General features: G+C 32.0%; 50 protein-coding genes and 1 riboswitch (1 of these 51 running past the window's edge). Of the genes, 41 read left to right on the forward strand and 9 right to left on the reverse strand.

The annotated features are described in order from the left end of the window. The 22 genes from C661_RS0104895 to C661_RS0105000 all read left to right on the forward strand — a co-directional run. Nucleotides 1–614, forward strand: the 3' portion of a protein-coding gene (locus tag C661_RS0104895; RefSeq protein ID WP_026050938.1) for a corrinoid protein. It extends 31 nt beyond the left edge of the window; the window shows 614 of its 645 coding nt (coding positions 32–645); its start codon lies beyond the left edge, outside the window; its stop codon occupies nt 612–614. A gap of 52 nt (nt 615–666) precedes the next feature. Beyond that, nucleotides 667–1,719 (forward strand): methylcobamide--CoM methyltransferase, encoded by a 1,053-nt coding sequence (locus tag C661_RS0104900; RefSeq protein ID WP_017414193.1) that lies wholly within the window; start codon nt 667–669, stop codon nt 1,717–1,719. 202 nt (nt 1,720–1,921) lie between these two features. Then, nucleotides 1,922–2,917, forward strand: coding sequence for a tocopherol cyclase family protein (locus C661_RS0104905; protein WP_017414194.1), 996 nt, complete (start codon nt 1,922–1,924; stop codon nt 2,915–2,917). A 293-nt stretch (nt 2,918–3,210) separates the two neighbouring features. Further along, the gene (locus C661_RS22645; protein ID WP_017414195.1) at nt 3,211–5,682 is read left to right on the forward strand and encodes an HD domain-containing phosphohydrolase; all 2,472 of its coding nucleotides are present in this window, start codon (nt 3,211–3,213) and stop codon (nt 5,680–5,682) included. Nucleotides 5,683–6,133: 451 nt separating this feature from the next. Further along, nucleotides 6,134–7,630, forward strand: a complete 1,497-nt coding sequence (gene glpK, locus C661_RS0104915) for a glycerol kinase GlpK (RefSeq protein ID WP_017414196.1) — start codon at nt 6,134–6,136, stop codon at nt 7,628–7,630. Between the two features lie 23 nt (nt 7,631–7,653). After that, nucleotides 7,654–8,358, forward strand: coding sequence for an MIP/aquaporin family protein (locus C661_RS0104920; protein ID WP_017414197.1), 705 nt, complete (start codon nt 7,654–7,656; stop codon nt 8,356–8,358). Between the two features lie 482 nt (nt 8,359–8,840). After that, nucleotides 8,841–10,274, forward strand: a complete 1,434-nt coding sequence (locus C661_RS0104925; RefSeq protein ID WP_017414198.1) for an NAD(P)/FAD-dependent oxidoreductase — start codon at nt 8,841–8,843, stop codon at nt 10,272–10,274. A gap of 126 nt (nt 10,275–10,400) precedes the next feature. Continuing rightward, on the forward strand, nt 10,401–11,660 hold the full coding sequence (locus tag C661_RS0104930) for an NAD(P)/FAD-dependent oxidoreductase (protein ID WP_017414199.1): 1,260 nt from the start codon (nt 10,401–10,403) through the stop codon (nt 11,658–11,660). A 4-nt stretch (nt 11,661–11,664) separates the two neighbouring features. Beyond that, a complete protein-coding gene (locus C661_RS0104935) occupies nt 11,665–12,033 on the forward strand; it encodes a DUF1667 domain-containing protein (RefSeq protein ID WP_017414200.1) in 369 nt (122 codons plus the stop codon). Between the two features lie 54 nt (nt 12,034–12,087). After that, nucleotides 12,088–12,633, forward strand: coding sequence for a glycerol-3-phosphate responsive antiterminator (locus C661_RS0104940; protein WP_041877027.1), 546 nt, complete (start codon nt 12,088–12,090; stop codon nt 12,631–12,633). 594 nt (nt 12,634–13,227) lie between these two features. Beyond that, on the forward strand, nt 13,228–13,869 hold the full coding sequence (locus tag C661_RS0104945; RefSeq protein ID WP_017414202.1) for a hypothetical protein: 642 nt from the start codon (nt 13,228–13,230) through the stop codon (nt 13,867–13,869). A 219-nt stretch (nt 13,870–14,088) separates the two neighbouring features. Next, complete coding sequence (locus C661_RS0104950; RefSeq protein WP_017414203.1) at nt 14,089–14,391, forward strand: hypothetical protein; 303 nt, start codon at nt 14,089–14,091, stop codon at nt 14,389–14,391. Nucleotides 14,392–14,454: 63 nt separating this feature from the next. After that, a complete protein-coding gene (locus tag C661_RS0104955) occupies nt 14,455–15,726 on the forward strand; it encodes an ATP-binding protein (protein ID WP_017414204.1) in 1,272 nt (423 codons plus the stop codon). Continuing rightward, a complete protein-coding gene (locus tag C661_RS0104960; protein ID WP_017414205.1) occupies nt 15,727–16,569 on the forward strand; it encodes a response regulator in 843 nt (280 codons plus the stop codon). It begins immediately after the preceding gene. Nucleotides 16,570–16,946: 377 nt separating this feature from the next. After that, a complete protein-coding gene (locus C661_RS0104965; protein ID WP_017414206.1) occupies nt 16,947–18,350 on the forward strand; it encodes an alanine/glycine:cation symporter family protein in 1,404 nt (467 codons plus the stop codon). A gap of 436 nt (nt 18,351–18,786) precedes the next feature. Further along, nucleotides 18,787–20,538: a DUF4153 domain-containing protein gene (locus C661_RS0104970; protein WP_017414207.1), complete on the forward strand. Its 1,752-nt coding sequence runs from the start codon at nt 18,787–18,789 to the stop codon at nt 20,536–20,538. A 422-nt stretch (nt 20,539–20,960) separates the two neighbouring features. Continuing rightward, on the forward strand, nt 20,961–21,380 hold the full coding sequence (locus C661_RS0104975) for a GTP pyrophosphokinase (RefSeq protein ID WP_026050940.1): 420 nt from the start codon (nt 20,961–20,963) through the stop codon (nt 21,378–21,380). Nucleotides 21,381–21,495: 115 nt separating this feature from the next. Continuing rightward, nucleotides 21,496–22,119: a HutD/Ves family protein gene (locus tag C661_RS0104980; RefSeq protein ID WP_017414209.1), complete on the forward strand. Its 624-nt coding sequence runs from the start codon at nt 21,496–21,498 to the stop codon at nt 22,117–22,119. A 100-nt stretch (nt 22,120–22,219) separates the two neighbouring features. Then, a complete protein-coding gene (locus C661_RS0104985) occupies nt 22,220–22,441 on the forward strand; it encodes a YdbC family protein (RefSeq protein ID WP_017414210.1) in 222 nt (73 codons plus the stop codon). Between the two features lie 246 nt (nt 22,442–22,687). Then, complete coding sequence (locus C661_RS0104990) at nt 22,688–23,293, forward strand: TetR/AcrR family transcriptional regulator (RefSeq protein ID WP_017414211.1); 606 nt, start codon at nt 22,688–22,690, stop codon at nt 23,291–23,293. A 117-nt stretch (nt 23,294–23,410) separates the two neighbouring features. Next, nucleotides 23,411–24,115, forward strand: coding sequence for an ABC transporter ATP-binding protein (locus tag C661_RS0104995; RefSeq protein WP_017414212.1), 705 nt, complete (start codon nt 23,411–23,413; stop codon nt 24,113–24,115). A 2-nt stretch (nt 24,116–24,117) separates the two neighbouring features. Further along, nucleotides 24,118–27,471, forward strand: a complete 3,354-nt coding sequence (locus C661_RS0105000) for an ABC transporter permease (protein WP_017414213.1) — start codon at nt 24,118–24,120, stop codon at nt 27,469–27,471. A 192-nt stretch (nt 27,472–27,663) separates the two neighbouring features. Here the strand turns inward: C661_RS0105000 and C661_RS0105005 are convergent, their stop codons facing one another. Further along, nucleotides 27,664–28,155: a hypothetical protein gene (locus C661_RS0105005; protein WP_017414214.1), complete on the reverse strand. Its 492-nt coding sequence runs from the start codon at nt 28,153–28,155 to the stop codon at nt 27,664–27,666. 11 nt (nt 28,156–28,166) lie between these two features. After that, entirely contained in the window at nt 28,167–29,513 is a 1,347-nt protein-coding gene (locus C661_RS0105010) for a PLL family lectin (RefSeq protein WP_017414215.1), read from the reverse strand. 174 nt (nt 29,514–29,687) lie between these two features. Here C661_RS0105010 and C661_RS0105015 point away from each other — a divergent pair, with 174 nt between their 5' ends. The 9 genes from C661_RS0105015 (at nt 29,688) to C661_RS0105055 (ending at nt 38,461) form a co-directional block, all read left to right on the forward strand. Beyond that, on the forward strand, nt 29,688–30,431 hold the full coding sequence (locus C661_RS0105015) for a YybI family spore inner coat protein (protein ID WP_017414216.1): 744 nt from the start codon (nt 29,688–29,690) through the stop codon (nt 30,429–30,431). 81 nt (nt 30,432–30,512) lie between these two features. Continuing rightward, nucleotides 30,513–30,971, forward strand: a complete 459-nt coding sequence (locus C661_RS21370) for a hypothetical protein (protein ID WP_017414217.1) — start codon at nt 30,513–30,515, stop codon at nt 30,969–30,971. A 412-nt stretch (nt 30,972–31,383) separates the two neighbouring features. Continuing rightward, nucleotides 31,384–32,487, forward strand: a complete 1,104-nt coding sequence (locus C661_RS0105025) for a PQQ-dependent sugar dehydrogenase (RefSeq protein WP_017414218.1) — start codon at nt 31,384–31,386, stop codon at nt 32,485–32,487. Nucleotides 32,488–32,753: 266 nt separating this feature from the next. Further along, a riboswitch (Lysine riboswitch) is annotated at nt 32,754–32,936 on the forward strand. A gap of 340 nt (nt 32,937–33,276) precedes the next feature. Continuing rightward, a complete protein-coding gene (locus C661_RS0105030; protein ID WP_017414219.1) occupies nt 33,277–34,122 on the forward strand; it encodes a transporter substrate-binding domain-containing protein in 846 nt (281 codons plus the stop codon). 83 nt (nt 34,123–34,205) lie between these two features. Further along, on the forward strand, nt 34,206–34,979 hold the full coding sequence (locus C661_RS21375; protein WP_017414220.1) for an amino acid ABC transporter permease: 774 nt from the start codon (nt 34,206–34,208) through the stop codon (nt 34,977–34,979). 15 nt (nt 34,980–34,994) lie between these two features. Then, nucleotides 34,995–35,735: an amino acid ABC transporter ATP-binding protein gene (locus C661_RS0105040; protein WP_017414221.1), complete on the forward strand. Its 741-nt coding sequence runs from the start codon at nt 34,995–34,997 to the stop codon at nt 35,733–35,735. 348 nt (nt 35,736–36,083) lie between these two features. Next, complete coding sequence (locus C661_RS0105045; RefSeq protein ID WP_017414222.1) at nt 36,084–36,674, forward strand: hypothetical protein; 591 nt, start codon at nt 36,084–36,086, stop codon at nt 36,672–36,674. A gap of 73 nt (nt 36,675–36,747) precedes the next feature. Then, nucleotides 36,748–37,350, forward strand: coding sequence for a TVP38/TMEM64 family protein (locus C661_RS0105050; protein WP_242825977.1), 603 nt, complete (start codon nt 36,748–36,750; stop codon nt 37,348–37,350). Nucleotides 37,351–37,573: 223 nt separating this feature from the next. Beyond that, nucleotides 37,574–38,461, forward strand: coding sequence for a GNAT family N-acetyltransferase (locus tag C661_RS0105055; protein WP_017414224.1), 888 nt, complete (start codon nt 37,574–37,576; stop codon nt 38,459–38,461). 210 nt (nt 38,462–38,671) lie between these two features. On the opposite strand, the gene C661_RS0105060 is transcribed toward C661_RS0105055, so the two are convergent. The 3 genes from C661_RS0105060 to C661_RS0105070 all read right to left on the reverse strand — a co-directional run bounded on the left by C661_RS0105060 (nt 38,672) and on the right by C661_RS0105070 (nt 42,602). After that, nucleotides 38,672–40,108, reverse strand: a complete 1,437-nt coding sequence (locus C661_RS0105060; RefSeq protein WP_017414225.1) for a carbon starvation CstA family protein — start codon at nt 40,106–40,108, stop codon at nt 38,672–38,674. 108 nt (nt 40,109–40,216) lie between these two features. Then, the gene (locus C661_RS0105065; RefSeq protein ID WP_017414226.1) at nt 40,217–40,921 is read right to left on the reverse strand and encodes a LytR/AlgR family response regulator transcription factor; all 705 of its coding nucleotides are present in this window, start codon (nt 40,919–40,921) and stop codon (nt 40,217–40,219) included. Nucleotides 40,922–40,925: 4 nt separating this feature from the next. After that, entirely contained in the window at nt 40,926–42,602 is a 1,677-nt protein-coding gene (locus tag C661_RS0105070) for a sensor histidine kinase (protein WP_017414227.1), read from the reverse strand. A gap of 375 nt (nt 42,603–42,977) precedes the next feature. On the opposite strand from C661_RS0105070, the gene motA reads away from it, so the two are divergent. After that, the gene (motA, locus tag C661_RS0105075) at nt 42,978–43,763 is read left to right on the forward strand and encodes a flagellar motor stator protein MotA (protein WP_017414228.1); all 786 of its coding nucleotides are present in this window, start codon (nt 42,978–42,980) and stop codon (nt 43,761–43,763) included. A 12-nt stretch (nt 43,764–43,775) separates the two neighbouring features. Then, entirely contained in the window at nt 43,776–44,546 is a 771-nt protein-coding gene (locus tag C661_RS0105080) for a flagellar motor protein MotB (RefSeq protein WP_017414229.1), read from the forward strand. A gap of 83 nt (nt 44,547–44,629) precedes the next feature. Here C661_RS0105080 and C661_RS0105085 read toward each other — a convergent pair whose 3' ends face one another. Then, entirely contained in the window at nt 44,630–46,021 is a 1,392-nt protein-coding gene (locus C661_RS0105085) for an amino acid permease (protein ID WP_017414230.1), read from the reverse strand. Nucleotides 46,022–46,381: 360 nt separating this feature from the next. On the opposite strand from C661_RS0105085, the gene C661_RS0105090 reads away from it, so the two are divergent. Together C661_RS0105090 and C661_RS0105095 are read left to right on the forward strand one after the other, a co-directional pair. Next, entirely contained in the window at nt 46,382–47,287 is a 906-nt protein-coding gene (locus C661_RS0105090; RefSeq protein WP_017414231.1) for an MBL fold metallo-hydrolase, read from the forward strand. Nucleotides 47,288–47,631: 344 nt separating this feature from the next. Continuing rightward, nucleotides 47,632–48,396: a MerR family transcriptional regulator gene (locus tag C661_RS0105095; RefSeq protein ID WP_017414232.1), complete on the forward strand. Its 765-nt coding sequence runs from the start codon at nt 47,632–47,634 to the stop codon at nt 48,394–48,396. A 270-nt stretch (nt 48,397–48,666) separates the two neighbouring features. On the opposite strand, the gene C661_RS0105100 is transcribed toward C661_RS0105095, so the two are convergent. Further along, nucleotides 48,667–50,100: an MFS transporter gene (locus C661_RS0105100; RefSeq protein ID WP_017414233.1), complete on the reverse strand. Its 1,434-nt coding sequence runs from the start codon at nt 50,098–50,100 to the stop codon at nt 48,667–48,669. Nucleotides 50,101–50,305: 205 nt separating this feature from the next. Between C661_RS0105100 and C661_RS0105105 the strand changes: the two genes are divergently transcribed. Continuing rightward, nucleotides 50,306–51,190, forward strand: a complete 885-nt coding sequence (locus tag C661_RS0105105; RefSeq protein WP_026050941.1) for an SPL family radical SAM protein — start codon at nt 50,306–50,308, stop codon at nt 51,188–51,190. Between the two features lie 92 nt (nt 51,191–51,282). After that, the gene (locus C661_RS0105110; protein ID WP_017414235.1) at nt 51,283–51,576 is read left to right on the forward strand and encodes a DUF1905 domain-containing protein; all 294 of its coding nucleotides are present in this window, start codon (nt 51,283–51,285) and stop codon (nt 51,574–51,576) included. A gap of 198 nt (nt 51,577–51,774) precedes the next feature. Here C661_RS0105110 and C661_RS0105115 read toward each other — a convergent pair whose 3' ends face one another. Together C661_RS0105115 and C661_RS0105120 are read right to left on the reverse strand one after the other, a co-directional pair. Next, complete coding sequence (locus tag C661_RS0105115) at nt 51,775–53,016, reverse strand: sensor histidine kinase (protein WP_017414236.1); 1,242 nt, start codon at nt 53,014–53,016, stop codon at nt 51,775–51,777. Further along, nucleotides 53,017–53,691, reverse strand: a complete 675-nt coding sequence (locus C661_RS0105120; RefSeq protein WP_017414237.1) for a response regulator transcription factor — start codon at nt 53,689–53,691, stop codon at nt 53,017–53,019. It abuts the gene before it with no gap. A gap of 302 nt (nt 53,692–53,993) precedes the next feature. Between C661_RS0105120 and C661_RS0105125 the strand changes: the two genes are divergently transcribed. From C661_RS0105125 to C661_RS0105140, 4 genes are all read left to right on the forward strand, one after another. After that, the gene (locus C661_RS0105125; protein ID WP_017414238.1) at nt 53,994–54,794 is read left to right on the forward strand and encodes a polyphosphate polymerase domain-containing protein; all 801 of its coding nucleotides are present in this window, start codon (nt 53,994–53,996) and stop codon (nt 54,792–54,794) included. Then, nucleotides 54,731–55,432 (forward strand): DUF4956 domain-containing protein, encoded by a 702-nt coding sequence (locus C661_RS0105130; protein WP_017414239.1) that lies wholly within the window; start codon nt 54,731–54,733, stop codon nt 55,430–55,432. Before C661_RS0105125 ends, C661_RS0105130 begins: the two co-directional genes overlap by 64 nt. A 97-nt stretch (nt 55,433–55,529) precedes the next feature. Then, complete coding sequence (locus C661_RS0105135) at nt 55,530–56,129, forward strand: FMN-dependent NADH-azoreductase (protein WP_017414240.1); 600 nt, start codon at nt 55,530–55,532, stop codon at nt 56,127–56,129. A 599-nt stretch (nt 56,130–56,728) separates the two neighbouring features. Next, on the forward strand, nt 56,729–57,553 hold the full coding sequence (locus C661_RS0105140) for an RMD1 family protein (protein WP_017414241.1): 825 nt from the start codon (nt 56,729–56,731) through the stop codon (nt 57,551–57,553). The last annotated feature ends 118 nt before the right edge of the window (nt 57,554–57,671 follow it).

Genomic DNA, 57,671 nt, shown 5'->3' on the forward strand with positions numbered 1-57,671 from the left:
AAAACAGTTTGGTAGAAATGGAAGAGGAGAAGGTAGTTGAGCTTTGTGAAGAAACCTTAAAGCAAGACATACCAGCCTATGAAACCATAACAGAGGCATTAATACCTGGAATGGATGAGGTAAGCAAGCTTTTTGAGGAAGAAGAATATTTTCTTCCAGAGGTTTTGATTTGTGCAGATGCTATGAATGCAGGTTTAGAGGTAGTAAAGCCTTACTTAGATAAAAATAGTATAGAAAAGCCCATTAAAGTTGTCCTTGGCGTGGTTGAAGGGGATACCCACGATATTGGAAAGACCTTAGTAAAGATAATGATGGAATCAGGTGGAATAGAGGTATACGACCTTGGAAGAGATGTACCGCTTAATCAATTTATTGAGAAAGCTGAAGAAGTTGGTGCAGATTTTATTGGCATGTCAACTTTAATGACCACTACCATGGGAGGTATGGAAATTGTAATTAATAAGTTGAAGGAGAAAAATATTAGAGACAAATACAAAGTGTTAATTGGTGGAGGTCCCATATCTCAAAACTATGCTAATAGAATTGGTGCAGATTTATACACAAAGGATGCCAATGAAGCTGTTAGAAAAATAAAAGAAATCATGAGTAATTAAAAACATGAATAAAGAGAATCTAAATTATTAAGTTGTAAAGGAGAGAGTCCTATTGTTTAAAGAAGAAATGACTCCAAGGGAAAGAATGGATGCTTTCTCAAAAGGTGAGGAAATTGATCGTGTAATTTGTGTGCCAGATATGGGAGTAACTATGGCACCTTTTATTGGAGCAAAAACTAGTGATTACTATTATTCAGCAGAGTTAATGGCAAACTTAGAAATTGCACTTTTTAATAAATTAGGCCATGATAGTGTGGGGATTTCCACAAGTCTCAGAGGCGTTGCAGAGGCTATGGGTTCTAAAATTGCCTATCCTGATTATAATATTTCATATCTACTAGAGCCTGCTGCTAAATCGGTTAATGAAATTGAAGGCTTAAAGGTAGCTAATCCTTTAAGGGATGGAAGATTACCAATCTTACTACAAGCATTAAGATTGACAAAAGATGCTTTGATAAAGCAAGTTGATGTAGGAGCTGCAATGTCTGGTCCTTTTAGTGTGGCTGCATCTGTGGTGGGAACTGAGAATTTATTAAAGTGGATGATAAAATATCCTAAAAAGGTACATACCTTAATGGAAATAGTAACAGAATCAAATAATAGATATATAGAAGAAGTAGCAAAACTAGGGTTATCCATCGGTTTTGCAGATCCAGTTTCATCAACAAGCCTAATTAGTCCAAGACTTTTTAGAGAGTTTTCACTGCCTTATCTTAAGAAGAATGCAGAGAAAATCAAAGAAACCACGGGAAGTACTCCAGGTATACATATCTGTGGACGAAGCAAAGAAATTTGGCAGGACGTAGTTGATATAGGTATATCAAACTTTAGTATAGATAATGTAGAAGACTTAGAAGAAGCTAAGAAAATAATGGGACAAAGAGTTATAATTACAGGTAATGTGCCACCAGTAGATGTGGTGCATTTAGGAACTAAAGAGGAGATTTTTGACTCAGTAAAAGATTCTATAAGAAAAGGTTATAATTCCCCAAAGGGGTTTATTTTAAGTACAGGTTGTCAAATTCCAATGAACACTCCAATTGAGAAGGTTGAAATGTTTATGGAGGCAGCTAAAATTTATGGTACATATCCATTGAATTTATAAAAAATTGATATAGAAATATTTAACGCTGATACATCAAGAAAGAATAAAAGAGAAAGTTAAGTAAGGTGTTCACTCTTACTTAACCTTCTCTTTTTCTTTGCAATTAATTTTATTCAATATAAAATTAATTGATTTTGGATAGCCTAAGTAAGTAGAGTAATTTAGTAATTTAGTAATGATTAAGGAGAATTTGTACAATATAATGAAACAGAATAAATTTATGTGGCTAAAAAAGATTAATTCACCAATGATATTTCAAGGGGATATTAAAAGAAAAAATTATTTTGAAGGTTGGTACTATAGACAGGTTTCAAAAGATAGAAAAAAGGTAGCATGTTTTATACCAGGAATTAGCCTAACAGCTGAGGAGGCTCACAGTTTTGTTCAATATATTTATGTGTATGAAAGTGCCACGGGTAAAAAACAAGTAAAAACAGGTTACGTAAAATATCCAATAGAAGCCTTTAAATATCGGGACATTCCTTTCAAAGTAGAAATAGGAAATAATGTTTTCACAGAAGAAAAAATTGAGGTAAATTTAGTTCACAAGGATGCAATTATAATGGGAAATCTTAATTTAGGAACCTTTATGCCTATTAAGAAGTCCACTTTAATGCCAAATATAATGGGATACTTTGCTTACATTCCTAATATGGAGTGCAACCATGGAGTTATTAGCATGAACCATAGAGTATGTGGAAAGCTTAGAATTAATAATGAGGAAATAGATTTTAATAATGGAAAAGGTTACTTAGAAAAAGATTGGGGAACTTCTTTTCCTAAAGAGTATATATGGATACAGTGTAACAATTTCAGCAATGAGAGCGTAAGTTTATTTTGCTCCATAGCACACATTCCATTTTTAAAGGGAAGTTTTACAGGATTTATATGTAATTTAGTAGTTGTGGACTCAGAATATAGATTTGCTACTTACAATAACAGTAATGCAATAATTAAAAATGTAAGTAACAATAGGGTGACAATATCATTAGAAAATCATAAGGCTAAACTAGAAATTCAGGCAATAATTAAAGATTCAGGTGAACTTATTGCTCCTAAGCTAGGAAAAATGGGAGAAAAAATCAAAGAAGAATCAGCTGGACAGGTAAAAATAAAACTATATGATAAGGTGAATAAAAGCAGCTTGGAGGAACAAGGGTACATGGCAGGTATTGAAATTGTAGGGTATGAGAGCTAAGACAGTAGTATAGAAAGGTTAAGTTTTGGATTTAGGTTAAAACCATAAAACTGATAGATTTCCTATTAGTTTTTATGGTTACAAATTAATAAAATGTTGAATGATGTCAAAAAAGATTGAAATATAGAAAATAAACAAAAAAATATATTATAATACAATTAAAGCATGTTAAGTTTTATACTTTTTTTACGAGAATTAAATCTAATTAATAATATTTCAAAACAATAAAAGTTCATGGCTTTAGAAGACATGTGAGAGTAAGTGAAAAAAAGTGTTGTATAGAGGGTGTTTAAATGAATGTAAGAAACAAAGTAATATTAATATTAATTACCACTACAGTTTTTATTGTTTTATTTAGTAGATTTTCACTGAAGGGGTTTTTTTCAAATTATCTTGAAAAGCAGGAGGAAATTCAAGTTAACTCAATAAGATGGAATATAGAGGCTTTTCTAAAAGAAAAAATGGACAAGTATAGCGGTGTCCTAAATGACTGGGCACATTGGGATGATACTTATGAATATATAGGAAATAAATACCCAACTTTTACTGAAGAAAATTTAAATGATGATACTTTTATAAATCTTGAAGTTAACTTTGTTATTATTGCTGAAAAGAATGATTTAATTAAAAGCAAACAATATTATAATTTAAAAAATAAAGCTTTTGAGGAGTTTCCAATTAATATTGATAAAGAAATAGGTGGAATTTTAAAAATGTGTAAAACTAAGGATGATACTTCAGCCGTTATGAAACTAGGAGATGAATTTTATTTCATTACTAGTTCAGAAATCACTGATTCTATGAAGACTAAAGAGTCAGTGGGGAGGATGGTTTTCGGAAGACTAATCGACGAGGAAATGGTTAAAACCTTAGAAAAAATAGCAGATAGTAAAATTTCCTTTTCCACAATAGAAATAGATGATGAGTACTTAGTAAAGGAAAAAATTAAAGAGAATAGTGATAATCAATTGTTAACATTAATTGAATCACAAAAATATAGGAATACCATGGATATGAAATTTATGCTACAAAATGACTTTCATGGAAATTATCCTGTTATAATTAAATTAAATATGAATAGAACTTTATTTTCAGGAGGCATGAAACAAATACATAAATTTATATTAAGTTATATAGAAGTTATGTTACTGATTTCAGGAATAGTTTTTAGTCTTCTTGGAAGATATATATCTATGCCTTTTACAAAGCTAATTGATGAGGTTAAAGTTATAGAACTTGGTAAAGGTGAAGTTAAAAAGCTAAAAGTTTCTGGCAAGGATGAATTTGCTTTTTTGAGAAGTTCAATAAATAACATGTTAAGCAGAATAGAAGTTGAACAATATAAGGTAAGGGAAAATAGAGAGAAGCTGTATGCTACCCTGACTTCTGTAGGGGATGGTGTCATAGCTGTTGATAAAAACAGGAATGTAACCTTTATAAATCCAGTGGCAGAGGAACTTACAGGGTGGTGTAATGAGGAAGCAATGGGACATAACCTAGAAACCATTTTTAAGGTTATTTATGGAAACACAAGAGAGACAGTAAAAATCCCTTCACAGGAAAGTACGGAAGAGGAGCGTGCTACTGACTTAGATAATAATAAAATTTTAATTTCTAAGGATGGTTATGAGAGAGTTATTGAAAATACCCTATCACCTATTAAGGATAAGTCAGGAAGTACCATAGGAATGGTGCTAGTTTTTAGAGATTGTAGTGAAAAAAATGAAAAGAGAAAGGAAATTGAATTTTTAAGTTACCATGATCAATTAACAGGTTTGTATAATAGAAGATATTTTGAAAAAGAGCTAAAAGTATTGAATAGCAAGGAAACCTTGCCATTATCAATTGTTTTTGCTGATGTGAATGGATTAAAAACTATAAATGATGCTTTTGGTCATAGATATGGTGATATGCTTCTTCAACAGGTTGCAGAAGTACTTAAAAAGGAATTTAGGCAAGGGGATACTATATGTAGAACAGGGGGAGATGAATTTATTATCTTGCTTCCCAAAGCAGAAAAAGCATTATCACAAAAATTAATAAATCAGGCTAAAGAGAAGCTTGAGGAAAAAGCCATAATGAATATCATTATCACCGCTTCTTTTGGTTGCGATACAAAGATGCATGAAAATGAAGATATATGGAAAGTTGTAAAAAATGCAGAGGATCTCATGTATCAGAGAAAGATTTTCTACAGTTCCAGCAGACGTAGTGAGGTTATAAAATCTATTCTTAATACACTTTACTTAAAAACCCCAAGGGAGGATGCTCACTCTAAAAGAGTTAGTGTAATATGTGAGGCTATGGGAAAAGCTTATAATTTGACAGATGATGAAATAAAAGAACTAAGACTGGCGGGGGAGCTTCATGATATAGGTAAAATTGCAGTGGATGAGGTTATCTTAGACAAGCCCGACAAGCTAGCTCAAGAGGAATGGGAGCAAATAAGAAGACATCCTGAAACCGGGTATAGACTTCTTGCTACCTCAAGTAGGTATTATGATATTGCTGAGTATGTTCTTGCTCACCATGAAAAATGGGATGGTACAGGTTATCCAAGGGGATTAAGAGGAGAAGAAATTCCCTGGAAGGCAAGAATAATTAGTATTGCAGATTCCTTTGATGCAATGACCTGTGAAAGACCTTATAGAAAGTCTTTAACCGAAGAAGAAGCTGTTATAGAAATTAAAAACAGTGCTGGAAAGCAATTTGATCCAGAAATTGCAAGAGTCTTTGTGGAAAAGGTTTTAGGTAGTACTTGGTAACTCTTTTTTATATCATGTTAGCATAGGATTTAATGAATTTTTTTATGAAAGGTTCTTTTTTAGAGAGAAATTAATATAAATATATAAATAGAAAGTTTTCAAAGTTGTAACAAATTTAAAAGAAAATTCAAAATTCTATTGAAAAAGGTGAAAATACTATATATAATTAATTTAAGATGTAAATTGGCTGAGAAAAGAGAGCCGTATTAAAGCAGGAGAATCATATCTCTGTTTTAATGCGGCTTTTTATTCTAATTTAGTATACTTTTCTAAAATATAGAATTATTTTAGAAAAATATACTAAATACATCAGAAACCACATATTATTTTTATTATAATTTACTATAGGGTGAATGAAACTTTTACATTTAAAGAAATTAAATCACTACATAATCACTTCTATTTATGACTATTCATAAATGGAATATATATATTATAAGGGGGACTTATTATGGCAAAGTATATTATGGCCTTGGATCAAGGTACAACTAGCTCAAGAGCAATTTTATTCAATGAAAAGGGTGACATTGTTAGTGTGGCACAAAAAGAGTTTAAGCAGATTTATCCTAAGGGAGGCTGGGTAGAGCATGATCCAATGGAAATATGGTCAAGCCAGTTTAGTGTTGCGGCAGAAGCTATGGCTAGAATAAATGCAGAGGGAACAGACATAGCAGCTGTGGGAATTACAAACCAAAGGGAAACTACTGTAGTTTGGGACAAGAGGACTGGAATACCAGTTTATAATGCTATAGTTTGGCAGTGTAGAAGAACTTCTGGGACTTGTGATGAATTAAAGGCAAAGGGTTTTGACACTGTTGTTAAGGATAAAACAGGTCTTGTATTAGATGCTTATTTTTCAGGAACAAAAATTAAATGGATACTTGATAATGTACCAGGAGCTAGAGAAGAAGCTGAAAAAGGTAATCTTATATTTGGAAACATAGATACTTGGCTTATTTGGCAGTTAACTAAAGGTAAGGTTCATGTAACCGATTGCACCAATGCATCAAGAACAATGCTTTATAATATATACGACTTACAATGGGATGAAGAAATTTTAAAAGAATTAAATATACCTAAGTCAATGCTTCCAGAAGTTAAACCATCAAGTTATGTATATGGACATACAGACTCAGCTTTATTTGGAACTGAAGTTCCAATTGCAGGAGCAGCAGGAGATCAGCAGGCAGCTTTATTTGGTCAAACTTGTTTCCAACCAGGAACTGCTAAGAATACCTACGGTACAGGATGTTTTATGCTTATGAATACTGGTGAAAAAGCAGTTAAATCTAAAAATGGGTTATTAACAACTATAGCTTGGGGTGTTGATGGCAAGGTTGAATATGCTCTTGAAGGAAGTATTTTCGCGGCTGGTGCTTCAATACAGTGGTTAAGAGATGAGCTTAGAATGATAAAAGATGCTGCTGATTCAGAAGCATATGCTACAGCAGTAGAAGATACTAATGGAGTTTATATGGTTCCAGCCTTCGTAGGACTTGGGGCTCCATACTGGGATCAATATGCAAGAGGAACAATTGTAGGACTTACAAGAGGAGCTAAGAAGGAGCACTTTATAAGAGCTACTCTTGAATCTTTAGCTTATCAAACCTATGATGTATTAAAAGCTATGCAAGAGGATTCAGGAATAACTTTAAAGGCATTAAAAGTTGATGGTGGAGCTTGTGCAAACAACTTCTTAATGCAGTTCCAATCAGATATACTTGGAGTTCAAGTTGATAGACCACAGGTAATTGAAACCACAGCATTAGGAGCAGCTTACCTTGCAGGACTTGCAGTTGGATACTGGTCAAGTAAAGAAGAGGTTGCAGAAAACTGGGCTATATCAAGAACCTTTAAACCAGAAATGACTAATGAAAAGAGCGAAACTTTGTTAGAAGGATGGCATGAAGCTGTTGGTAGATCTTTAGGTTGGGTAAAAGAAAGATAATAATTTGAGGGGATGGGGTTTATATGTCACATTTTTTAGCTGAAATTATAGGTACAATGATACTGATTATACTTGGGGATGGAGTTGTAGCAAACGTAGTTCTTAAGAAAACTAAAGGTGAAAACTCAGGGTGGATAGTTATTACAGCAGGTTGGGCTTTTGCAGTAATGATTCCTGCATTCATATTTGGGGGGATAAGTGGTGCTCACTTTAATCCTGCATTAACACTTGGTCTTGCAGCCATTGGAAAGTTTGCTTGGGCAGAAGTTCCAATTTATATAGCTGGTCAATTTATAGGTGCATTTTTAGGAGCAGTTGTAGTATGGCTTCATTATCTACCACATTGGGCAGCTACTGAAGATAAGGGGGCAAAATTAGCAGTATTCTCAACTGGACCTGCAATAAGAAATACCTTTGCAAACTGTATGGCAGAATTCATAGGAACCTTTATTCTTGTATTTGGAATTTTAGGTTTAGGTGAAGTTAGTTTAGCACCTGGAATAGGAACTTTAGCAGTAGGTTTCTTGATTTGGGTAATTGGACTTTCACTTGGAGGAACTACAGGTTATGCTATTAACCCTGCAAGAGATTTAGGACCACGTATTGCTCATGCTGTTTTACCAATAGCAGGTAAAGGTGACTCTGACTGGGGATATGCTTGGATTCCAGTTGTGGCTCCAATACTAGGTGCTATAGTTGCAGCCTTGACTTTTGCAGCAATATTCTAGGAAGAATATATAGGAGAAGTTATACAGGAGTTACACTGCCTCACTTAAGGCATTAGGCAAAGAATAGAACAAATTATCAACCTATAGCCTATAGGTTGATAATTTGTTTATGAGCTTATATATGAACTGAAACAATTCATATTATAGTTAGTAAGAGTTTTCACTTGCTTAAATAGTATCCTCTATTGGGTTTCATAAGAGGTTTAAGAGGAAAGAAAATAAAGCTCTTAGTATAAATCCATTAATAAATTTAAATCTTTAAACTCATAGATTTTCCTAGGGATTTATGATATAATTAGAATATAATTTAATAAAAACATTAACAGGCAGAGATATGAGAGCCATGATGTTAAGAAAGCTTATTCAGTAAGCTTCTTTCTTCATGGCTCTTTTTTTATAAATATTTTTGCTTTAACAAAAATGAAGATGTAAGAATAAGTAAATATATAAAGAAAATTTAAAGTAATGGATGGAGGGGCAATATGTTTGATGTAACAATTATTGGTGCTGGAGTTATTGGATGTGCAATTGCTAGGGAGTTATCAAGATACAAATTAAACACATGCGTGGTAGAGAAGAGTGCTGATGTAGCATCAAGTACTTCAAAGGCTAACAGTGGTATAGTTCATGCAGGGCACGATGCAAAGCCAGGAACTTTAAAAAGCAAGCTAAATATAAAAGGGAATCCAATGTTCGATGAACTATCTAAGGAATTGGATTTTCCTTTTATAAGAAATGGTTCTATGGTTTTATGTTTTGATGAAAAGGATATAAGGGAGCTTGTTGAAATAAAAGAAAGAGGACACAAGAACGGAGTAGAGGATATTAGATTATTAACGGGAGAAGAGGTAAGAAATTTAGAGCCTAATGTGTCACAAGGGGTAGCGGCAGCATTGTATATACCAAGTGGAGGAATTGTATGTCCTTATGAAATGACTGTGGCCTTAGCAGAAAATGCTTACCATAATGGAGTAGAATTTAGATTTGAAACAGAGGTTAAAAAGGTTATAAAAAATAAGGATTCCTTCCTAATTAAAACTAATTTTGAAGATATAGAAACAAAAGTGGTAATAAATGCAGCAGGTTTGTTTGCAGATGATATAAATAATATGGTTAGCTCTAGGAAGATAACTATTGTTCCTAGAAAGGGAGAATACTGCTTATTAGATAAGGCTGTAGGAGAATTAGTTAAGAGCACCTTGTTCCAGCTTCCTACTAAAATGGGGAAGGGGGTATTAGTAACCCCAACAGCAGATGGAAATCTTTTAATAGGACCTAATGCTATTGATTTAGAGGATAAAAACGATGTAACAACAACTCAGCAAGGTATGGAGGATATTATTTTAAGGGCAGGATTAACCTTAGATAGAGTTCCTACAAATCAGATAATCACGTCTTTTGCAGGACTTAGAGCACATAGCATTGAGGATGATTTCATAATTGGTGAAGCAGAAGATGTTAAAAACTTTATAAATGTGGCAGGAATAGAATCACCTGGGTTAACTAGTGCACCAGCAATAGGAAAAATGGTAGAGGAAATAGTTATAAATATATTAAATCCAGAGAAAAATGAAAACTTTAATCCTATAAGAAAAGGAATTCCTAAATTTAGAGAAATGAGCAATGAAGAGAGAAATAAACTAATAGCTGAGAATCCTTCTTATGGAAAGATCGTTTGTAGATGTGAAACTGTTACAGAAGGTGAAATAATTGATGCTATAAAAAGACCTCTTGGGGCAAGAACCTTGGATGGGATAAAGAGAAGAACAAGAGCCGGTATGGGAAGATGCCAATCAGGATTTTGCAGCACAAGAATTGTAGAAATCTTAGCTAAGGAGCTAAAGGTAGATCCAACTAGTATAACTAAGTTTGGTGGAAGTTCAAGAATACTAATAGGAAAAAACAAAGAGGTTTAGTTTCTGTTATAAGCTTTAAGGAAGAAAATTTCTATGTTAATCATGGAAAAGCCATAAGAGAAGCAAGATTTATATATTAGGGTTAGATGTTAGTTAGGTTTCATATAGATAGGGGAGGTTTATTTTATGCAATATTATGATCTAGTAGTAATTGGAGGGGGACCTGCAGGCCTTGCAGCAGCTATAAAGGCACGGGAAGAAGGGGTTCAAAATTTAGTTATATTAGAAAGAGATAGTGTACTTGGAGGTATATTAAATCAATGTATTCACAATGGTTTTGGTCTTCACACCTTTAAGGAGGAGCTTACAGGACCTGAGTATGCGGAAAGATTTATTGAAAGAGTAGAGGAACTGGAAATTCCTTATAAATTAAATACCATGGTATTAGACTTAACAAAGGATAAAATCATTACCATAGTAAATGAAAAAGATGGAGTAATCGAAATCCAGGCAAAGGCCATAATCTTAGCAATGGGGTGTAGAGAAAGACCTAGAGGGGCAATTAATATTCCAGGAAGCAGATGTTCAGGAATATACACAGCAGGAGCTGCACAAAAGTTTGTTAACATTGAAGGGTATATGCCTGGAAAAGAAGTAGTTATATTAGGTTCAGGAGATATTGGACTTATAATGGCAAGAAGAATGACTCTGGAGGGAGCTAAGGTAAAAGCTGTAATAGAACTAATGCCTTATTCAGGGGGGCTTAAAAGAAATATAGTACAATGCCTTGATGATTTTGGCATTCCTCTTAAGCTAGCTCACACTATAACAGATATAAAAGGTAAGGATAGAATAGAAGGGGTTACTGTAGCGAAGGTAGATGAAAGTAGAAAGCCTATACCAGGTACAGAAGAATATATTTCCTGTGATACCCTTCTTCTTTCAGTAGGGTTACTGCCTGAAAATGAGCTTTCTAGACAGTCACAGGTAACGTTATCTCCAATAACTGGTGGTCCAGAAGTGAATGAGAGTCTTCAAACTAATATTGAAGGAATATTTGCTTGCGGTAATGTGCTTCATGTTCATGATTTAGTTGATTTTGTTACCTTAGAAAGCTATAGTGCTGGAAAAAATGCAGCAGAGTATATAAAGGGTAAAAGGTTTAGTAAAAATGGAATAGAAGTGGTAGCCACACAAGGGGTAAGGTATACAGTTCCTAAATATATCAATGCTGAAAATATAGAAGAGTTACTTGAACTTAGATTTAGAGTAGGAAATGTGTATAAAAACAGCTATGTATCTGTATATTTTGATGAAGTAAGAGAAATTCATCTAAAGAAAAGAATACTTGCTCCTGGAGAGATGGAAACAGTTAAAATTACTAAGGATATGTTAGCTAAGTATCCGCAGTGTAATAGGATTATTGTAAAAATCGAGGAGGCATAGTATCATGAGTAATATAAGGGAATTAATATGTATAGGATGTCCAATGGGATGTGCAATGCAAATAGAATTAGAAGATGATAAAGTGGTAAAGGTTACAGGTAATCTTTGTAAAAGAGGGGAAACCTATGGTGAGAAGGAATGTACTAACCCCACTAGAATAATCACCTCTTCTGTAGAAGTAGAAGGTGGAGAATTTAAAACAGTACCAGTAAAAACTGAAAGAGATATACCAAAGGAAAAGATATACCAATGCATTCAACTTTTAAAAGGAATAAAGGTTAAAGCCCCAGTTAATATTGGAGAAATAATTATTGAAAATATAGGAGATACAGGGGTAAATATTATAGCAACGAGAAAAGTAGAGGCAGTGTAGAGTTTTTATAGAAAGGGGATTTGGGGGTTGAGTAAAATAAGTGATTTAACAGAAATGCTAGTAGAAAATCCTGTTATTGCGGCTATAAGGAATGAAGAAAACTTAGAGGATGTTTTAGCTAGCAAAGCTCAAATAGTTTTTGTGCTTTATGGAAATATATTAAGCATAACTGACATTTGTGCAAAGCTAAAAAAAGCAGGTAAAACCATATTTGTACACGCAGATTTGATTGATGGACTTAGAGGGGATAAGGTAGGTATTGAATTTATAAATAAGTATTTAGCTCCAGACGGAATAATTACCACCAAGGTTAACTGCATTAAATATGCAAAACACTTGGGGCTTTACACCATACTAAGAATATTTATTATAGATTCTCTTTCAATAAAAACAGGAGTGAAAAATATACAGGAAACACAACCTAGTGCTATTGAAATTATGCCAGGGATAGCTGGTAAGGCCATTAGGAATTTGAAAAATGCAACAAATGTACCGATTATTGCAGGGGGGCTCATTGATAAAAAGAAGGATGTAATAGATGCACTTTCAGCAGGTGCTGTTGCAATTTCCACAACTGCAGAAGATTTATGGAAAATGTAAAAGAGTAGGTGCTTTGGGGTTCACCTACTCTAAAGGACTAAGGAGATAGTTTTGTTAAAGTACAACTTATTATGAATGGGTTTGTAATTACTATTATACAATAATTATTATTAATAACAAGTAGTAATTAATAAAATGGTTGGATTTAACAATTTATTCATATATAAAAGTGAACTTGATTAAACAGCTAGTCCATGAAAAATTATTCTTTCTATAGGGAACCAAAGAAGAGACTTTAATTTATTTATGAGTTTATTTTGGTTCCCTTTAAGTTTTTTAGGCAATGAAGTAAAAAGAAGGTTAGATTTCAATAAAAATCCTACCATTTATACTTAGCAGTGGAGATAAATAAATTTTAATTAAATTTATTTAAAATCTTCATGATTTAATTAAAAAAATCCTAAGTAGAACCTTTTATTAAGGCTACCTCATAATTTCTAGGAAACAAATTATAAAACATTGAATAAGTTAATGTAAGGAAACTTTGGATTTAGAAATTAGGTATATAGATGGAGAAATACCTTAATGCCTAGTCTTAAAGCTGAAGAATGAACCAATGCTATTGTTTTTTATCAATAAAATGGAGGAGAAATCGTGGATGGTTTAAATTGTAAATCTTTACACCATAATGGGGATGAAAGATTTCTTTTATTTCTTTACAAGAGAGAAAAAGCGCCGATTTATGATTTGTATTTTGTGAATAAAAGTGGTGAAAACTTAACAAAAGTAGAGGTGACAAGAAAACATTCAACTTATAACAATTTCCTAGAAGCTAATTTTGTTGACACAATTGGAACTAAAGTAATCAGAAACATAGGAATAGAAGAGCAAATACAAGTAGGAGATATTAAGGAGCAGGATAATAAGGTAGATGACTTTGAATTTATATTTAACATATATTTAGAGGGTGAAATAGTAAGCTTTAGCAAGATTATAAATAGAAGGAAACTTTTATTAGGACTTATTGAAGTAGGAATTGAAAGTGAGAAAAGTTGGTTTAATATTATGCAGGAAACCAAAGAAATAAAAGATAGTAGTTTTTCTATGGATACTATTGTAGATTATTTTGAGAGAAAGTTAAAAAGTAAATCTTCGTCAATGCCAGAAGCGGAGTGGTTAGAGCTAATGAAAGCTTTTAATTTGCTAAAGCCTTACATCTATGAATATGAAGATACAGTTAAAACAGTAATAGACACTAGTTTAATAGATTGGCAGAATTACTTTAGTGGAGAGTAGGAAAAAATATTATAGAACAAAATAGGGTGAAAAATAAAAAGTTAGGTGATCTTAAATTTTGCCTTTAAGTTTTTTTATAAAATATATGAATTTAGTCTTCTTATGATTTGGTAAGAAGACTTTTATTATGATATACTATGAATTGACAAATAATTTCAAGTATTTCTACAACAGTAATTGCTAGAAATTTAGAAGTATATTAAAGGAGATGCAGATAATATGAAACAAATTACCTTAGAACAAGTTTTTCAAGTGCTTGATGAGAAGAAAAATTCAAATTTAGTGGTGATTGTTAATGCCTATGAGCTGGATACAGTTTATTGTATTGATGAATTTAACTATGAGGTTTTAGAAGAAAGACATGGAAAAACCTTAAGATTAATAAGTAAAAATGGACATAGGGACTACTATGACTTTCATGGTGTCTATGTTAGCTTGAAAGATATAGCGAAGATTTCTACCACAGAGGATACAATTTACATATATTTAAATAACCAGTTAGTAAAGTTGAAATTTAAGTAGACTTTAATAAGATTATTAAGAATTAAAAATTAAGAAGTATGAATTATGCTAGGATGTGTTTAAGTGGAGCTTTTAAAAAGAATCATAGGTGCTGCAGCTATAGTTTCTATAGCATCACAAATTAACATTGGAATAATGGACACAGACTTTAGGGTTTCTGCAGGAATAATATTTTTTGCAGTTTTCCTTTATCAGTATAAGAATTTCAAACCCGTTTCTATGGGGCTTTTATCAGGAGTAACGGTTTATATTCTTAGAGGAGCAATTTACTTTATAGGAACTGGAACACTTAAGGGCGTCATATTTTCATATCAACTTGAGATACTTTTTTATACCTTTTATGGAGTAATTTACGCTTTATTAATAAGAAAAACTGGGGAAGATAATCTAAATAAGGTATTATTAGTCCTAATTGCTAGTGACATAGGGGCAAACCTAATTGAATTAGGTGCAAGAGTGATTATAGGGACTTCAAAGTTCCATGGAAGGATTATATTAACTTTATTACTAGTGGCAGTGGTGAGGTCTTTTATTGTGTGGCTAGCCCTAACTTGGATCAAATATTATAAGGTTCTTCTTATGAAGGAGGAACATGAAAAAAGATATACAAGACTTTTATGGCTCACTGCTCAACTCAAGTCAGAAATGTATTGGATGGAAAAGAATATGGATAACATCGAAAGAGTAATGGCTAATTCTTATTCATTATTTGAGGAAATAAGTAGTGAAGCACAGGGAGGAACTTTGGAAGATAAGTCCCTAGCTATTGCCAGAGATGTTCATGAAATAAAGAAAGAATATCAATTAGCTATTCGAGGAATAAGGGATCTTACTGAGGATAAGCAGGTTGAAGGCGGTATGGATTTTAAAGATATAATTACTATTCTTCATGAAACTTTAAAAAGAGAAGTGAGTCGTAGGAATATGGACGTGAAATTATCTTTTGAACCTGGAGAGTCCTTTTACACTTCAAAGCATTACTATCTTATGTCCATATTCAGAAATTTACTAATTAACAGTTTAGATGCAATAGGGGATTCAGAAAAAAGAGAAAGTCTTAGCTTTCAGCATAAAGGTAAAGAACAACACCACATTTTTACAATATCTGATACTGGCTGTGGAATAGAAGAAAAGAGTTTAAGTTTGGTTTTTTCTCCTGGATTTTCTACTAAGATAAATTATACAACAGGAGAAATAAATAGAGGATTAGGCCTAAGTGTAGTTCAGCATATTGTAGAAAAAGAATTAAAAGGAACAATAACTGTAAACTCTACAAAGGGTAAGGGAGCCACCTTTGTAATTCATATACCCAGACATTCCTTAGAGGTGATATAAATGAACATATTTATTGTAGAAGATGACATTAACATAATAAGATTGTTAGAAAGAATAATAACAGATAGAGGACTTGGTAATTTATTTGGATACTCTAATGATGGAGCTAATGGGCTAAAAGAAATTCAAAGGTTAATTCCTGATATTGTTTTAGTAGACTTATTAATGCCAGGAAAAGATGGTATTAGCTTAGTTAAAGAAGTAAAGACTATGTACCCTGAAATTCAGTTTATTATGATTTCTCAAGTATCTTCTAAGGATATGATTGGAAAGGCCTATCAGAGTGGCGTAGAGTATTTCATATCTAAACCCATTAATGCAATAGAAGTAGAAAGTGTTATAGGCAAGGTAGGCGACAAGCTTTATGTAAATAGGAAGCTAATCCAAATCCAAAGCTTATTTACCAATGATAGTAATGAAAATAAGGAAAAAGAGAAAAATAATAATAGAAGTGAAAAAATAAAGAGGATAATGAGGATAATTGGAATTTCAGGAGAAGCGGGAAGTCAGGATATACTTAATCTTATAGAACACTTAATTCAAAGCAAAGAAAGTGTTGAGGATTTTACTATAAGAGAGCTTTGTAGTAAATTTACAGATCAAACTAAAACCATGGAACAAAGAATTAGAAGAACTGCCATGGTTGGAATGATAAACCTTGCAAATCTTGGTATAGAAGATTATATGAATGAAGTGTTTATTGAATATTCCAATGGACTATATAACTTTGAACAAGTAAAAACAGAAATGGATTATATAAGAGGAAAAAGCAAAAAAAGAGGAAAAGTAAATCTTAAAAAGTTTATTGATGGAATGGTATTTTATAGTGGCAATAATGGTTAAAAAACTCCGCTAAGAGGTGTAGACTCTAAGCGGAGTTTTTTTATTTATATTCTATTTATGAAGGTGAAATTTCCAAACCCCTAGTGGGCTTCAGGTATCAGTTCAATTGGGGAATTTGTATTGGAGATATATATGAGTTGCAATATTATATGCATTGCAAAATAATTTTAGGCAACTTATATAAAATAGAATGCAAAATGGAATTAAACATATTCATGTAGTATCTTTATTGAATTCTTCATATTAAAAATATTTATAGGTTTTATTAGAGAATAGAATAGATTAAAATAGAGTGCTTTATGAAACCTACTGAAGTTTTTTGAAACTTACTGAATATAATAAATTTACTAAATCTTAAGAAAGAAAGGGGATAATATATGGAATTAATTAATATGATTATTGAATTTGTGAATATGATTCTATGGGATTATGTATTAATTATTGCTCTTTTGGGCATTGGAATTTTTATGACAATAAAATTAAAGTTTCCGCAATTCACCAGACTGTTTCCAGCATTAAAGAAAATGCTTTCTGGTTTAACAAATAAAGAAAAGGGTGAAGAGGGGAAAATGACACCTGTTCAAGCTTTAGCAACTGCAGTAGCTGCACAAGTTGGTACTGGTAATATAGTAGGAGTTGCTACAGCCATTGCAGCAGGAGGTCCTGGAGCAGCCTTTTGGATGCTAATATCTGCCTTCTTTGGAATGGCTACAATATTTAGTGAAGCGGTGCTTGCACAAAAATATAGGGAAACTAAAGATGGAGAGTTGGTAGGGGGACCTGCTTATTACATTAAAAATGGTTTGAAATCTAAATGGTTATCAATGGTTTTTGCTGTAGCTTGTATTATAGCATTAGGAATTGTAGGAATAATGGTACAATCTAACTCAGTAGCAGGCTCAGTTAGTAATGCTTTTGGAATTCCATCAATTAGTGTAACAATTGGTCTTGCTATAATAGTAACTTTAATATTAATGGGTGGTATGGGAAGAATAGCATCCTTTGCAGAAACAGTAGTACCAGTTATGGCACTTGCTTATATAGTAGGAAGTATTATCATAATACTTATGAACCTTGGTAATTTTATACCAGCACTAAAAAGTATATTCATTGGAGCTTTTTCACCAAAGGCCATTGGTGGTGGAACTCTTGGAATAGCCCTTCAGCAAACTATAAGGTATGGTCTAGCAAGAGGACTATTTTCAAATGAAGCTGGTATGGGTTCAACACCACACTCACATGCGGTTGCTGATGCTAAGCATCCAGCTGAGCAAGGTTTTACTGCAATGATAGGAGTATTTATATCTACCTTCTTAATTTGCTTGTCTACAGTAATGGTAAACCTTGCCTCAGGGGCATACAACCCTAACATATCAGCAGTAGAGATGACTAAAACTGCAACTATAATGACTCAGAATGGTTTTGCATCAGGGTTTGGTACCTTTGGAGGAATGTTCCTTTCAATCTGTCTTTCCTTTTTCTCTCTAACAACAATAGTTGGGTGGTATTTCTTTGCAGAATCTAACGTAAAAGCTATATTAAATTCTAAAAAGATTACTCTAACTACTTTTAAAGTTATTGCTATAGCAGCTTTAGTGGTTGGAACTTTAATAGATGCAACCTTCGTATGGAAGCTAGCGGATATGTTCATGGGTATCATGGCAGTACCAAACATAATAGCATTATTCTTACTATCGAAAGAAGTATGCAAGATACTTGAGGATTATGATACTGTTACAAAGAGAGAAAAAATTATTAAAGCTAACAAGATAGCCTCTTAAATTATAAAGGTTAGAATTACTAGTATGAAAATATTAGTAGTTCTAACCTTTTAAAATTATGTAAGGATTTAACCTGTAATTTTAGAGCATCTGTTGCAATGATTATTATCATATCTACTGATATTTAAAAACTAGAATATATTAAAAACACCAGTACATAAGCAACTGATGTTTTTTTAGAGTAGCATATTATTTTTAATTATATGCTAAGGATATACATAGAATTATTTATATAAGAAACCACTCACAATATTTTAAGAGCTATTGGGAAAGCATACAGATATGGTTAAATAAAATTACTAGGCTATACTGAGATTTTATTAGCAAATGTAATAACCTATGAGGACATCAATAGTGCTGATTTTAGAGGAAAAGTTTAAAAATGTATGATACAATAAGTTATAAGAATATTCAATTAAAAGGGAGGGAGAAAACCATGAAAATAAAAGAAACATTTTTCGGGATTTTTAGAGGACTTAAAGATAGTTTAAAAAGATTTCCTTTGACCATAGGACTCTCAACCATTTGTGTTATTTTAATGATTTATTACACAGAGGTGGGTCTAAAATCAAGCGAAAACTTTAGGGAAACCCTCAGCAGAGTTATTATGATTTATACCCTTGGAATACCACTTTCTCTTTCAATAAAAGTATTCTTTGAGAGAAAAGAAAGTTATAAAAAGTCTTTGCTATATACGGCTTTTGTAGTTGGAGGAATAATACTTGCACTGTATTATTATATTTTCCTTCCAGATTTACACATGGTCTCTATTACAAGATATATTGGCATAAATCTAATATTATATTTAACTTTTATATTTATACCATATCTTTCAAACAATGATAGTTTTGAATTATATGTTATAAGAATTTTAACTAGATTCTTTACCACAGTAGTTTATTCAATGGTTTTATTTCTTGGACTGGTAGCCATCTTATTTACTATTGATGAGTTATTAGGTGTTAATGTTAGAGGAGAAATTTATATATATTTTTGGTTTACTGTAGTGGGAGTTTTTGCACCTTCCTTCTTTTTAGCAGGAGTACCGGTAAAGAATGAAAAACTAGAACTAGAGCATTATCCAAAACTTTTTAGAGTTTTAATACTATATATTGTAATGCCGCTTATTTCAGTGTACACAATAATTCTTTATATATATTTTGGGAAAATAATTATTACAACTCAGTGGCCACAAGGACTAGTTTCTCACTTAGTGCTTTGGTATTCGGTTATAAGTGTTTCAGTTTTATTCCTTATTACCACCTTATTGGCTAAAAATAATTGGGCAAAGAGATTTATGAAGGTATTTCCTAAAGTAATTATCCCACTTATAGTTATGATGTTTATTTCTATGGGAATTAGGATTAATGCTTATGGAGTAACTGAAAATAGATATTACGTTGTAGTCCTTGGTATATGGGTATTCCTAGTAATGATATATTTCTCATTTGCTAAAAATTTCAGAAATATAATTTTACCTATATCATTGACTATAATTGCCTTTATTTCTATCATGGGGCCTATAAGTAGCTACTCCATTTCTAAGTATAGTCAAAATAAGCGATTTGAAGAAATTCTTATTAGAAATAATATGTTAAAGGAAAATCAATTGATTACAAGTTCCTCCAAAATTTCTCAGGAGGATAAAAAACAGTTAAGTAGTATACTTAGATATTTTAACTTAAACCATAGCTTGAAGGATATTAAACATTTACCAGACAAGTTTAGACTAAATAATGTAGAAGAGGTTTTTGGTTTTAAATTGAGTGAGGAATATGACCATTATAATGATGAATATTTCAATTTTAACACTTGGGGTTCAGGGGAACCTCTAGATATAAAAGGTTATGACTACCTTTTTGATACTAGAAATGTAAAGGTTAATAATTCTAAACAAGGTCCATTAGCTATTCAGTATGATTATGAAACAGGAATGGTTAAGATTTTTATGGAGGGCAAGGAAGTATATTCAAAGGACTTAACAGACTATGTTAATGTTCTTTTAGAGAAGTATGGAACAAAGCAAAGAGAAAGAGGGTTATCAGTAGAAGAGATGTCCTTCACTGACGAAAATAGTAGGCTAAAAGTTAAAATTCAATTTTATAATGTATCTGGAAGAATAGATAATTTTTCTGGTAAAGCCGATTCAAAAGGGTTAGAATATAATATCTTGATAAAAATAAAATAAGAATAATAAATGGTGTAACATCTTGTATGTTACACCATTTATTAGTATATGTATACTTTTAAAAAACAATAACTAAGTATATTAAGATAGGCTTTTCTATAATAATAAACAGAAACATAGTATTGAAAAGGTAGCTTTAAAGATATATGATAATTTAAAAAGCAGACAATAAGAAAACTGGAGTTAAACTAGTTGTCCCTAAAATTGTTTAAACTATGATTTCAGCTTCGGAAATAAAAACTACTATTTCCTCATGGTGGGATTTTTAACTTATTCACATGAAACTTATTAAAGTTTAACTAATTCATTAATAAATAGTCATTATAATCAGTTTAAACTAATGAATAAAAGGTCCCTCACCTTTTAACGTAGTATAGGTGGTGAGAGTATGTCACAAAGATGGAGGAATAAAGGTGAAGAATTTGCTGGAAGTTGCAATAAAAATAGCAGTAGAGGCCCACAGTGGACAATTAGATAAGGCTGGGCAGCCTTATGTACTTCATCCTTTGAAAGTAATGCTTTCGTTAAACAATGAAAAAGATAGAGTTGTAGGGGTTCTCCATGATGTAATTGAAGATACAGATATTACTTACGAATACTTAAAAACAAATGGCTTTGAAGGTGAAACAGAAATCCTTGAGGCGTTAGAAAGTGTTACGAAAAAAGAAGAAGAAACCTATGATGAATTCATAGATAGAGTGGCACTAAACTCTATTGGAAAAAGAGTAAAGCTTGCAGACTTGCAGGATAATATGGATTTAAGCCGAATAACAAATCCTACAACAAAAGACTTTGAAAGATTAAAGAAATATGATAAAGCTAAAGAGAGGTTGATTAAGTAGTTCAATAAATATGAACTCACACTGACGAAGTTAGTGAGTAAAAAGATGCCCTTACGGAAGAAAAAGACAGTTTTAAGTTTTAAGAAGATTTTAAACTATTAGGGGGGAGAACATAATGTGTTATTCAATTGAGTTAATTAGAAAAGTGGAACAAAAAACAACAAACTGGTCAGGGGGAACTACCACAGAATTAGCTATTTATCCTAAGGATGCTAATTATAGTGAACGTAATTTTAAGTGGAGACTAAGCTCTGCAATAGTTGAGGAAGAAAAGTCTACCTTTACTTCACTTAGAGGAATTTGGAGATTTATAATGGTGTTAGAGGGGGAAATGACCTTAGAACATGAGGGAAAACACACTGTCCATTTAAAGCCCTTTGAACAAGATAGTTTCAGCGGTGAATGGGTAACAAAAAGCACTGGTAAGGTCAAAGATTTTAATTTAATGATGTCTAGTGGGTGTGAAGGTAGTATAAGTGCCATTGAACTGAGAAAAGATAAGTTTGTTCAAATTGAAGAAGAACTTTCAAAAGGTAGTGACAAGAGTAAGAGCTTGACAGAGGCTTTTTATTGCGTTAATGGAAATGCCTTGGTTAATATTGATGAGAGAAAGATTAATCTTAATGAGGGGGATTTTCTTCTTATTAATCTTAAAAATAATTCAGATTTCATAGATATAAAGGTTGGTTGTTCAGTAGAGCAAGGAGCTGATATTGTAAGAGCTAGTATATTATATTAAAACAATGAGCAACATGATATTTTATTTATTCTTATAAGTATTGCTTTTTACATACACGATTTGTTATAAATAACTATATTATTGAAAGGGGGATTTTACTATGGCAGAGATTAAATTTGAAATTAAAGAAATTCTAGGGGTTGTTTCTGAATCTTCAAAGGGCTGGAAAAAGGAGTTAAACTTAATTTCTTGGAATGATAAGGAGCCAAAGTTTGATTTGAGAGAATGGGATCCAAATCATGAAAAGATGGGTAAAGGAGTAACTTTATCTAGAGAAGAATTACAGAAGTTAAAAGAGCTTTTAAATAACATGAGTATATAAAGGTTAAAGAGAATCTACCTTATGGATTCTCTTTAATTATTATTGTGACAAAAATAAGATTCCTTTTAAAGTATCATTTAAGATGAATTAAGGAAAATATAGTATAGCTTTTGGGAGTAGTAAACCATACAATCAAAGCTGTTTCTTAAAATAAACTTATTCATTATTGAATAAAAATCTAGCAACTATCTCATTGACATCTACAATAAATTCTTGTACACTTTAAAAGAGAACGGAGGTTTTCTAATGCAGTATCAAAAGGATGAAGTGAGAAACAGAATAATTGAAGAAGCTTTAAGGGAGTTTAATGAAAAAGGCTACGATGGAGCTTCCATAAGAGACATTGCAAAAAAATCTAATACGTCTGTTGGAAATTTGTATAAGTATTTTAAATCAAAAGAAGAGCTGCATGAAAATATTGTAGGCTCAATTTACGATAGATTTGTAGATTATATCAAGCAGTTTAATAGGGTGGAGCTTAACGAAAAGGCAGAAGTCATATTTTACAAATTAGCTGATGAGATAATGGAGATCTTTAATAAAAATAACGTTGAAATTTCTGTGCTTCTTAATGAGAGTAAAGGGACTAAATATGAAAATTGTAAAAGTATTTTTGTGGACTTTATAACAAGAATTGTTACAGAGAAGATGCAATATGAATTATCATTACAAGGTAAAAAGCTAGAGGATAATTTTATTATATATCTTATTTCTCAGAGTCTTGTTGAGAGCATTGCAATTATTGTTAAGAAATGTAGCGATGGTGCAGAGGTTAAAAAACTCACACTGAATTTGATCTATATCTTTTATACTGATCTCATAAATAAATTACAAACTGAAGATATAAAATAACAATGAACTTCTCTATATAAACTGAGTAATTAAAAACAGCAATTTTAAATAGAGAAGAATTTTTTTGGGGCAAAAGAGAACTAAGGTTCATGACACTAATGAAAGAAGGAGCATAAGATGAAAAGCTATGTTGAATTTAAAAATGTAAAAAAGAGCTACGACATGGGTGAAATAGTAATCAAGGCCGTTGATGATGTTTCGTTTTCTATAGATAAAGGAGAATTTGTTGTGATTCTTGGTGCTAGTGGTGCAGGAAAGTCAACAATACTAAATCTTTTAGGTGGTATGGATTATGTATCTGAAGGAAGTATCCATGTGGATGGTAATGAGGTAAGCAAGTACGATAAAAAACAACTTACAAGATATAGACGTGATGATATAGGCTTTGTCTTTCAATTTTATAATTTAGTTCAAAATCTTAATGCAGTAGAGAATGTGGAGCTAGCAGTTGAAATATGCAAAGATTCTATGGAGCCAGTGGAGGTTCTAAAAAGCGTGGGACTTGAACACAGACTTTACAACTTTCCTTCACAGCTTTCAGGTGGGGAACAGCAAAGGGTATCTATAGCAAGGGCAATTGCAAAAAATCCAAAATTGTTGCTTTGTGATGAACCTACAGGAGCACTAGATTACAGTACTGGAAAGGCAATATTAAAATTACTTGCAAGTACTGCAAAGGAATATAACATGACAGTTATTGTTATCACTCATAACTCTGCCATAGCTCCAATAGCTGATAGAGTTATCACTGTAAAAAGTGGAAAGATAGCTAGTGTTAAAAAGAATGAAAATCCAGTGTCCATAGAAAGTATAGAGTGGTAATTATGAAAAAATCCTTTTTTAGAAATTTAATTAGAGATATAAAAAAGACCCTTTCCAGATTCTTATCAATTGTTGTAATCATTGCAGTAGGGGTAGCTTTTTATGCAGGAGTTAGAGCTACAAGCCCATCTATGAAAATATCAGCGGATACTTACTTTAATAAAAATAACTTTATGGACTATAAGCTTATATCTACCCTTGGACTTACTGAGGACGATGTTGATGAAATCAAGAAAATAAGAGAGGTAACAGGGGTAGAAGGAGCCTACTCTGTGGATGCGGTAGTAGAAAAGGACCAACGACAATTAGTGCTGAATATTAATTCACTGCCAGAAGAGAATGCCATTAATCAAATTAGGGTGTTAAAAGGTAGAAGGGCAGAAGCAGATAATGAAGCTGTGGTAGAGCACAGGTTTTTAGAAAATTATAAACTTAATTTAGGGGATACAATAGTGCTTAAATCAGGAGATGATAGCAGTTTAGAAGATAGCTTAAAAAATACTGAATTTAAGATTGTTGGAACTGCACAATCTCCTCTATATGTTTCAGAGCAAAGACAACCAAGTTCTGTGGGAAATGGTTCAGTAAAAGGATTTGTATATATTCTTCCTCAGGTTTTCAAAAGTGAAGTTTATACTGAAATTTATGTTAGGGCTGACAAACCTCAATCCCAAACTAGTCTGTTACAAAATGAGAGTTACAATAGGTATAATGAAACTTTAGAAAAAGCCCTTGAGGATATTGGAGTATTAAGAAATGAAGTAAGGTATGCTCAAGTTATAAAAGAAGGAAATCAGAAACTAAATGAAGCAGAAGCAGAACTAAATGCTTCTAAAAAAGAAGCAAAAGAGAAGTTTGCAGAGGGTTATGGAAAATTAGATGATGCAAAGAGCAAAGTCTCAAAAGGAAAAGAAGAACTATTGAAGAATGAGGCCCTTTTTAATAAAAAGATGTCAGAGGGTAGAAAGCAAATTCAAGATGGAAAAAGCCAAATTAAAGTTGGTGAAAATGAGATAAGCTCAAAGCGTAAGGAAATAGAAGAAGGAAAGTTTCAAATTGCTACTAGTAAAAAGCAGCTACAGGATAGTGAAGTTAGCTTAACATTAGGGAAACAACAGGCAGCTACTGAAATTTCTTCAGCAATGAAACTAGAAGTGGAAAAAGCCCAAGAACTTGCGGAATCTAATCCAGGTAATCCTATATATTCTTATAAATTTAAGGCTATAAAGGAGATTTATGATAAGGATATTAAGGGAAAAGATTTTGATAGCATGTACACTTCTTTAAAAAATGATAATCAATTAGAGAATTTAAAAACTTACTTTGATATGGAGGCTTTAAAAAACAACTTTAATAAAGGTGCTGCTGAAATAAGCTATGGAAGACAACAACTAGCTATTAATGAGAATAAACTTCTACAAGGGGAAATAGAACTTAATCAAGGTGCTGCAGAGCTAGAGAAGAATAAAGAGAAAATTACAGCAGCAGAAGTAGAGCTTAACAAAGGGAAACAGGAAGGGTTAGCAAAGCTTAACAGTGGACGAAAAGAACTTAAAGATGGGGAGAAGGAAATTGCTGCAAATTTAGAAAAGTTAAAATCAGAAGAAGAAAAGGCAAATGTGAAAATAAAAGATGGGGAGTCTGAAATACAAAAAAATAGGGAAAAGCTCAGTGATATCAAAAAACCTGATTGGTATGTGCTAGGAAGATCTAAAAATGCCGGATATGAAACCTACAGGCAGGATAGTGACAGAATTGACAGCATTGGAAAGTTATTTCCTTTAATATTTTTTCTAGTTGCATCACTGGTAAGCCTTACTACTATGACTAGAATGGTTCAGGAAAAGAGAACAGAGATAGGTACCTTTAAAGCTTTAGGATATTCCAGTACTGCTATAGTATCTCATTATCTTATTTACGCACTTTCAGCTAGTATTTTGGGAAGTATTCTTGGTGTTTTTGTGGGATTCAAACTATTTCCTTCATTAATAATGAATGCCTATGCTACTCGTTATGATATAGGTGAAATGGTAGTACCTTTTAACACAAATCTTGCTCTTCAGGCAGCGTTAATTGCAATATTATTTACAGCTGTGGCAGCGGTAGCCTCTGCACTAGATGAGTTAAGAGAAGTGCCAGCCTCTTTAATGAGACCCAAACCTCCTAAGTCAGGTAAAACTATACTTCTTGAGAGAGTTAATTTTATATGGAAAAGAATGAACTTTACAAAGAAGGTTACTGCAAGAAATATTTTTAGATATAAACAAAGGCTGTTTATGACAGTAATAGGTATTGCTGCTTGTGCTGGATTAATGATTACAGGCTTTGGTTTAAAAGAAGGAATAATTGGAGCTACAGAAGCTCAATTTAGCAGTGTTTATAAATTTGATATGCAAGGAACTTTAAGTAAGAATGTAAATGAAGATGGAAAGAACAGTCTAAAAGAAAAAGCACTAAACATTTCAAATGTTACAGATGTTATGTTGAGTTATTCAAAAAATGCTTCAGTAGCTATGGAAGATAACAAGAGTCAAGATGCATACGTAGTTGTGCCTGAAAGTAAAGAAGAACTTAATAGCTACATCAATTTAAATATAAAGGATGAAGAATTAAGACTTCAGGATGAGGGTGTTGTTATAACTAAGAAGTTATCTAAACTTCTAAATAAAAAAGCTGGAGAAACCATTGAAATAACCTTAGAGGATAAGGTTTTTCAAGTTAAAATCTCTGCTATAACAGAACATTATCTTCAACATTATATTTATATGAGTCCTGGATATTATGAGAAACTAACAGGCAATAAAATAATGTATAACAGTTTTTATGGACTTCTTAAAGAGTTATCTGAGGAAGCTGAAAATAATACTTTAAATGCATTAAAGGACTTAGAGGACATTAATTCTGTGGAATTCAAAAGCAACGTTCATATTAATTTTAATAAAATGTCTTCTGCTATTAATTCTGTAATTCCAGTATTAATAATATCCGCTGGTGTATTGGCTTTTGTTGTAATATACAACCTGACCAATATAAATATTTCAGAGAGAAAAAGAGAACTTGCAACAATAAAGCTTTTAGGTTTCTTTAATCATGAACTAGCAGCTTATATATACAGGGAAAACATGATACTAACAGTGCTAGGAAGCCTAGCAGGAATACCTATGGGAATGTTTTTTAATAAGTTTATAATAGGTACTGCTGAAACTAATGATATTTTATTCTTGCAAAAGATTCATCCAATTTACTACTTAATTTCAATTATACTTACACTTTTGTTTTCTGTAATTGTAAATTTAGCTATGTATAATAGATTTGATAAAATAGACATGATAGAATCACTTAAGAGTGCCGAGTAAGCGACACTACAAAAATGGTATGCACTTCAATTTGAAGTGCATACCATTTTTATTTATTTAAAGTAAGCTTATTAAAAGAGTATAGTGAGAATTCCCTCAAGCTTCAAGAAAAGTAGAATTAAAAGGAACTGCTCAAAATGAACTTTAAGCATTGAGAGGCAGCTCCTTTATTCTTACATTAAATTTTACTAATTAGCACAAAACAACAATTTCATAGGGTGTAGTTTGAGCAGGTATGCTTTTGGTTGATGGACCATAGATAACAATTAGGTTTCTTTCAGCAGGATTTCTGTTAAAGGGCTGGCCATTTGGAAGTAACATCTCAGTATCTCTACTGATTCTTAATTTCAAGCTACCATCACTGCTGATTAAATCCTCATCAAAATAGTCTACTTTCACATTTGCCTCATCTGTGTTCTTAACCATAATGAGTGCCCTATATTGGGGAGGATATATAAGAGGTACAGGTGCATTCACATCATAATATCCTGTTACTTCATCTCCAATAGCTACAACTTCATGATTTACAAAGTAAGTAGTAGGAGCAACTATAAAGTTTACTATGGATCCATCTTCATTCTCAACTTCCATTAATTTATAGCAACCTGAGGTTTCTTCATCTTGACCTTGTCTAAGGTCACTAATCCTTTTTATAATTCCAGAAAAGCCTTTAAAACTTACCATTTTAATACCTCCTAATCTCTCCAAATATGCCACATAGCATTATTTGTACCTCTTACAAATACATCAGTTCTATTAGGGCCCCAAGATATTGCACCAGGTTCGGAGGTTAGGGTTCCACCAATAGTTTGCCAATCGCTCCATCTAGAGCCATTCCAAGTTTTAGTTATAAGCTCATTATTTCTTCCTTTAGCAAAGACTTCAAGTCTATTGGAGCCCCTAGAAGAAACTGCAGGAGCTGAGGTTATATTTCCACCAAGGTCTTCCCAATCACTCCAGCGAGTGCCATCCCACCATTTATGGTATAGACGGTTCCCTTGTCCCTGAACAAATACATCAATTCTATTATTGCCCCAGGAAACAGCAGCAGGAGCTGAGGTTAGGTTTCCGCCAAGGTTTTCCCAATCATTCCAACGAGTACCATCCCACCACTTATGGTAGAGAGCATTGTCAGTACCACGAACAAAGGTGTCAATTCTGTTTGTACCCCAAGAAGCAGCAGCTGGGCTTGATGCTAAAACTCCACCAAGGTTTTCCCATTCACTCCAACGAGAGCCATCCCACCACTTATGGTACATGGCATTATCAGTACCACGAACAAAGGTATCAATTCTATTATTGCCCCAGGAAACAGCACCAGGGCTTGAAGTTAAAACTCCGCCAAGGTTTTCCCAATTACTCCAACGAGAGCCATCCCACCACTTATGGTACATAGCATTATCAGTACCACGAACAAAGGTGTCAATTCTATTAGATCCCCAAGAAGCTGCAGCAGGACCGGAAGCTAAAACTCCACCAAGATCCTCCCATTGACTCCAACCACTCCCAGGAATTGGAGGTGGAGTTGGTGGTGGAACAGGAACTGAGGCACTATTTCTAAGGGTAAATTCAATTACATCTCTAAAGGTGCTGTTAACTACATTATTAGGCACGCCTCTTCGTCTAAGAGCGGCAAAAATATTGCCATATTGCCTTCTGAAATTATTAAAAATCACATTTGTTTTTCGATTTATATTACCTGAAACTTTTGAGGCGTTGTCTAAAGTGTAATTAATACAAGTTCTAAAGTATTCATTTACCTCACGTCTTGGTACTCCATATCTGGTAAAATTTCTGAATAATTCAGGTTGCTGCTGATTAAGTAAGTCTAAGATTCTATTTACTTCTCTTTGTGGAGCTCTATAGTTCCAGTTGAAATCTTCAAGCTCAAAGTATTCTCCATAGTTATCGACGTAGTCATAATCGTCATAGCCATCTATGAAGTCATTATGGTAGCCATACTTTCTCATTTGTGAATTGAAAAAGGGGCAGGTAGCTTGCTTAGTGCAATAAGGACAGTGGCAAAACTCATTATTATACATCTAAGTTCTCCTTATATTCATGCTTTGGTTATAAACCTTACCACTATAGTATATGATTGAAATTCAACACTGACACAAATTTAGTAAGTAAGATGAAGGAGGTTATTAATAAGTAGCAGGATTTTTACTTTCATCATAATATATGATGAAAGCCTTTAATAACAAGGAGAGCATATGTATAACAGCTATAATAGAAATAATATAATAAAGCCAAGGATTGTTTTTCGTGCAGTAGGAGATGTAAATGGGGACAAAATTCCTGATGGGGTATTTTTAACTGGAGTGTATACTGCTGAAAGGCCCTTTGTGGATCAAATTACGCTTGCAGTAAAGGATGGGAAAACAGGAAATGTTTATAGGGTACCCCTAAGTGAAAATTCAGGTTATAATCCTCGGATATTTTTAGGGGATTTCAATGGAGATGACATAAATGATATTTTAATTAGCATAGATTCAGGCGGCAGTGGTGGAATAATGTATCATTACATTTATTCCTTTGTTGATGATATTCCTGAGTTGATTTTTGATTTTAATCAGTATAATGAAGAGTATCAATACCAAATCAACTATGAGAATAACTTTAAAGTTGAAGCTATAAGTGAGATAAACAACGAGCAATATATTTTAGACATATCTCTTAGAGAAGAAGATTATTTAAGTGAAATATATGATAGTAACGGAAGATTAAAGGAGCCTATTGAGGGGTTTGTAAACCCATTAAGTGGGTTATATCCTGTGGATTTTGACTCTGATGGAGTATATGAACTATTAGCTTATCAAAAGATAGCTGGAAGGTATAATGCAGATTCTTTAGGATATTTTTTAAACACCTTAAAATGGGAAGAGAAAAGTTTTGTTTTAGACAATCAAAATATAGCTATATGGGGAAATGAAATAGAAAATAATAGAAGGTGGTAGTTTTTGTAAAACTCATAAATTGATATGACACTATTAACTATATTGTGGAATATTATGGCAATTAGAAGGAGTTGATTAATTATGAATTCAGTAAAAAATTATTATAGCAGGGATCTACAGGCTTTACATGATAAGTGCCAAAGGAATATGTTCTTTCATATTATTTTGAAATTGAAAGATGGCAGTGTCATTGATGGAATTATAGAAAAGGTAGAACCAGAGCGAATTATCATATTGGTTGGAGAAGATGTAATGGAGGAAGATGAAAACAGGGAAGATAGGCAAATTTTTGGAGGGGGAAGACCTAGAAGGAGATTTAGACGTTTTAGACGCAGAGGAATCCCTATTGGTGCTTTAGCAGCCTTATCTTTATTGCAGTACCCATACCCACCATATCATAATTATTACTACCCTCAGTATGGGAATTATGATTACGACTATGATGATGACCATGACCATGATGATGACCATGATCATGATGATTATGACGATGATGATAAACACCATCACTATTATGGACCATATGACTCTTATTATTAAAAGTACTTAATAGCATGTGAAGAAGGAGGAAAGTGCTGATTTATAAAATTTATTAGTTTAAACAATTATATGTCAACCAAAATACAGTTAATCAATCTTAAAAAAATCATAATCCCTTCTAAGTATTCACAGAAATATTTTCAGTAAGTAGTAGATTAAATCATGCATTATATATAAGTACATCCTTGTGACTAAAGCCCACAATGATGTACTTTTTTATTGGTTTTCTTCAAAGTGTTCTTCTACTCAACTTATAAAAGCTTTATCTAGATACTTTGAGTATTTTTCAAAGCTTTATTAGGGAAAAGGATATGAGTAATTGTAAGGCTATAAAAGTAAATTTGCACTAAAACAAATCACTAATAATATAATGGAGTAGGTATTAAGAATTTTACGTTTAGAGGAGGTTAATGTGAATAAATTAATTTATAAGGTTTTAAGAAAAATGAAAAGAGGGTTTAGTGGTACAGTAAAAACCTTAGGGAAAGTATTATTACCAAGGCAGATGCCTTATGAAATCAATGTTATTGCTGAAAACTTATTTGTACCTTGGGCTATAGACATAAGTAGTGATGGGAAAATATATTTTACTGAGAGGTCTGGAACTATTAGGGTTATTGAAAATGGTAAGGTTAATCCTGAACCTATTATTACCTTTGCAACTCCCTTTGTGAGTCGCGGTGAAGGTGGACTTCTAGGGATTGCATTAGATCCAAATTTTATACAAAACCATTATATATATGCAATGCATACCTACTCTGAGGATAATAGGCTCTTTAATAGAGTAGTAAGATTAATAGAAAAAAACAACAAAGCCTCTGTGGATAAAGTTATTATAGATAAAATCCCAGGAGGGCAAGTGCATAATGGAGGAAGAATAAAGATAGGGCCAGATAAAAAGCTTTATATAACAACTGGAGATGGAGGAACCCCATCTTTAGCACAAAATCCCACAAGTACTGCAGGAAAAATACTAAGAGTAGAATTAGATGGTAGTATTCCTAAGGATAACCCAATACCTAACTCACCAGTTTATAGTCTGGGATTTAGAAATCCTCAGGGACTAGCATGGAATTCAACAAATATTTTATATGGAACAGATCATGGAGAAGTAGCTCAGGATGAAGTGAATATTATTGAGTCAGGGGCAAATTACGGGTGGCCCATTGTTCAAGGAAATCAGGCTTCTAGTGAAATTACTGCTAAAAAACCTTTAGTACAAAGTGGAGGAGAAACTTGGGCACCTGCTGGAATTTCCTTTATAAATATAGGACCGTGGCAAGGAAAATTAGTAGTGGGCAATTTACGCGGTAGTCAACTACTTGTAATTTCTTTAGGAGAAGATGGAAGGACTGTTACAAATCAAGAATTTTTTTTAAAAAATGAGTTTGGGCGTATCCGTGATGTTATTCAAGGAAATGATGGGTCAATTTATTTTACCACTAGCAATAGAGATGGCAGAGGAAATCCTACTTCAAAGGATGATAGAATTATTCAACTTATCCCTAAAGGGTAGGAACTAAAATATTTATTTGAAAGCTAAAATTAGAGGGGTGTTTATGCATAAAAATTAATATTTATGCATGTTATACAATTTGCAAAATAACTGTCAAGGAAGAAATAATTAAATTATTGAGTTATTTACAAGGTTCAAAGAAAAGGTTTTCAAAAACAATAGATAAGATAAATGAATAAAATTAATAATAAGTGCATAATAGTTGTTGACACATTTACTTTAGTGTAGTAAACTATGAATATAATTTAATAAGACCTCACTTTCATAAGTGAGGTAGAGGCGCGAGATTTAACAGTCCCTATAGGAGCTTGAGGAAGCAAAGATTCTAGGGAGAAGGAAATGTCGCCGAAGCTTGTAATATCCTCAGTATTACTTGCTGGGTCTGCAGTTAAGAACTGCAGGACTGTCTCAATAGACGTCCCGGTTTATTGAGTTGTGCTATCTCATTTGGGAAGAGAGGGGGAATTAGGGTCAATTTAAGCATGTGACGACCTAAGTTTACCTTAGGTCTTTTTGTGTTTTTAATGCCAAAAGATGAGATAGTGCCATCCTGAATGAAGGGGTGGCATTTTTATTTTTATAATTTTAGTAGAATTTCTATCATGGATATATAAGTTGAAAGTTTATACTCTTCAGCTTTAGAAACTTCAAAGAAGCCAAGGTAGTTAATAAATAAGTAAAACTTTAAAATTAGCTTCCACATGAAGAATTTCTAGGAGACATAAGAAAAAGAGTAAAACAAATTTAATTACAAAATTTAGATGAAACACCAAGAAGGAGAGATTAACAATGAGAAGAAGATTATTAGGACTAATAGCAATTACATTATCAACAGTATTATTTTTAGGTGGGTGTGGTACAAGCGCTTCTAGTAAGGAGGCATCACCAGTAGTTAGTGAAGAGCAGATATTTAGAGTAGGTATGGAGGCAGGTTATGCTCCTTTTAATTGGACTCAAAAGGATGAGGCTAACAACGGAGTTAATATAGAGGGTAGCGCAGAATATGCTGGAGGATATGACGTGGAAATCGCAAGACAAATTGCTGAAGGGCTAGGAAAAAAGTTGGTTATTGTTAAAACAGAATGGGATGGACTAGTGCCAGCATTAACTTCAGGGAAGATAGATGCAATTATTGCAGGGATGTCACCTACTGCAGAACGTAAGGAAACCATTGACTTTTCAGATAACTACTATAAATCAGATTTAGTTATGGTAGTAAAAAAAGGTGGAAAATACGAGAGTGCTTCTTCAATTAAAGATTTTCAAGGAGCAAAAATAACAGCTCAATTAAATACCTTTCATTATTCGGTGATAGATCAAATTCAAGGAGTAGAGAAGCAACCCGCAATGGATAATTTTCCAGCTATGAGAGTAGCACTTGAATCTGGAATTATTGATGGATATGTGTCTGAACGCCCAGAAGGAGTTAGCAGTGAGTTAGCAAATAGTAATTTTAGAGTTATAGAATTTAAAGATGGATTTATAACTTCTGATGATGATACAGCAATTGCAGTGGGAGTAGCTAAAAATAGTGATTTAGTAGCTAAAATAAATACAATTTTATCAGGGATCTCAGAAGAGCAGCGTAGAGCTATCATGGATAAGGCTATTAAAAATCAGCCTGCTGCTAATTAGATATTAAATATGTTTCATTAGGTAGCCTAACAAGTTAGGGAGAGTTGTGTTAGGTTACCCTTACACAAAGGAGGAGTAAAATAATGAGTTTAGATTGGATAGTAAAAATTATTTCAAATAACTGGTCTATGTTTCTTAGAGGGGCTGGAATAACTCTTTTAATTTCAATGGTTGGAACAATTATAGGTTTTTTTATAGGGATTATAGTAGGGGTTATACGAACTATTCCGTCACCAGAAGGAAAAGCTAAAAGAATATTTGTAAAAATCCTTAATGCAATACTTTTTGTTTATATAGAATTGTTCCGTGGAACACCTATGATTGTGCAGGCTATGGTAATTTATTATGGGTCCGCTTTAGCTTTTGGTATGAATATGAATAGATTATATGCAGCTATATTAATAGTATCTATTAATACAGGGGCATATATGGCAGAAATTATCCGTGGAGGAATTCTATCCATTGATAAGGGTCAGTTTGAAGCTGCTCATGCTATTGGTATGACTCACTTTCAAACCATGATGAATATAATTTTACCTCAAGCAATTCGTAATATTTTACCTTCAATAGGAAATGAGTTTGTGATTAATATAAAAGATACTTCAGTACTTAATGTAATTTCTGTAACAGAGTTATATTTTCAAACAAAATCAGTATCAGGAAATAACTTTAGATATTTTGAATCCTTCTTTGTAGCTTGTGTGCTATATTTTATCATGACTTTTACAGTAACAAGAATTTTACGCTATATTGAAAAGAGATTAGATGGAGCAGAAAATTATGTTATAAGTGATATTGAAATAGAAAAACAATCAGTAATTTTAGCATCAGGAAATAGGGATGCAGTTAGTTACTAAAGAGGAGGAGAAATCGTGGAAAATATAATTGAAGTTAACCATTTAAGAAAATCCTTTGGAGATCATCAGGTTTTAAAAGATATTGACTTCTCAGTAAATAAAGGAGAAGTAGTTTCTATAATTGGCTCCTCTGGATCAGGGAAATCTACCCTTCTTCGTTGTATTAATCTTTTAGAAAAGCCAACGGGTGGGGAAATAATATATAAGGGGAAAAACATCTTAGATAATAATCATGATACTGGTATGTATAGAACTAAATTAGGCATGGTATTTCAACAGTTTAATTTGTTTAATAATAAAAATGTTTTAGATAACTGCATAGTTGGACAAGTAAAAGTATTAAACCGCTCTAGGGAAGAAGCTGAAAAGGTGGCTATGAAATACTTGAATCTTGTTGGAATGGAAAGATACATTAATGCAAAGCCAAGACAGTTATCAGGAGGTCAAAAGCAACGAGTGGCTATTGCTAGAGCACTTTCAATGGAGCCGGATGTAATGCTTTTTGATGAGCCAACTTCAGCTTTAGATCCTGAAATGGTAGGAGAGGTTCTTAAGGTAATGAAGAATCTTGGGGAAAGTGGAATTACTATGTTAGTAGTAACCCATGAGATGGGTTTTGCAAAAGAAGTATCTCACAGAGTGGTGTTTATGGATAAAGGAGTCATTGCTGAAGAAGGAAGCCCTGAGCAAATTTTTAATAATCCTGCTGAACCTCGTACAAGAGAATTTTTAAAGCGCACTTTAAGCAATATTTAATAGATATTAACCATAAGTGAAAGGAACATTTTTATTTAGTTATAAGGAAAGTGTCCACCCCCTCAAGGATAATAGTTTAGTTGAAAAGTAATAAGTGGTTTTAACTAGAAAGGCTTATTACTTAATTTATCAAGGAGAACTAATGAATAATTAGAAATTTGCACTCAGACTGGAAGGTCTGAGTGTTTTTGTGTTAAACAGTAAAGTTCTATGAAAAGGTGATTTAAAGGTTATATTTTACAAATCTTAAGAAGTTCTTAAGATTTATACAAACAATATTTTAAGATTTCCTTGCTATTATTGTGTTATAGAGAGTGCAGTAAGTTGCTAATCTGGAGGTAATAATAAATGGAAAAACATTATTTATATATTGTTCTTACGAGAACTAATACAACAGTTTCAAGGCTTATTGGGTTATTCACCAATGATGAATATACTCATGCAGCAATTTCTTTGGATAAGGAATTAAATAGAATGTATAGTTTTGCAAGAAAATATACATTTAATCCTTTTATCGGGAGGTTTAAACAGGAAGTGCTAAATCAAGGGTTATACAAATTTAGCAATACTTTACCTGGTACCATAATGAAGGTTGAAGTTTCAAAAGAACAATATGAAAAAGCTGAGGAATTGGTAAATCATTTTATAGATAATAGCAATAGCTATAAATATAACTATAAAGGGCTTATACATAACCTACTAAATAAAGAAGTATGCTACCAAGATAGGTTTTTATGTTCAGAGTTTGTATATTATATTTTAAACCACAGTGGGGTTTTGGATTTTAATATGTCAAGAAACCTTGTTAGACCTGAAACCTTGCTTCAGGCAAAGGGCGAGATAATTTACAAGGGAAATCTTAAAGAAATAGAATCAACTAGTAATAATTATGAGGTGGAAGAAATAAAGTTTATGGAGTTGAAGGCGATTTATGAATAAGCATAAAGAAAAAATAAAATTATGGTTATGCTTATTTGTGGCTATAGGGTTATTGTTAAGCATATTCCTCTACATGAAGTCAACAGGAATTTTTAGCACAATTAATTCAGTGGAAGCCTTTAAGGCATATATTCAGAGTTATGGTGACAAGGCTTATGGAATGTTCTTCTTTATTCAGTTTATGTCTGTTATAATTGCACCAATACCTAGTAATATTAGTGCTGTGGTGGGTGGAAATGTATTTGGTTTATGGCAATCCTTTTTCATTAGTTTGTTAGCTATTATAAGTGGGTCAGTAGTAGTATTTATTCTTGCAAGAAAACTTGGAAAGCCTTTTACTGAGAAATTTGTGAGTCCTAAAATTTCAGAAAAATATGAGAAGCTTATTTCCTCAAAAAGGGGGGAGCTGTTAGTTGGAATATTGTTCTTATTGCCCTTTTTACCAGATGATGCTATAGGCTTCTTGGTGGGGCTTAGTACAATGAGATTAGGTAGATACTTTATGATAATGATATTAACTAGGCCTTGGGAAATACTAGCTGCATCTGCATTGGGTTCTTCAAATATTATAATTCCCTGGTGGGGCTGGGGTATTATTGCTATATTAGTTCTTTATGTAGTAAAGAATGGTAGTAGACTAGAAAACAAATTTGTTAGTGCATTTAAGGAAGGCTAATTAGTAGGCTAACCTTAATTTCTTTATGCTAATTTTAAGCAACACTTTTGTGAAGATACATTTATTCATAAGGGATATAAATATAGATTTCATAAGAAGATATGTCACCATCTCACTATAAACTGTAGATATAAGATGAAAAATCTATTTCAAACAATAGGAAATTATGGTAAAATGGGAAAAATAACAAGGGATACTTAAAATGGTATTAGGGGGTAGGAATGTGGAAAATATAAATAATTTTAATATAAAAATTAAAGAAAAACTGAACTTAGAGGACTATAAGGAGATAAATCAGCTTCAAAATCTTTGTCATGAAGTAGATAAAGTTTCCTTAAAATTAGAACTTGATTATAAATTAAGTAGAAGTGAGGTTGAAGGGAAAAATATAGATAACCTCAATGAATTCTTATACTATTATGAAAACATGTTAGTAGGTTATATTGGCATCTGTGAGTTTGGTGGGGCTGCTATGGAAATCAATGGAATGGTGCACCCAAGCTATAGGAGGAGGGGGATATTCAAGAAGTTATTTTCACTGGTTAAAGATGAAGGTGGTAAGAGAAACCCAAAAAAAATACTTTTGCTTAGTGATAATAATTCTATTTCAGGGCTTGAATTTATTAAAAACACAGGTGCAGAGCACCATCATTCAGAGTATGAGATGTTTTTAAGACGCAATAGTGAAACAAATTCTTCAGGTAACAATGTGGTTTTAAGAAGAGCTATCAATGAAGATGGAAGAGAAATTGCATGGCAAAACTCTATATATTTTAACGAGGAGTTTAAGGAAGAAAACATTCCGATGCCTGAAGAAGAAGAAAAAAGTGGAATACTCATGTTCATAGCTGAAGTTGATAATAAAGTAATGGGTAAAGTTAACATAGAAATAAGGGAAGGCCAAGGAGGAATTTATGGATTAGGAGTAATTCCTGAGTATCGCGGAAGAGGTTATGGAAGAGAAATATTAACTAAAGCTGTGAAAATACTACAGGAAAAAGGTGCAAAAGATGTAATGCTTCAAGTGGAAGCGAAAAATAAGAATGCACTAAATCTTTATAAATCCTGTGGATTTGAGGAAACTTATACTATGGATTATTATAAATTATAGAACTCAAAGATAAAAATTCCTAGAAGATTAGAGTTATGAAACAATATAAAAGTTTCAGAAACCAAGACTAGAAATTATTTAGTTACAATTAAAACTCATTCATAGATAGTGTTAAATATGAAAGAACAAATAAAGAGCTTCTAAGTAAATGTATTACATTTGTCTTAGAAGCTCTTTATTTGAGTTGCAATTTTATATTAAATTAATCTATTATGCTTCAAGTTTTTCATTTACTTGAGAGCTTTGAAGTTTCTTTTTTGCAGCTATTAGGAACACCACAAGGGCACCAATTGCAGCTATTATTCCAGCAGGATAAGCTATTGAAGAGGAAAGTTTAAAACCTTCTGGAGCTACAAGGATATAAGTTATAGAAACGCCAGTCATGAATACTGCTGGCAATGTAGCTATCCAATGAATTTGTTTTCTTAAAGCTAAGTACATAGCTGAAGCCCAAAGTACAATCATTGCTAAAGTTTGATTAGACCATGCAAAGTATCTCCAAAGAATATTAAAGTCAATTCTTGTTAAAATGAAACCAATGATAAATAATGGGATAGTTATTATAAGTCTGTTTTTCATTGGTCCTTGTTTGAAGTTTAAAAAGTCTGCAATAGTAAGTCTTGCACTTCTAAAAGCTGTGTCTCCAGAAGTTACGGGGCAAGCTATTACACCAAGTATTGCAAGAGCTCCTCCAAATTTACCAAGTAGAGTTGTAGAAATTGTACTTACAACCCAACCTTGTCCACCGTTAGCAGTCATTTGTGCATTTAATTCTCCAGTGCTACCAAAGAAGGCTATTGCAGCAGCTGCCCAGATTAGAGCAACTATACCTTCAGCAATCATAGAACCATAGAATATTGCTCTACCTTGTTTTTCAGAAGTTATACATCTTGCCATCATAGGAGATTGTGTTGAGTGGAAGCCAGAGATAGCTCCACAAGCTATAGATATAAACATTAATGGCCAAATAGGTAGTTGTTTTGGGTGAAGGTTTGCTAATGTAATCTCAGGAATTTTATAGCCTCCAAAGATTATGCCTCCTGATACCCCTAAAGCCATAACTAAAAGGCAAATACCGAAGATTGGATAAATTTTTCCGATAAGTTTATCTATTGGAAGTAAGGTAGCTAAAATATAATAAGCAAAGATTACATAAACCCAAAATTTAGCATCAAGCCTTTCAGGTGTAAGTATAGCTAGAAGATTAGCTGGAGTTGTTATGAAAACTACACCTACAAGTATAAGAACTATAACTGAAAAACCTCTCATGAAGTTTTTAAAACCAGGTCCTAAATATTTTCCTACAACTTCAGGTATACTAGCACCATCATGTCTTACAGATAACATTCCAGATAAGTAGTCGTGCACTCCCCCTGCAAATATAGAACCAAGGACTATCCATAGAAAGGCAACAGGTCCCCATAATGCACCGGCAATGGCACCAAAGATTGGGCCTGTCCCAGCAATGTTTAGGAATTGAATTAAGAAAATCTTCCAACCAGGCATTTTAACAAAATCCACACCATCTTCAAGTCTTACAGCTGGTGTTTGAATTTTTTCATCTGCGCCAAAAGCTTTTTCAACAATTTTACTGTATACAAAATAACCTACAATTAAGGCAACAATAGAAAGAAGAAAAGATATCATTGATAAATCCCCCCTGTATAATAGTTTTTTATACATATATTATAAAATATATGTATATGTTTACATGGAGAAATTCTTTAAATAACAAAAAGAGCACATAAAATACATTTATATGCCCATGATTTGCTTAAACTTTGAAATGTTATGTCTGCTAACAGGGACTTCTTCTTCCACATCCTGGAGCCTTAATAAATATGTGTTGTTAAACCAGGGAATTATTTCTTTTATCTTATCTAAATTTACAATATAAGAACGATGGCATTTGAAAAAATTGTTTTGAGGAAGTTTTTTGTGAAAATCACTAATACTAGAATTAGTTTTAAATTCCTCTTCCTTGGTATAAATCAAAACCTCATGCTCATTAGCTCTACAATAGCATATTTCACTAATACTTAAAACAACTAATTTTTCATTTTTCCATAGAGTAATTCTATCATTATTACATTTGGTGATAGTATTATAGTTTTCCAGCTTTTTTAAAGTATCAACTATCCTATCCTCAGAATAAGGCTTTAATATGTAATCAAAGGCTGAAACTTCAAAAGCTTCAAGAGCATGCTCCCTATAAGCACTTATAAATACAATAATAGGCTTATCTTTTAACGTGTTTATCACCCTGCTAAAGGTAATACCATCCAATTTAGGCATACTTATATCCAAGAAAATTACATCTACAGCATTATTTTGAACATATTCAAGAGCTTTTATGCTATCATCGAATTTATCAAGTATTTTAATTGAGCTAAAATTAGTAACAAAGTAACTTAACTCCTCTATGGCAGGAATTTCATCATCTATGATAATACAGTTCATAAATTTAGCCACCTTTCTCCTTTTCATTAAGTATAAAGCTTATTTTTGTACCCACACTAAGTCTTTCAATATTAAGTCCATTACCATATATATATTTAAGTCTATTGTTAACATTAGACATACCAATTTTGTTTTCCTTAGAAGTACCATTATATATTGTGTCAATTATATGTTGAGAAATTCCAACACCATCATCTTCTATTATAACGAGAACTTCATTTGAATTATAATTTTTCACAGTGATTTTTACATTACCTGATCCAGAACCCTCTAAAATCCCATGCTTAATAGAGTTTTCTACCAAGGGTTGAATAACAAGTGATGGAATTTTAATATTTATATTTTCATCAACATCATAAGATACCTTTAATTTATCTCCAAAACGAGCTTTTTCTATTTCAACATAAGCTTTAACTTGTTCAAGTTCTTTGCTTATATCCACAAAGGTACTAGTGTTTTCAATGTTATATCTTAAATAGTTAGAAAGGTTTACTATAAGCTCCCTTGCTTTATTTGGATTAAATCTTAAAAAAGATACAATAGTATTTAAGGCATTAAAGAGAAAATGTGGATTGATTTGAGCTTGAAGAGCCTTTATTTCTGCCTTTGTAGCCATATCTTCAAGTCTCCCCAACTTACTAATTTCAAGTTGGGTGGAAATTAATTGAGATAATCCAACTGCCAGTTTTTCTGTAGTATAAGAAACACCATTTTCTATTGGGTAGTATAATTTTAAGGTTCCAATGACCTCTTGGTTTTCTTTAAGAGGGACAAGTATTGCAGATTTTAGAGGGCAGCTTTTGCAAAAGCATTGTATTTCTTCAGCACAGTTTAAAATACTCATAGAACCATTATCAATTACCTGTTTTGTAGCTGTGGTTTGTATAGGGCTTCCAACAACATGATGATCTGATCCTAGGCCAGCATGAGCAAGAACTGTATTCCTATCAGTAATTGAAACTGCGGCAGCACCAGTAGACTCTTTTATTATAGAGCAAATCTTAACCAAAGAATCATTGGTTATATCCCTAAAGTAGGGGAGAGTTTTATTAGCTATTTCTAGGGCTAGTTGAGCTTGAGATGCAGCTATTTGATCTTTTTCATTAAAGATTCTTTCTATGAGTAGTATAAGAATGCTTATACCTAAAGCATTAGTAAAGGTCATAGGAAAGTAAATACTTTTTACTATAGAAACTGCACTGGTATAAGGCTTAGAGATAAGCAAAATAAGAAGCATTTCAATGCTTTCAATTACTAATCCACCAATGAATCCATAGAACCATTTGTTGTGACCTGTACCTCTTTTGTACAGAATAGCAGAAACAAATCCAGCAATAATTGTGGCTATAGCGCAAGGAATAGAAGTTATTCCACCAATATCATAGGTAAACCTATGAATTCCCGCAAGAGTACCAGCTATAATTCCAACAAAGGGACCGCAAAGAATTCCACCAGCCATTACTCCAATTATTCTGGTATTAGCTATGGCTCCGTTTACATCTGTACCAGAATAGGTTCCAATTATACCAAAAATAGAAAAGGCTAAAGCAAGTATGGTAAGTTCTCTTTTTCTAAATTTATCTCTTTGTATTATTTTTTTTACTATAGATATATTTGAAATTATAAAAGCTAGTATTACAACATAACCTAAATTGTTTATAAGATTTCTAAATAAATTCATATAAATTACCTCTAGTTTTTAATTTAATATTTATTCTTTAAAGTTTAACTATCACTTTAAAATAATGCATGTATTATAGATAGTTTATCACAAATTGTTTATAATTTATAAATTTATTGCAAAGAAAACATGTTGATTAGTTCCAGTGAAAGTTATGGTTAAAATTTTTTCTACCTTGGGGTATATTTGCAAGAAAAGTATCCCAATTTTTACTAATAGTGCTATGAAGAAAATTTTATGAAGGTTATTTTTTTATTTATATTTTATGATATAATACTTCCATGAAAAAAATGTATAATTTGGTCGAAACATGTTTATAAATTACATTTATTTACTTTGATTTTGACATATACGAAAGATATGAGGAGATACAAGATGGATATTTTTTTGATTATCGGTGTTATTACAGGTTTTTTTGCAATAATTGTAGGAATGATTGTAAAGGGAGCAGATGTTACTGTACTACTAAATCCAGCTGCGGCTATAATAATTCTTGTTGGTACCATTGCAGCAGTAATGAACTCTTTTCCAAAGGACGAATTTCTTAAAATTCCTAAAATCCTAGGAGTTCTTTTTGGAAATAAGCAAAAAGAAAGACCGGTAGCCATTGTAGAACAAATTATAGAAATGGCACAAAGTACAAGAAAGAATGGGTTATTAAGTCTTGAAAATACTATACAAGGACTAGACAATAAGTTTATGAAAAAAGGACTCGAGATGGTAGTTGACGGTGCAGACCCTGAATTTATCGAGGAAGTTTTAACTATTGATATTGATGAGACGGAAGAAAGACACCGTGCTGGAGCTTCAATTTTTACAACTGCAGGAGGATCAGCACCAACCCTTGGAGTTTTAGGTGCTGTTATTGGATTAATTGGAGCTCTTGGAAACCTAAATGATACAGAAAAACTTGGTCATATGATAGCTGCTGCCTTTGTGGCAACTCTATATGGAATTTTCTTTGGATATGTAATTTTCCATCCTTTTGCAACTAGATTAAAGCGAAAGTCCCATGAGGAAATAACTAATATGCGTATCATATTAGAAGGTATTCTATCAATTCAGGAAGGGAAAAATCCAAAAAGTATAGAAAAAAAGCTATTAGGTATGTTAGCGCCAAAGGATAGAGTAAGTTTTGAAAAGAACAATAAGGATATTTAAAGGAGATTTATCATGAGAAAGAAAAAAGTGCATCATGAAGAACACGTTGATGAAACATGGCTAATTCCTTATGCAGATATGCTTACTCTTTTGCTAGCCCTTTTTATTGTTATGTTTGCGATGAGTAAAGTTGATAACGAAAAATTTAAGAGTGTTCAGGAGAACTTTAATGCTATATTCTCAGGCGGAAGTGGTTTAATGGAAGAGGGAGAGCCAAGCCTTCCAGTACCACAACCAGGAAATTCTGGGGATATAAATGAAGTGGCTGAAAACTCAGCTATTTCAAGTAATGTATTAGAAGATAATAAAATGAAAGAAGTTAAAGATAATTTACAGGGACAAATTGAAAATGGAGGATATGGAGATAAGGTTAAGGTAGAGCTCAATGAGGGTGGCTTAGAAATTTCCATTCAGGATGTTGTACTTTTTAATTCAGGCGATGCACAAGTATTACAAGGGGTGGAGCCCTTACTTAAGCAAATTTCTCATATGCTCAAGGGACTAGATAATGAAGTCAAAATTGTAGGACATACAGATAATGTACCAATTAGTAATTCTAAGTTTCGCTCAAATTGGGACTTGAGTGCTATGAGAGCCATCAATGTGATGAATTTTATAGGTAGCACAGGTGAAGTGCAAATGGGAAGAATGTCAATTCAAGCTTATGCAGATCAAAAGCCTAAGTATGATAATTCAACAAGTGACGGTAGAGCTAAAAATAGAAGAGTAGAAATTTTTATTGTGCGTAAGTACTCAGCACCTACAAAGGTTAATGGAAATTAAAGTGTTTATAAAGTTAATACACATTTAAAAAGAGCAATTGAACCTTTAATTCAATTGCTCTTTTTTATTTAAAGTAAAAGTATTTAGCTCATCATATTATTTTCTTTGCCTTTACTTATTGTTATAGTTTCACGTTGTCTTAGCATCATATATACATAGAAAGGTATACCAACAAGCATTAAGATAAATCCATACATAACAACCTCTGCCCCTGTTCCATATATTGCATATATTGAGTAAGCAAAAGCTAGTAAAGAAATAAAGGAGTTTTTAAGGAAATTCCAGAGGTTGAATTTTCCTGGGAATTTTTTAAGTAACACTATTTCTGCAGCTGCAGCAAAACTGTAAGCAGGCAAAAATGCTAAGGTTCCAAGTAAAATCATAAAGTCAAAGGCTGATCTTAAACTTCCTACATAATTTAGAATCAGAAGAATATTAGCACATATTCCACTGATTATAAGAGAAGCTGTAGGAGTAGCATATTTTTTGCTTACATGTGCAAAAATTGGTGGGAAAAGTTTTTCTTCTGCTGCGGCATAGGCACTTCTTCCAGTGGTTAAAATCCATCCAGAAGTTGCTCCAAGAGTAGAAATAATTGCACCTATAGCAATGAAGGTTCCACCCCAAGTTCCACTAGTTGAAGCATTTATTATATCTGCTAGTGGGGCATCAGACTTAGCTAATACGTCCTGACCCATTGCACCCATAGCAACTACTGATATTAAAATATAGATACAAGCAGCAATTAGGGTACCCCAAATGGTGCTTTTTTTGATGTTTTTTTCTGGATTTTTAATTTCTCCAGCAGGGACAGTGGCACTTTCTAATCCAACAAAAGCCCATAAAGCTACTGCTATAGCTGCAGGTAAGGTGCTCATACTGCTTACTTCACTGCTAGATACCGTAGATAAGTATTGGGGATCAAAATTTATTATAGCTATAACTAGGAAAACTAATAAAGCTGCTACTTTTAATATTGTAGTAATAATACCTATAATACCTGCATTCTTCACTCCTAAGATATTGATAATAGTAAAGAACCATAATACAAAAGATGTGATTAAAAAGGCTGCCAATGGAGTATTTGCTGAGGGAACAAAGTAAGTAAAATAACTCATGAAGGCAGTAATAATTGCTGCATTACCAACCCAAGCACCAATCCAATATGTCCACCCAATTAGAAAGGCTGGAAACTCTCCAAAGGCTTTTCTTGTGTAGGCAATTGGACCACCAGTGACTGGAATTCTTGAAGATAAATTTGCAAAACTAAGGGCTATGAGTAGAGAACCAACTGAAGTGATAAGCCAAGCTATAATTGCAGTGGTGGGGTTGGAAATTCTTGCTAATGAAGCTGGAGCCATGAAAACACCAGAACCAATGCAGTTACCTACAACAATTGCAATTGCAGCACCTAAACCAAGCTCACGTCTTAGCTTTGATTCTGCAGGATCCTTTAATAAATTTTGACTGTCCATAAAAACACTTTCCTCTGAATTCAAATTAAGAGTATAAATTTAGATAATTTATACTATCTTATATTTAATTATATATCCATAAAATAGAAATTTGAATAAATAATGAATAAAATGTAAAGGAAAATTCGTTTAAATTTGCGATAAAATTCATGGTTAAATGTCATAATATATCAAATACCATAGTTTTTATGGAATCATAAAGTTATAATAATTATGCTGAAGTTTCTTAAGCATGTGAAAGAATTATTAAAATTCAAAGTAAAACAAATCAATGTAGATTTATGTGTTAATAAAATGTTGAATTTTGCTAGAAATATAATTTTATATAAGCTTATAAGTGAAAATTAGGGAGATGGTTGCATGAAAATAATAAAAGTAAAAGGAAATACCTTTTGTATTGATACTGGAATGACTTATATTCCTTTTTACAAAATTAATGATGAAGAGATAATTATGCTAGATACGGGATGGAAGCAAGGAGAGAGAGAAGGTATAGATAAGCTTTTAGAAGAGAATATGTTTAAGATATCGGCAATACTATGCACTCATTCCCATATAGACCATATAGGAAACAATGCGCATTTTAAAGAAAAATATAATTCAATAATTGCTATGCCTGCCTATGAGGCCCATATTTGCAGCTCTACTATAAATCTAAAGGTATTTTATAGTAATCAAAACTTATCAGAAATAACTGAGCATTATGGACATATGGTTTGTGAAACGGATATTATGATTTCTCATGAACAAGATAAAATATATTTGTGTGGTGTAAAGTTTAAAATAATTCATACTCCAGGCCATAGTCCAGCTCACATTTGTATTACAACTCCTGATAATGTGGCTTATGTTGGTGATGCTTTAATAAGTTATGAGGTAATGAGGGGGTCAAAATTACCTTATTGCTTTATACTTAGGGAAGCTTTAGAAAGTAAAGAAAAACTCCGTAATTTGGATTGTAGTAAATACATAGTGGCACATAAGGGGATTTATGAGGATATTTCTAAGCTCATAGATGATAATAATGACTTTTTTAAGGAAATATCAGTTAGAGTATATAATGTGATAAATGGAACAATGACAATGGAAGAAATTATGAGGGCGGTTATTAAAGAATTCAAGATAGGTGTGAAAACTATCTATAAATATAATGTATTGGAGAGAATGCTAAGATCCTATGTTGAGTATTTGGATGAGACTGGGTCAATAAAGTTAATAATGGAAGATGGATTTCTTAAGTATATAAGAAATGAAGAAATCAGATAAAGTTTTATTAAAAAATATGAAAACGTTAAATGAAAAGGTAAATTCGTGTTTTTAGTGAGGCGTTCGTAATGTAGCAGTTAAGTGTTTGAAATCATATTTTTTATCTTTATTCATAATGTACCTCCAATCAACATGGAGGAAATCCACTAACTAGTCTCATTCTAACCAATATAGTGCAAGACTAAAATCGCTAAACACGAATTAAGTAGTGCAATCAAGAAGTTACTTTTTCATTTTACAAAAAAATATGAAAAAACCTCTTGACCCTCACGTTGCGTAAAGGTGTAAATTAATATTAAGGCACCTCAGTAAATTAATTTTGGAGCCTGAGAGGAGATATAGATATGGAGTATACAGTGCAAAAGCTTAGTAACTTAGCAGGTGTTAGCACTAGAACACTTAGATATTATGATGAAATAGGAATTCTTAAGCCGGCAAGAATTAATTCCTCAGGATATCGAATTTATGGTGAAGCTGAAGTTGATATGTTACAACAAATATTGTTTTACAAGGAATTAGGTGTGGATTTAGATACAATAAAAACTATGGTTACTTCACCTTCCTTCGATGGAGCTACTGCACTTAAAAACCATCGACAAAAGCTCCTTGAAAAAAGAGAGCAATTAGATAAATTAATTGCAAATGTAGATAAAACCATAGCATTAAGAGAGGGGAAATTTAAAATGACAAATAAAGAAAAATTTGAAGGTTTTAAACAAAAGCTTATAGATGACAATGAAAAGAAATACGGTAAGGAAATTAGAAAAAAATATGGTGAGGACACTGTTAATAAGTCTAATGCCAAAATGATGAATTTGACTGAAGAACAATACGAGAAAATGATAGAAATAGGAAGAGAATTAGAAGAAACCTTAGCAGAGGCTTTCAAAACAGGAGACCCAGCAGGTGAACTTGCCCAAAAAGCTGCTGATCTTCATAAACAGTGGCTAGGCTTTTCATGGCCACAATATAATAAAGAAGCTCATGCGGGACTTGCTCAAATGTATGTGGATGATGAAAGATTTACAGCTTATTACGATAAAGAGCAACCTGGTACTGCAGAGTTTCTAAGGGATGCAATTTTTATTTATGCTGGTATGGAAAGATAAATAGTTGTAACCTCTTACTGCGATTTTAGTAGGAAGTTAAAAACAAGTTCTTTATAGAGTGTAACAACTTAGTAAGTATCTTAGTCTATTAAAGTAACAACAGCTTAGATGAATATTTTAATAATAAACTTACTATGAAAAACAAAGCCAGAGAAAACTCTGGCTTTTTAACATTTCATTAAGATAGTTCTGAAATCCATTAAAGAAAGCAAGCTCTATTATAAGTTAATATATATATAGATATTATTTATAAGCTATTGTGGATAAACATCAAAAAGAGGTGTTTTCAGCAATCTTTCTTTGAATATCTTCAACCTTATTTCTGTTAAGATTATAGCCTAATACACTTAAAAGTGCTGCAATAAAACTTATAGCCGAGCCAATACTAAGTAATAAACCAAGAATGATTACTGTGCTTTCGGCTTGTATAGTTAAATTTGCATCAAATTTCACCCAGTCTAATATAAAGCCTATAAGTAGAAGGGTGATAGATTGAGACATTTTATAAAATAAAGTTAAACAACCATAATAGCTTCCTTCTGCTCTCTTTCCAGTATTAAGCTCATCTAAATCAATTACATCTGCAATCATTGATAGTGGTAGTGTGAAAAGTCCACCGGTACCAAAACCAGCTAAGATTCCAAAGGGGAAAAAGTAAAGCACATTACCGGTAACATGATCCTTCATGAATATTAAAAGAAGGAAAATAAAACTGCTTATGATGCAAAGTATAATTCCCAAAACCATAGAAGGCTTTTTGTCTAATCTTTTAGAGATTAGTGACCAGATAGGCTGAGATATAATTGAAATTAAAAATTGTACTCCAACTATAAGGGCAATTTGTTGACTATTCAATGAAAAAGTGTAAGTAAAAACATGTAGTCCCATATTTGTAACTAAGGCTGAAGCTATGTTGGTAAACATATAGGCAAAAGCTACATGCCTAAAGGTTTTATTAAGAAATATATTTTTAAAGGCTAAAAGTAAAGTAGACAACTTTGAATCACTTGTGCCAGTTTGAATATGTTCATTAAGAATAGGAATATATTTTTTAGTAGAGTAAAAACACCAAACTGCAAAAGCAATTATAAGTATTGAAGTAAATAGCCCCATGTTATTATAAGAGGCAGGGTTTAGCTGTCCAGAAGGAAATTCTGGCGTTGGCCTAAAGAATACAAACATACCAAATACGGATACAAAGGCTAGTCCAAGAAGGAAGAATATTGTTTTAATTCCTTGTATTGTTGTTCTTTCATTATAATCATTAGAAAGTTCTGCACCAAGGGCAGTGTAGGGAGTTACGTAAATTGTACTAAAGGTCTTAATTACAATTATTAAAATGAAAATAAAAGCAAATTTCAAATATTGAGAAATTCCAGAATTTATATTCCAAAGTATAAAGTTACATATTCCAAGACCTATGCCTCCAATTAAGAGGTACTGGTGACGTCTTCCAAAGGTTTGAGATTTAGTCATATCAGAAATATAACCCATTAGAGGGTCTGTGATGGCATCCCAAATTATACTTAAGCTAACAGCAAGTCCAACTAAACTGCCTGGGATATCAAGAATGGCTGTACAATAAAAAACTAAATAGGTTCCTATAACTTGATTTGAAACTCCAGTGGTGAAATTCCCAAGGCCATAACCCATTTTATCTAGAAAAGGAATTTTTCTGTGGCTACTACTTTTAAGTTTACTCAAAATAACACTGCTCCTTATTTATCAACTTTGTTTTGTATATTTATAATATTATCATAGGAAAATATGACAGTATAGACTTGATAAATAAAAATAAATCTTACCTAGGATTTTATTCATCTTAAATTTGGTTTTAGTTCTATAAAATAAACTATAAATCCTATATAATATACCTATTAACAACCCTTGAAGGAAGAAGGTGTTAGTATTGGAGTTTATTACTGCAAAACAAATCTTATCTCAAAGAACCTATAATGAGAATTGGTTTGGAACAAATTATAATATGAATATCTATAAAGGTTGCTCTCATGGGTGTATTTACTGCGACTCAAGGAGTGAGTGTTATGGTATCAAAGATTTTAGTTTGGTTAGAGGTAAGGAAAATGCTATTGAAATATTAACTAATGAGCTAAAATCAAAGAGAAAAAAAGGGGTCATAGCTACTGGTTCAATGTCTGATCCATACAATCCCTTAGAAAGGGAGGGTAAGCTAACTAGAAAAGCACTAGAAATTATAAATCTTTATGGGTTTGGTGTTGCAATAGCAACGAAAAGTGACTTAATTGTTAGGGATATAGATATACTAAAGAATATAAAAAAACACTCTCCAGTAATTGCTAAAGTAACAATTACTGCTGCTGAGGACGAGTTAAGTAAAAAAGTTGAACCCAATGTAGCTTCTTCTTCAAAGCGGTTCCGAGCAGTAAGTGAGCTTTCAGAAAATGGGATTTTTTCTGGTATATTATTAATGCCTGTATTGCCTTTTATTCAGGACAATGATGAGAATATATTAAGAATAATAGAAAAAGCAGCTGAAAGTGGGGCAAAGTTTATTTATCCTTATTTTGGAGTAACTCTTAGACAGGGTCAAAGAGAATTCTTTTATGAAAGGCTCAATGAGAAATTTTCAGGAATAAAGGATAAATATGTGAAGGAATATGGATTTTCCTATCAGTGTAATTCTATAAGGAATAAAGAATTGTGGAAGTTATTTAAAGAAGGATGCAATAGGAAAGGTATACTATACAAAATGCCAGATATAATAAAAGCTTATAGAACAGAGTATGAGGAGGAACAATTAAGTTTCTTCTAATTTCCTTTGAAAGGTAGATGAAACTTAATTGTCAAGAAGTTCAATGAAAAGTTCTATGGTAAAATAGTAGTATTTTATATGGAGGAAGACAAATGAGTAAGATATATGAATTTAATGCGGAAATTAAAAAAGTACCTGATATTGATGGAGCTTACATTGAAATTCCCTTCGATGTAAAGGCTGAATTTGGAAAGGGAAGAGTACCTGTTACTGCAACTTTTGATGGGGAAGTTTATGAAGGGAGCCTTGTTAGAATGAAAACTCCTTGCCATATTATTGGAATCAAGAAGGATATCAGAGCTAAGATTGGCAAGCAACCTGGGGACATAATAAAAGTTACTCTTGTGGAGAGAGTTGTAGAGAAAAAATCATCCAACAAAGGTTAACTCGAGGTTGTTAATTATGAAAAAGTTAGTCATTATTACATAGAAGACCTATGAAAGTGTAAAAACTCATATACACCACTTTATTTTTAAAAATACTAAATATATTAAACAATTTATAGTGTATAGAATTGTATTTGGACATTTATATCTAATCTAAATTATCTTTAAAACATTGATAATTTAGATTAGATATTACCTTTATAAGGATGGTAATTCTACAATGAAAGTTGTACTATGATTTACTACGCTTCTAGCATAAATTTTCCCCCCATGATGCTCTACAATTGCTTTTGCAATTGAAAGTCCAAGTCCGTAGCCACCGCTTTTTCTTTCACGAGACTTATCAATCCTATAAAACCTATCAAAAATTCTACTTAAATGATCTTCACTTATTCCCTTTCCTGTATTAGTTATGGAAAGAGTGGCATTACTATTTATCTTTTTTAAAGAAAGATTAATAGTACCCTTTGGTTCTGTGTATTTTACTGCGTTATCTAAAAGTATCATAACAACTTGTTTTATTTGCTCATTGTTTCCATGGATTGTTAGTCCTTCCTCAAGATCATAATCAAATAAAATATTATTTTCAAAAATTACAGCCTCCATAGTTAAAATTACATTTTCAATAGTTTCGCTAAGATTAAAGTTTGAAAAAATCATTTTCACATCAGAATAATCTATTTGGGTTAAGTAGAGTAAATCATTAGTTAGTTTCGACATTCTTTCAACTTCAGATTTAATATAGTTTAGCCACTTCTTTTGACTATTTATTGAGTCTTCACCATTAGATAAAAGTACATCTACATTAGTATTAATAACTGCAAGAGGCGTTTTCAGCTCATGAGAAGCATCTCCAATAAATTGCTTTTGCTTTTCAAAAGCCTCTTTAATTGGTGCAATAGACTTATTAGCAAAAAATCTACTAATAAAGAAAATAGCAACTAACATTAATAAGGCAACGGCTAGGAAGGTTAAGATGAGGTTTGTGAGAATTGACTGCTGCCTTGTTATATCTAAAAATACAATCCTATGCCCATTCATATAAGAAATTTTCACAAATGCCCAATGGTTATCATCTAATTTAAATCTTCCATTATCACTATTAAAGGATAATGCCTTTTCCTTAGCCTTTTCATAAAAATCTTCTTCCATATGAAAAATAGACAAAAGCGATACTGTTTTCCCATCATTGTCTGTGATTAGTGTAAAGGAAAGTGAGCGATCTTGAGGAGGAGTCATGGCGTTAAAGTTCGGTATAGGTTCTTTCATATTATCCTTTTGTTTTTTATTAATATCAGATATTTTATGAAGCTCTAAATTTATATCTCTCTTAACATTATTATAAGTAATTAGATAAATAGTAGAAAAAGCAATTACCATCATTACGGAAATTATTACAAGGTTTAGAATTAAAAATTTATTTCTAAGCTCCTTAAACATTTAGCTCTCCTCCAGTATATAACCAACGCCGCGAACAGTTGTTATTTTTACATTTGAGCATAAGTGGTTTAGCTTTTTTCTTAAAAAGGAAATATAAACCTCCACATGATTATGCTCTACCTCAGAATCAAAGCCCCAAAGCTTTTCAATGATGAGCTCTTTTGAACTAGTTGACTTTTTTCTGTTTATTAAAAGCTCTAAAAGTTCACTTTCCTTTAAAATAAGCTTAACTTCTTTGTCTCTACAACCTAATCTTAAAGTATCTGGGGCAAGCTGAAGATCCCCAAATCTTAAAGTATTGTCCTGAGCTACTTCACCCTTACGTCTAGCGATAGCTCTTATTCTAGCTAGCAGCTCTTCTGTTGCAAAGGGTTTAGGCAAGTAATCATCAGCACCACTGTCAAGACCTAAAACTTTATCCGAGATTTCACCTTTAGCTGTAAGGAGTATCACAGGAGTAGAAAGTCCTTCTTTTCGAATTTCTTTTAAAACACTTATACCATCTAGCTTTGGCAGCATTATATCTAGTATTATTAAATCATAAATATTGCTTAAGGCATTATCAACACCAGCTTCACCATCATTTACAGCATCTACAGTATAATTGTTTTTTCTTAGTATTTGAGTTAAAGCTTCTGCTAAATGAACTTCATCTTCTACAATTAAGATTCTCATCTATTTCCTCCAAGTTTATAGTTATTTAAAATCACACAACTTTTAATATAATTAGTTTAATATTTTATAATTTTATTAGGTGTTAATGCAATATATTTTCACTTAATTTATTATAGCATGATAAACCTTAAATTAACCTTAACTCATAAGTAGTTAGAGCCACTAAGATACTTTTCTGATTTTATAGGTATTAATTATTTTACTCTTATTTTCCTTAAAGCATTTAAGGTTTCTTTAAGGTTGTCACTATAAAATAATATACATAAGAACAAGACAACCAGGTAAAGGAAGGGAGTAAGAGCATGGCCATTGAGGTTTTTAACAGGCATGAATGTAAGTATTTAATAGAAGAAGCTGTATTTGGAGAAATTCAAGAGAAGCTTATAAAAGATATGGAACTAGATGAATACAATAAGAGCAAAGATTTATATACTATAAGCAATATTTATTATGACACAAAGGACAATCATTTAATAAGAACATCTTTATCTAAACCAAGGTACAAGGAAAAGCTTCGACTAAGGTCCTATGGAATTCCAGGAGATGATGAAAAAGTCTATTTAGAAATTAAAAAAAAGGTTTGTGGTGTAGTAAATAAAAGAAGAACAAAATTAAGATTAAAAGAAGCCTATAATTTTGTTGCTACAGGTGAAAAACCAGAAATCAAAGCTTATATGAATAAACAGGTTATAAATGAAATTCAGTATATTTTAAGTATTTATGATTTAGAACCAAAGCTTTATTTGGCTTACGATAGAAAAGCTCTTTTTAGCAAGGAAAATAGGGATTTAAGGATAACCTTCGATACTAATATAAGAACAAGAAGATATGATTTAGCTCTTGAAAAGGGAGATTATGGAGAAAGTTTATTAGATAAAGGTAAATGGCTTATGGAAATAAAGGCAGAAAAAAATATTCCTCTTTGGTTATCTAGTATGCTTTCAGAATATAAAGTATTTAAAACGAGTTTTTCAAAGTATGGAAAGGAATATGAGAAATTATTATTAAGAGAAAGAAGCTTGAAAGGAGAATTTGAACCATGTTTGAAGCAATGTCCAGCAGTTTATTCAGTGCAACCACAGTTAATACATCAATATCCTTAATAAATTCAATATTAACTATAGTAGTATCTTTTATCTTAGGAGGAATCATAAGTTTAACTTATATGAAGACAACTAATAAAAGTAAGGGATATCCTCAAAATTTTTCCCTTACCTTAGTTATTGTGCCAACAGTTATTGCCATAATTGTACTTTTAATTGGTAGCAATGTAGCTAGAGCTTTTAGCTTAGCAGGCGCATTTTCAATGATTAAATTTAGAAGTGCCCCAGGGGATCCAAAGGATATAGCTTATGTGCTATTTACTATGGCAGCTGGTCTGGCTTGTGGAGTTGGAGCTTTTGGGTATGCAGTATTGTTTACAATATTTCTTTGTATTCTTATGTTTGTTCTTAATTTAGTTAATTTTGGAGGACAAAAGCTAGAACAAAAGGTACTTAAAATTACTATTCCAGAGGATTTAGACTATGAGGGAGTTTTTGATAGTATTTTTATGGAGCATGTTGCAAACTATGAACTTATAAAGGTGAAAACTACAGATTTAGGAAGTCTATTTCAACTTTCTTATATGATAACCATGAAAAAAGACGTCAGTGAAAAAGAATTTTTAGATGCACTTAGGTGCAGAAATGGTAATTTAAATATTATTTTATCTAGGTATGTGGATAGACCTGAGTATTAAGAGGTATTTAGGAAGGTAGTTAATTTATTTAAATGTATAAATACATTTGCATTGCAAAAAATACTGGGGATAAATACATAATAAGAGGTGGAATAAAATGAAAAAAGTATTATACATTAAAGCTAACCCAAAACCAGATTCCGAGTCAAACACTTTCAAGCTTTCTAATGAATTCATAGAAGAGTATAGAAAGAAAAACCCAGGTGATGAAATAATTGTTTTAGATTTATATAAGGAAAATATACGACCTTTGGATAATGAAATGATTACTAATATGTTTTCTGGAGTAAAGGATGAAGTTTATGAATATGCTAAGTTATTTGCATCTGCTGATAAATATGTAATTGCAGCACCTATGTGGAATTTAAGCATTCCAGCAATTTTAAAAGTGTATTTTGATTACGTAAGTTATGTAGGAATAGCTTTTAAATATACAGACCAAGGTGCTGTTGGGCTACTTTCTGACAAAGGAAAAAAAGCAATTCATATTGTTTCAAGAGGTGGAGCATATAGTGAGGGTCCTGCTGCAGATTATGAAATGGGAGACAAATATATAAGAACTATACTAGGGTTCTTCGGCATCTATGATATAAAGACTTTAGCTCTTGAGCTTACAAATGTACTTCAAGGAGAAGAATTAGAAAAAGTTACACATAGAAGTTATGAAGAAGGTAGAAGAATGGCGAGGGAGTTTTAGCTTAATTTAAATTAATAAATTCAGAAAAAAATAGACTACTAATTAATTTTTAAACTTATAAATTCTTTAAGTTTAAACGCTAATTTTATTAACACTTACTTTTAAGAACTATTAAAACTAGCTTGTAAAATCCTCTTGTAAACCTAATTTTTGCAGGAGGTTTTTTAATTTGATTTTCTCTAAAATTACTTGAGTATTTAGTAGATTTTACAAAAACAAAGTTTTCTGATATAATTATACAAGCATATTGTTACATATAAATTATCAGTTTTAATTACTATAGGCTTCCATGGGTAAAGAATATCTTATGTACCACGAAAGGTCTTAAGGTTGCCAAGGTGGTTATACATAAATTAAGTATTGACTTTAGTTTACTATAGTAGCATTTCTTAAATTAAATTTCTAAAGGCTTCTAAAGAAAAACTATTAATTATGTAAAGCCTTAAAAGAACCGAATTAGGGTTCATATATAATTTTAGTTTTTAATTTATTTTGCATAAAATAATCAAGTCTTTATAACCAAAGAAAAAAAGATTTGAAATCACATATAAAGGGGAGGGCATATTTGTCTTTAAACAAAGTTTTAAAGATGAAGTAATATGATGAAAACCTATAAGTTTACTGCATATGATGTTTGTGATGAAATTGCACTAAATATTATTGCACAGCATTTTAATCTTAACAAGAAATTAAAGTGGGAAGATACTATACTTTTAAAAGAGAATAACTTAAATGGAATAGTATCTGATACTGAAAATAAGTATATATTTTTATATCACTTTGGAAGTATAGTATTTGTTAATTTCGAATACCATGAAGTTATGGATGCTATCAAGTATTTTAAAAACATTAGTAGTAAGTGTTTTAAAGATATGAACAAAAACTATTACACCGAAGAATTTACTCTTTTTGTAGATGAAAGTAAGGAGTTAGAAATAAGCTTTGATTCCATGACTATAGGAACACTGAATGAAACCTATATGGCTACCTTATCTTTAGTTTTATCTAAGTCTGTTTCCTTGGATAAAATTGAGCAGGATATAGAAATTCTTACTGATGAAGTGGAAAGTGTGATGGATTACTTAGATAGAGGTGCTTTTACCCTAAAAGACAAGGATCTTGCAAAGTTATCTTCAAAGATACTTCGTGGTAAATTTGATATAGTATCTTACTTAAGGCTTCTAGATAAACCAGATATTGCATGGAGAAATGAATTTGCTGAAGAGCTTTACCTAGAGCTGATTGATTTATTTGACATTGCAGAAAGATTTGAAAAAATTAAAAACAAAACTGAAGTTTTATTAAATGTTATAGAAGTATTTTCTACAATTATGCATTCAAAAAAAGGTAATACTTTAGAATGGATAGTTATAATCCTAATTGCTTTCGAACTTATACTTCCTATATTTGAAATGCTTTTTTAATAAGTAAGTATGGAGCATAAACATAAGAGATATATAATTATTTTCAAAAAGTTTATAAAGTAACTTTACTTATTATTATTAATATAAAATCCTGTGATATTTGAAATATTGCAGGATT

The sequence above is a fragment of the Clostridium tunisiense TJ genome, assembly GCF_000300195.1.
Lineage (GTDB): Bacteria > Bacillota > Clostridia > Clostridiales > Clostridiaceae > Clostridium_J > Clostridium_J tunisiense.

Excerpts from the sequence above, each read along its gene's own strand:
- C661_RS0104905 (WP_017414194.1), top strand. The coding sequence starts at position 1,922 with ATGAAACAGAATAAATTTATGTGGCTAAAAAAGATTAATTCACCAATG.
- C661_RS22645 (WP_017414195.1), top strand. The coding sequence starts at position 3,211 with ATGAATGTAAGAAACAAAGTAATATTAATATTAATTACCACTACAGTT.
- glpK (WP_017414196.1), top strand. The coding sequence starts at position 6,134 with ATGGCAAAGTATATTATGGCCTTGGATCAAGGTACAACTAGCTCAAGA.
- C661_RS0104920 (WP_017414197.1), top strand. The coding sequence starts at position 7,654 with ATGTCACATTTTTTAGCTGAAATTATAGGTACAATGATACTGATTATA.
- C661_RS0104925 (WP_017414198.1), top strand. The coding sequence starts at position 8,841 with ATGTTTGATGTAACAATTATTGGTGCTGGAGTTATTGGATGTGCAATT.
- C661_RS0104930 (WP_017414199.1), top strand. The coding sequence starts at position 10,401 with ATGCAATATTATGATCTAGTAGTAATTGGAGGGGGACCTGCAGGCCTT.
- C661_RS0104935 (WP_017414200.1), top strand. The coding sequence starts at position 11,665 with ATGAGTAATATAAGGGAATTAATATGTATAGGATGTCCAATGGGATGT.
- C661_RS0104940 (WP_041877027.1), top strand. The coding sequence starts at position 12,088 with ATGCTAGTAGAAAATCCTGTTATTGCGGCTATAAGGAATGAAGAAAAC.
- C661_RS0104950 (WP_017414203.1), top strand. The coding sequence starts at position 14,089 with ATGAAACAAATTACCTTAGAACAAGTTTTTCAAGTGCTTGATGAGAAG.
- C661_RS0104960 (WP_017414205.1), top strand. The coding sequence starts at position 15,727 with ATGAACATATTTATTGTAGAAGATGACATTAACATAATAAGATTGTTA.
- C661_RS0104965 (WP_017414206.1), top strand. The coding sequence starts at position 16,947 with ATGGAATTAATTAATATGATTATTGAATTTGTGAATATGATTCTATGG.
- C661_RS0104970 (WP_017414207.1), top strand. The coding sequence starts at position 18,787 with ATGAAAATAAAAGAAACATTTTTCGGGATTTTTAGAGGACTTAAAGAT.
- C661_RS0104980 (WP_017414209.1), top strand. The coding sequence starts at position 21,496 with ATGTGTTATTCAATTGAGTTAATTAGAAAAGTGGAACAAAAAACAACA.
- C661_RS0104985 (WP_017414210.1), top strand. The coding sequence starts at position 22,220 with ATGGCAGAGATTAAATTTGAAATTAAAGAAATTCTAGGGGTTGTTTCT.
- C661_RS0104990 (WP_017414211.1), top strand. The coding sequence starts at position 22,688 with ATGCAGTATCAAAAGGATGAAGTGAGAAACAGAATAATTGAAGAAGCT.
- C661_RS0104995 (WP_017414212.1), top strand. The coding sequence starts at position 23,411 with ATGAAAAGCTATGTTGAATTTAAAAATGTAAAAAAGAGCTACGACATG.
- C661_RS0105000 (WP_017414213.1), top strand. The coding sequence starts at position 24,118 with ATGAAAAAATCCTTTTTTAGAAATTTAATTAGAGATATAAAAAAGACC.
- C661_RS0105005 (WP_017414214.1), bottom strand. The coding sequence starts at position 28,155 with ATGGTAAGTTTTAAAGGCTTTTCTGGAATTATAAAAAGGATTAGTGAC.
- C661_RS0105010 (WP_017414215.1), bottom strand. The coding sequence starts at position 29,513 with ATGTATAATAATGAGTTTTGCCACTGTCCTTATTGCACTAAGCAAGCT.
- C661_RS0105015 (WP_017414216.1), top strand. The coding sequence starts at position 29,688 with ATGTATAACAGCTATAATAGAAATAATATAATAAAGCCAAGGATTGTT.
- C661_RS21370 (WP_017414217.1), top strand. The coding sequence starts at position 30,513 with ATGAATTCAGTAAAAAATTATTATAGCAGGGATCTACAGGCTTTACAT.
- C661_RS0105030 (WP_017414219.1), top strand. The coding sequence starts at position 33,277 with ATGAGAAGAAGATTATTAGGACTAATAGCAATTACATTATCAACAGTA.
- C661_RS21375 (WP_017414220.1), top strand. The coding sequence starts at position 34,206 with ATGAGTTTAGATTGGATAGTAAAAATTATTTCAAATAACTGGTCTATG.
- C661_RS0105045 (WP_017414222.1), top strand. The coding sequence starts at position 36,084 with ATGGAAAAACATTATTTATATATTGTTCTTACGAGAACTAATACAACA.
- C661_RS0105050 (WP_242825977.1), top strand. The coding sequence starts at position 36,748 with ATGAAGTCAACAGGAATTTTTAGCACAATTAATTCAGTGGAAGCCTTT.
- C661_RS0105060 (WP_017414225.1), bottom strand. The coding sequence starts at position 40,108 with ATGATATCTTTTCTTCTTTCTATTGTTGCCTTAATTGTAGGTTATTTT.
- C661_RS0105065 (WP_017414226.1), bottom strand. The coding sequence starts at position 40,921 with ATGAACTGTATTATCATAGATGATGAAATTCCTGCCATAGAGGAGTTA.
- C661_RS0105070 (WP_017414227.1), bottom strand. The coding sequence starts at position 42,602 with ATGAATTTATTTAGAAATCTTATAAACAATTTAGGTTATGTTGTAATA.
- motA (WP_017414228.1), top strand. The coding sequence starts at position 42,978 with ATGGATATTTTTTTGATTATCGGTGTTATTACAGGTTTTTTTGCAATA.
- C661_RS0105080 (WP_017414229.1), top strand. The coding sequence starts at position 43,776 with ATGAGAAAGAAAAAAGTGCATCATGAAGAACACGTTGATGAAACATGG.
- C661_RS0105085 (WP_017414230.1), bottom strand. The coding sequence starts at position 46,021 with ATGGACAGTCAAAATTTATTAAAGGATCCTGCAGAATCAAAGCTAAGA.
- C661_RS0105090 (WP_017414231.1), top strand. The coding sequence starts at position 46,382 with ATGAAAATAATAAAAGTAAAAGGAAATACCTTTTGTATTGATACTGGA.
- C661_RS0105095 (WP_017414232.1), top strand. The coding sequence starts at position 47,632 with ATGGAGTATACAGTGCAAAAGCTTAGTAACTTAGCAGGTGTTAGCACT.
- C661_RS0105110 (WP_017414235.1), top strand. The coding sequence starts at position 51,283 with ATGAGTAAGATATATGAATTTAATGCGGAAATTAAAAAAGTACCTGAT.
- C661_RS0105115 (WP_017414236.1), bottom strand. The coding sequence starts at position 53,016 with ATGTTTAAGGAGCTTAGAAATAAATTTTTAATTCTAAACCTTGTAATA.
- C661_RS0105120 (WP_017414237.1), bottom strand. The coding sequence starts at position 53,691 with ATGAGAATCTTAATTGTAGAAGATGAAGTTCATTTAGCAGAAGCTTTA.
- C661_RS0105125 (WP_017414238.1), top strand. The coding sequence starts at position 53,994 with ATGGCCATTGAGGTTTTTAACAGGCATGAATGTAAGTATTTAATAGAA.
- C661_RS0105130 (WP_017414239.1), top strand. The coding sequence starts at position 54,731 with ATGTTTGAAGCAATGTCCAGCAGTTTATTCAGTGCAACCACAGTTAAT.
- C661_RS0105135 (WP_017414240.1), top strand. The coding sequence starts at position 55,530 with ATGAAAAAAGTATTATACATTAAAGCTAACCCAAAACCAGATTCCGAG.
- C661_RS0105140 (WP_017414241.1), top strand. The coding sequence starts at position 56,729 with ATGATGAAAACCTATAAGTTTACTGCATATGATGTTTGTGATGAAATT.